At 64.7% G+C, this 55852-nt stretch carries 57 protein-coding genes, 1 tRNA gene and 1 pseudogene (1 of these 59 cut by a window edge); 32 read left to right on the top strand and 27 right to left on the bottom strand.

The window, feature by feature from the left end; genetic code table 11:
- The 3 genes in view from ffh to rpsP are tightly spaced (at most 50 nt apart) and all read left to right on the top strand, a layout consistent with a single transcriptional unit that may run on beyond the window.
- A protein-coding gene (ffh, locus tag LB523_RS26460) for a signal recognition particle protein (RefSeq protein WP_140634947.1) crosses the window boundary here: on the top strand, positions 1–1463 show its 3' portion. 118 nt of this gene lie to the left of the window's left edge; only the last 1463 of its 1581 coding nucleotides appear in the window; its start codon lies off the left edge, out of view; it ends in the stop codon at positions 1461–1463.
- A 7-nt stretch (positions 1464–1470) separates the two neighbouring features.
- Entirely contained in the window at positions 1471–1797 is a 327-nt protein-coding gene (locus tag LB523_RS26455) for a chorismate mutase (RefSeq protein WP_095770012.1), read from the top strand.
- Between the two features lie 50 nt (positions 1798–1847).
- Positions 1848–2249, top strand: coding sequence for a 30S ribosomal protein S16 (rpsP, locus tag LB523_RS26450; protein WP_140845973.1), 402 nt, complete (start codon positions 1848–1850; stop codon positions 2247–2249).
- 76 nt (positions 2250–2325) lie between these two features.
- Here rpsP and LB523_RS26445 read toward each other — a convergent pair whose 3' ends face one another.
- The 3 genes from LB523_RS26445 to LB523_RS26435 all read right to left on the bottom strand — a co-directional run bounded on the left by LB523_RS26445 (position 2326) and on the right by LB523_RS26435 (position 3688).
- Entirely contained in the window at positions 2326–2589 is a 264-nt protein-coding gene (locus LB523_RS26445) for a YMGG-like glycine zipper-containing protein (RefSeq protein ID WP_095770014.1), read from the bottom strand.
- 147 nt (positions 2590–2736) lie between these two features.
- A complete protein-coding gene (locus tag LB523_RS26440) occupies positions 2737–3264 on the bottom strand; it encodes an SRPBCC family protein (protein ID WP_224608556.1) in 528 nt (175 codons plus the stop codon).
- A 13-nt stretch (positions 3265–3277) separates the two neighbouring features.
- Positions 3278–3688 (bottom strand): DoxX family protein, encoded by a 411-nt coding sequence (locus tag LB523_RS26435; protein WP_224608553.1) that lies wholly within the window; start codon positions 3686–3688, stop codon positions 3278–3280.
- Between the two features lie 137 nt (positions 3689–3825).
- Here LB523_RS26435 and LB523_RS26430 point away from each other — a divergent pair, with 137 nt between their 5' ends.
- Positions 3826–4245, top strand: coding sequence for an ACT domain-containing protein (locus tag LB523_RS26430; protein ID WP_140845970.1), 420 nt, complete (start codon positions 3826–3828; stop codon positions 4243–4245).
- Here the strand turns inward: LB523_RS26430 and LB523_RS26425 are convergent.
- Complete coding sequence (locus LB523_RS26425; protein WP_140845969.1) at positions 4235–4690, bottom strand: GNAT family N-acetyltransferase; 456 nt, start codon at positions 4688–4690, stop codon at positions 4235–4237. The genes LB523_RS26430 and LB523_RS26425 overlap by 11 nt on opposite strands.
- Before the next feature lie 295 nt (positions 4691–4985).
- Positions 4986–6020 carry an aspartate-semialdehyde dehydrogenase gene (locus LB523_RS26420; RefSeq protein WP_140845968.1) on the bottom strand — a complete coding sequence of 345 codons (1035 nt, stop codon included), beginning with the start codon at positions 6018–6020 and terminating at the stop codon, positions 4986–4988.
- A gap of 585 nt (positions 6021–6605) precedes the next feature.
- Here LB523_RS26420 and LB523_RS26415 point away from each other — a divergent pair.
- Entirely contained in the window at positions 6606–8498 is a 1893-nt protein-coding gene (locus LB523_RS26415; RefSeq protein WP_224608550.1) for a DEAD/DEAH box helicase, read from the top strand.
- Between the two features lie 330 nt (positions 8499–8828).
- Here the strand turns inward: LB523_RS26415 and leuB are convergent, their stop codons facing one another.
- The 5 genes from leuB to leuD all read right to left on the bottom strand — a co-directional run bounded on the left by leuB (position 8829) and on the right by leuD (position 13037).
- The gene (leuB, locus tag LB523_RS26410; protein WP_224608547.1) at positions 8829–9932 is read right to left on the bottom strand and encodes a 3-isopropylmalate dehydrogenase; all 1104 of its coding nucleotides are present in this window, start codon (positions 9930–9932) and stop codon (positions 8829–8831) included.
- A 235-nt stretch (positions 9933–10167) separates the two neighbouring features.
- Positions 10168–10518 (bottom strand): VOC family protein, encoded by a 351-nt coding sequence (locus LB523_RS26405; RefSeq protein WP_224608604.1) that lies wholly within the window; start codon positions 10516–10518, stop codon positions 10168–10170.
- Between the two features lie 43 nt (positions 10519–10561).
- The gene (locus tag LB523_RS26400) at positions 10562–10945 is read right to left on the bottom strand and encodes a RidA family protein (RefSeq protein ID WP_224532802.1); all 384 of its coding nucleotides are present in this window, start codon (positions 10943–10945) and stop codon (positions 10562–10564) included.
- A 339-nt stretch (positions 10946–11284) separates the two neighbouring features.
- The gene (locus LB523_RS26395; RefSeq protein WP_224608544.1) at positions 11285–12214 is read right to left on the bottom strand and encodes a hypothetical protein; all 930 of its coding nucleotides are present in this window, start codon (positions 12212–12214) and stop codon (positions 11285–11287) included.
- A 217-nt stretch (positions 12215–12431) separates the two neighbouring features.
- Complete coding sequence (leuD, locus tag LB523_RS26390) at positions 12432–13037, bottom strand: 3-isopropylmalate dehydratase small subunit (RefSeq protein ID WP_224532490.1); 606 nt, start codon at positions 13035–13037, stop codon at positions 12432–12434.
- Between the two features lie 187 nt (positions 13038–13224).
- Between leuD and LB523_RS26385 the strand changes: the two genes are divergently transcribed.
- From LB523_RS26385 to LB523_RS26370, 4 genes are all read left to right on the top strand, one after another.
- Entirely contained in the window at positions 13225–13650 is a 426-nt protein-coding gene (locus LB523_RS26385; protein ID WP_224608541.1) for a GNAT family N-acetyltransferase, read from the top strand.
- 75 nt (positions 13651–13725) lie between these two features.
- The gene (locus LB523_RS26380; RefSeq protein ID WP_095770025.1) at positions 13726–14046 is read left to right on the top strand and encodes an ArsR/SmtB family transcription factor; all 321 of its coding nucleotides are present in this window, start codon (positions 13726–13728) and stop codon (positions 14044–14046) included.
- Positions 14043–14492, top strand: coding sequence for an SRPBCC family protein (locus LB523_RS26375; RefSeq protein WP_224532493.1), 450 nt, complete (start codon positions 14043–14045; stop codon positions 14490–14492). The genes LB523_RS26380 and LB523_RS26375 overlap by 4 nt, the downstream gene beginning before the upstream one ends.
- Positions 14493–14537: 45 nt before the next feature.
- Positions 14538–15026 (top strand): SRPBCC domain-containing protein, encoded by a 489-nt coding sequence (locus LB523_RS26370; RefSeq protein WP_224608538.1) that lies wholly within the window; start codon positions 14538–14540, stop codon positions 15024–15026.
- 239 nt (positions 15027–15265) lie between these two features.
- Here LB523_RS26370 and LB523_RS26365 read toward each other — a convergent pair whose 3' ends face one another.
- Genes LB523_RS26365 through LB523_RS26355 form a run of 3 tightly spaced genes read right to left on the bottom strand, consistent with a single transcriptional unit; the run spans position 15266 to position 18745 of the window.
- Positions 15266–16432: an NAD(P)/FAD-dependent oxidoreductase gene (locus LB523_RS26365; RefSeq protein ID WP_224608535.1), complete on the bottom strand. Its 1167-nt coding sequence runs from the start codon at positions 16430–16432 to the stop codon at positions 15266–15268.
- 52 nt (positions 16433–16484) lie between these two features.
- Entirely contained in the window at positions 16485–17987 is a 1503-nt protein-coding gene (locus LB523_RS26360; RefSeq protein WP_411966499.1) for an ATP-binding protein, read from the bottom strand.
- Positions 17988–18046: 59 nt separating this feature from the next.
- On the bottom strand, positions 18047–18745 hold the full coding sequence (locus LB523_RS26355; RefSeq protein ID WP_140845955.1) for a response regulator transcription factor: 699 nt from the start codon (positions 18743–18745) through the stop codon (positions 18047–18049).
- Positions 18746–19314: 569 nt separating this feature from the next.
- Here LB523_RS26355 and LB523_RS26350 point away from each other — a divergent pair.
- Both LB523_RS26350 and LB523_RS26345 read left to right on the top strand, forming a co-directional pair.
- Positions 19315–20196 (top strand): HpcH/HpaI aldolase/citrate lyase family protein, encoded by an 882-nt coding sequence (locus LB523_RS26350; RefSeq protein WP_224608529.1) that lies wholly within the window; start codon positions 19315–19317, stop codon positions 20194–20196.
- Positions 20197–20284: 88 nt separating this feature from the next.
- Positions 20285–20491, top strand: coding sequence for a DUF1737 domain-containing protein (locus tag LB523_RS26345; RefSeq protein ID WP_224608526.1), 207 nt, complete (start codon positions 20285–20287; stop codon positions 20489–20491).
- Positions 20492–20761: 270 nt separating this feature from the next.
- Here the strand turns inward: LB523_RS26345 and LB523_RS26340 are convergent, their stop codons facing one another.
- A complete protein-coding gene (locus LB523_RS26340; protein ID WP_095769832.1) occupies positions 20762–21199 on the bottom strand; it encodes a metallopeptidase family protein in 438 nt (145 codons plus the stop codon).
- A gap of 184 nt (positions 21200–21383) precedes the next feature.
- Here LB523_RS26340 and LB523_RS26335 point away from each other — a divergent pair, with 184 nt between their 5' ends.
- The 3 genes from LB523_RS26335 to LB523_RS26325 are packed head-to-tail and all read left to right on the top strand — an operon-like array spanning position 21384 to position 27215.
- Positions 21384–22454 (top strand): ImuA family protein, encoded by a 1071-nt coding sequence (locus LB523_RS26335; protein ID WP_224608523.1) that lies wholly within the window; start codon positions 21384–21386, stop codon positions 22452–22454.
- Positions 22396–23886: a DUF6504 family protein gene (locus LB523_RS26330; RefSeq protein WP_224608520.1), complete on the top strand. Its 1491-nt coding sequence runs from the start codon at positions 22396–22398 to the stop codon at positions 23884–23886. Before LB523_RS26335 ends, LB523_RS26330 begins: the two co-directional genes overlap by 59 nt.
- Positions 23883–27215 (top strand): error-prone DNA polymerase, encoded by a 3333-nt coding sequence (locus LB523_RS26325; RefSeq protein ID WP_224608517.1) that lies wholly within the window; start codon positions 23883–23885, stop codon positions 27213–27215. Before LB523_RS26330 ends, LB523_RS26325 begins: the two co-directional genes overlap by 4 nt.
- A gap of 262 nt (positions 27216–27477) precedes the next feature.
- On the opposite strand, the gene LB523_RS26320 is transcribed toward LB523_RS26325, so the two are convergent.
- From LB523_RS26320 to LB523_RS26305, 4 genes are all read right to left on the bottom strand, one after another.
- Entirely contained in the window at positions 27478–27723 is a 246-nt protein-coding gene (locus LB523_RS26320) for a Trm112 family protein (RefSeq protein ID WP_140636625.1), read from the bottom strand.
- 170 nt (positions 27724–27893) lie between these two features.
- Positions 27894–28565: an LON peptidase substrate-binding domain-containing protein gene (locus LB523_RS26315; protein ID WP_095769837.1), complete on the bottom strand. Its 672-nt coding sequence runs from the start codon at positions 28563–28565 to the stop codon at positions 27894–27896.
- Positions 28566–28836: 271 nt separating this feature from the next.
- Positions 28837–29829 (bottom strand): thioredoxin, encoded by a 993-nt coding sequence (gene trxA / locus LB523_RS26310; RefSeq protein ID WP_224608514.1) that lies wholly within the window; start codon positions 29827–29829, stop codon positions 28837–28839.
- A gap of 137 nt (positions 29830–29966) precedes the next feature.
- Positions 29967–30461 carry a prolyl-tRNA synthetase associated domain-containing protein gene (locus LB523_RS26305; protein ID WP_140845995.1) on the bottom strand — a complete coding sequence of 165 codons (495 nt, stop codon included), beginning with the start codon at positions 30459–30461 and terminating at the stop codon, positions 29967–29969.
- Positions 30462–30724: 263 nt separating this feature from the next.
- Here LB523_RS26305 and LB523_RS26300 point away from each other — a divergent pair.
- The 4 genes from LB523_RS26300 to LB523_RS26285 all read left to right on the top strand — a co-directional run bounded on the left by LB523_RS26300 (position 30725) and on the right by LB523_RS26285 (position 32342).
- Positions 30725–30799: transfer RNA gene (locus LB523_RS26300), tRNA-Gly, on the top strand.
- Between the two features lie 402 nt (positions 30800–31201).
- Positions 31202–31498, top strand: a complete 297-nt coding sequence (locus tag LB523_RS26295) for a hypothetical protein (protein WP_224608511.1) — start codon at positions 31202–31204, stop codon at positions 31496–31498.
- Positions 31499–31522: 24 nt separating this feature from the next.
- Complete coding sequence (locus tag LB523_RS26290) at positions 31523–31720, top strand: hypothetical protein (protein ID WP_224608508.1); 198 nt, start codon at positions 31523–31525, stop codon at positions 31718–31720.
- Positions 31721–31958: 238 nt separating this feature from the next.
- Complete coding sequence (locus LB523_RS26285; protein WP_224608505.1) at positions 31959–32342, top strand: hypothetical protein; 384 nt, start codon at positions 31959–31961, stop codon at positions 32340–32342.
- Between the two features lie 177 nt (positions 32343–32519).
- On the opposite strand, the gene LB523_RS26280 is transcribed toward LB523_RS26285, so the two are convergent.
- Complete coding sequence (locus LB523_RS26280) at positions 32520–32960, bottom strand: Lrp/AsnC family transcriptional regulator (protein WP_095769871.1); 441 nt, start codon at positions 32958–32960, stop codon at positions 32520–32522.
- A gap of 127 nt (positions 32961–33087) precedes the next feature.
- On the opposite strand from LB523_RS26280, the gene rocF reads away from it, so the two are divergent.
- The gene (gene rocF, locus LB523_RS26275; protein ID WP_224608502.1) at positions 33088–34020 is read left to right on the top strand and encodes an arginase; all 933 of its coding nucleotides are present in this window, start codon (positions 33088–33090) and stop codon (positions 34018–34020) included.
- 2 nt (positions 34021–34022) lie between these two features.
- The gene (locus LB523_RS26270) at positions 34023–35081 is read left to right on the top strand and encodes an ornithine cyclodeaminase (protein ID WP_224608498.1); all 1059 of its coding nucleotides are present in this window, start codon (positions 34023–34025) and stop codon (positions 35079–35081) included.
- Positions 35082–35496: 415 nt separating this feature from the next.
- Here the strand turns inward: LB523_RS26270 and LB523_RS26265 are convergent, their stop codons facing one another.
- From LB523_RS26265 to LB523_RS26245, 5 genes are all read right to left on the bottom strand, one after another.
- A complete protein-coding gene (locus LB523_RS26265; RefSeq protein ID WP_224608494.1) occupies positions 35497–36495 on the bottom strand; it encodes a LacI family DNA-binding transcriptional regulator in 999 nt (332 codons plus the stop codon).
- A gap of 12 nt (positions 36496–36507) precedes the next feature.
- A complete protein-coding gene (locus LB523_RS26260) occupies positions 36508–37524 on the bottom strand; it encodes an ABC transporter permease (protein ID WP_224608491.1) in 1017 nt (338 codons plus the stop codon).
- Entirely contained in the window at positions 37521–39020 is a 1500-nt protein-coding gene (locus tag LB523_RS26255; protein WP_224608488.1) for a sugar ABC transporter ATP-binding protein, read from the bottom strand. The genes LB523_RS26260 and LB523_RS26255 overlap by 4 nt, the downstream gene beginning before the upstream one ends.
- A gap of 137 nt (positions 39021–39157) precedes the next feature.
- Complete coding sequence (locus LB523_RS26250) at positions 39158–40123, bottom strand: sugar ABC transporter substrate-binding protein (protein ID WP_140845939.1); 966 nt, start codon at positions 40121–40123, stop codon at positions 39158–39160.
- 192 nt (positions 40124–40315) lie between these two features.
- Positions 40316–41335, bottom strand: a complete 1020-nt coding sequence (locus LB523_RS26245; RefSeq protein WP_224608485.1) for an LLM class flavin-dependent oxidoreductase — start codon at positions 41333–41335, stop codon at positions 40316–40318.
- A 250-nt stretch (positions 41336–41585) separates the two neighbouring features.
- Between LB523_RS26245 and LB523_RS26240 the strand changes: the two genes are divergently transcribed.
- Both LB523_RS26240 and LB523_RS26235 read left to right on the top strand, forming a co-directional pair.
- A complete protein-coding gene (locus tag LB523_RS26240; protein WP_224608481.1) occupies positions 41586–42335 on the top strand; it encodes a COG4280 domain-containing protein in 750 nt (249 codons plus the stop codon).
- Positions 42332–42541: a hypothetical protein gene (locus LB523_RS26235; RefSeq protein WP_224608477.1), complete on the top strand. Its 210-nt coding sequence runs from the start codon at positions 42332–42334 to the stop codon at positions 42539–42541. Before LB523_RS26240 ends, LB523_RS26235 begins: the two co-directional genes overlap by 4 nt.
- 311 nt (positions 42542–42852) lie before the next feature.
- On the opposite strand, the gene LB523_RS26230 is transcribed toward LB523_RS26235, so the two are convergent.
- Positions 42853–43479, bottom strand: coding sequence for a methyltransferase family protein (locus LB523_RS26230; protein ID WP_224608474.1), 627 nt, complete (start codon positions 43477–43479; stop codon positions 42853–42855).
- A 201-nt stretch (positions 43480–43680) separates the two neighbouring features.
- On the opposite strand from LB523_RS26230, the gene LB523_RS26225 reads away from it, so the two are divergent.
- The 5 genes from LB523_RS26225 to LB523_RS26205 all read left to right on the top strand — a co-directional run bounded on the left by LB523_RS26225 (position 43681) and on the right by LB523_RS26205 (position 47689).
- Positions 43681–44460, top strand: a complete 780-nt coding sequence (locus tag LB523_RS26225) for a hypothetical protein (RefSeq protein WP_224608470.1) — start codon at positions 43681–43683, stop codon at positions 44458–44460.
- Positions 44461–44582: 122 nt separating this feature from the next.
- A complete protein-coding gene (locus tag LB523_RS26220; protein ID WP_140845933.1) occupies positions 44583–44939 on the top strand; it encodes an ArsR/SmtB family transcription factor in 357 nt (118 codons plus the stop codon).
- Positions 44926–45426 (top strand): SRPBCC domain-containing protein, encoded by a 501-nt coding sequence (locus LB523_RS26215; RefSeq protein WP_224608467.1) that lies wholly within the window; start codon positions 44926–44928, stop codon positions 45424–45426. Before LB523_RS26220 ends, LB523_RS26215 begins: the two co-directional genes overlap by 14 nt.
- Before the next feature lie 151 nt (positions 45427–45577).
- The gene (locus tag LB523_RS26210; RefSeq protein ID WP_224515359.1) at positions 45578–46255 is read left to right on the top strand and encodes a winged helix-turn-helix domain-containing protein; all 678 of its coding nucleotides are present in this window, start codon (positions 45578–45580) and stop codon (positions 46253–46255) included.
- Positions 46256–46300: 45 nt separating this feature from the next.
- On the top strand, positions 46301–47689 hold the full coding sequence (locus tag LB523_RS26205; protein ID WP_224608464.1) for a sensor histidine kinase: 1389 nt from the start codon (positions 46301–46303) through the stop codon (positions 47687–47689).
- Between the two features lie 214 nt (positions 47690–47903).
- Here the strand turns inward: LB523_RS26205 and LB523_RS26200 are convergent, their stop codons facing one another.
- Entirely contained in the window at positions 47904–48773 is an 870-nt protein-coding gene (locus LB523_RS26200; protein WP_224608462.1) for a helix-turn-helix domain-containing protein, read from the bottom strand.
- Positions 48774–48879: 106 nt separating this feature from the next.
- On the opposite strand from LB523_RS26200, the gene LB523_RS26195 reads away from it, so the two are divergent.
- The 5 genes from LB523_RS26195 (at position 48880) to LB523_RS26175 (ending at position 55268) form a co-directional block, all read left to right on the top strand.
- Positions 48880–50148, top strand: a complete 1269-nt coding sequence (locus tag LB523_RS26195; RefSeq protein ID WP_224532413.1) for an ABC transporter substrate-binding protein — start codon at positions 48880–48882, stop codon at positions 50146–50148.
- 182 nt (positions 50149–50330) lie between these two features.
- Complete coding sequence (locus LB523_RS26190) at positions 50331–51191, top strand: carbohydrate ABC transporter permease (protein WP_224608459.1); 861 nt, start codon at positions 50331–50333, stop codon at positions 51189–51191.
- Positions 51188–52024, top strand: a complete 837-nt coding sequence (locus LB523_RS26185) for a carbohydrate ABC transporter permease (protein ID WP_140845927.1) — start codon at positions 51188–51190, stop codon at positions 52022–52024. Before LB523_RS26190 ends, LB523_RS26185 begins: the two co-directional genes overlap by 4 nt.
- 65 nt (positions 52025–52089) lie before the next feature.
- A complete protein-coding gene (locus LB523_RS26180) occupies positions 52090–53175 on the top strand; it encodes an ABC transporter ATP-binding protein (protein WP_224608455.1) in 1086 nt (361 codons plus the stop codon).
- A 59-nt stretch (positions 53176–53234) separates the two neighbouring features.
- Complete coding sequence (locus LB523_RS26175; RefSeq protein ID WP_224608452.1) at positions 53235–55268, top strand: aldo/keto reductase; 2034 nt, start codon at positions 53235–53237, stop codon at positions 55266–55268.
- 168 nt (positions 55269–55436) lie between these two features.
- Here LB523_RS26175 and LB523_RS26170 read toward each other — a convergent pair.
- Positions 55437–55723 (bottom strand): annotated as a pseudogene (locus tag LB523_RS26170) (GIY-YIG nuclease family protein).
- Between the last annotated feature and the right edge of the window lie 129 nt (positions 55724–55852).

The following is a 55852-nucleotide window of genomic DNA, read 5'->3' as shown; positions in this document are numbered from 1 at the left end:
AGGCCGATGTCGCGCTGGAAGTGGTTCGCTCCTTCACCGACAAGGTGCGCGAGAAGGCGGTCGGCGCCGCGGTGCTGAAATCGATCAAGCCCGGACAGATGGTCGTCAAGATCGTCCATGACGAGCTGGTCGAGATGCTCGGCGCCGAGGGCGTAGCCGTCGACCTCAACGCGCCGGCGCCCGTGGTCGTCATGATGGTCGGCCTGCAGGGTTCCGGCAAGACGACGACCTCGGCCAAGATCGCCAAGCGACTGACCGAACGGCAGAACAAGAAGGTCCTGATGGCCTCGCTCGACACGCGGCGGCCCGCCGCGCAGGAGCAGCTGCGCCAGCTCGGCGAGCAGACCAAGGTCGCGACGCTGCCGATCATCGCCGGCCAGAGCCCGGTCGATATCGCCAAGCGCGCCGTGCAGGCCGCCCGGCTCGGCGGCCATGACGTCGTCATCCTCGACACCGCCGGCCGCACCCATATCGACGAGCCGCTGATGGTCGAGATGGCCGACATCAAGAAGGTGTCGAGCCCGCACGAGATCCTGCTGGTCGCCGACTCGCTGACCGGCCAGGACGCCGTCAATCTGGCGAAAAGCTTCGACGAACGCGTCGGCATCACCGGCCTTGTGCTGACCCGCATGGACGGCGACGGCCGCGGCGGTGCCGCGCTTTCGATGCGCGCCGTCACCGGCAAGCCGATCAAGCTCATCGGCACCGGCGAAAAGATGGACGGGCTGGAGGAATTCCACCCCAAGCGCATCGCCGACCGCATCCTCGGCATGGGCGACATTGTCTCGCTCGTCGAGAAGGCCGCCGAAACCATCGACGCCGAGCAGGCGGCGGCGATGGCGAAAAAGATGCAGTCGGGCAAGTTCGACCTGAACGACCTTGCCCAGCAGCTTCAGCAGATGTCGAAGATGGGCGGCATGGGCGGCATCATGGGCATGATGCCCGGCATGGGCAAGATGAAGGACCAACTGGCCGCCGCCGGCCTCGACGACAAGATGTTCGGCCGCCAGCTCGCCATCATCTCCTCGATGACCAAGGCCGAGCGCGCCAACCCCGATATCCTCAAGCACTCGCGCAAGAAGCGCATCGCCGCCGGTTCCGGCACCGACGCGGCCGAGATCAACAAGCTCTTGAAGATGCATCGCGGCATGGCCGACATGATGAAGGCGATGGGCGGCAAGGGCAAAGGCGGCGGCCTCATGCGCGGCATGATGGGCGGTCTCGCCTCGAAAATGGGGCTGGGCGGCATGATGCCCGGCGGCGGCATGCCCGATCTTTCCAAGATGGATCCCAAGCAGCTCGAAGCCCTGCAGAAGCAGGCGCAGGCCGCCGGCCTCGGCAAGGGCCTGCCGGGCGGTCTTCCCGGTGGCGGCGGACTGCCGGGTCTGCCCGGCGGCATGAAGCTTCCGGGTCTGCCGGGCCTGGGCGGCGGCGGGCTGCCCGGTTTGGGCAAGAAGAAGTGAAGGGGCGATGAACGAGGAAAAAGACATGGCCGATGCACGCGCCATCCTGGCCGGCTACCGCGCTTCGATCGACAATATCGACGCCGCCCTCATCCATATGCTGGCCGAACGCTTCCGCTGCACCAAGGCGGTCGGCGTTCTGAAGGCCGAGCATGGCCTGCCGCCCGCCGACCCCGCGCGCGAGCAGCAGCAGATCGCCCGTCTTCGCCAGCTGGCGAAGGATGCGCATCTCGACCCGGATTTCGCGGAGAAATTCCTCAACTTCGTCGTCCGCGAAGTGATCCGGCACCACGAACAGATCGCCGCTGCCAACGGCGTGACGAAAACCGGCTGAACCCAGCCGAAAACTCATCAACGAAATCAGAGCTTTTAGGAGACAAAGAAATGGCACTGAAGATCAGACTGGCCCGTGCGGGCTCGAAGAAGCGTCCTTACTACCACGTCGTCGTCGCCGACGCCCGTTCGCCGCGCGACGGCCGTTTCATCGAGTCGCTCGGCTCGTGGAACCCGCTGCTGCCGAAGGACGGCGAGCGCGTCAAGGTCGACGCCGACCGCGTCAAGCACTGGCTGTCGCATGGCGCCCAGCCGACCGACCGCGTGCTGCGCTTCCTCGACGAGGCCGGTATTGCCAAGCGCGAGGCCCGCTCGAACCCGAACAAGGCTCTGCCCGGCAAGAAGGCGCAGGAACGCGCTGCCTTGCTCAAGAAGGCCCAGGAAGACGCCGCTGCGGCCGCTGCCGCGGCGAGCGCCGCACCGGCCGAGGCTGAGGCGGCCAGCGCCGAGTAATCACGGTTCTTCGTCGCCTATGAAAACGGCGGGCATCGGCCCGCCGTTTTTCTTTGTTCGATTTCGGTCCGATACCTCAATAGCCGGACGGGCAGCGCGCCACATAGACACGCCCGTAACGGTCGCGATAGCGGCACTGGCCGGCTTCGCTGGCATGGCCGATCAGCGCGCCGGCCACTGCGCCGACCGCGCCGCCCACGACCGCGCCCTGCACAGGGTCGCCCGCCACTGCGGCACCGACCGCCGCACCGCCCAGGCCACCGATCGCAGCACCCTTTTCCGTTTGCGAGCAGGCGCCAAGGGCCACCGTCAGCACCAGGATGGTAATTGCTTTCTTCATTGCTGTTCCTCTCTCAAGCGCCGTCCTCGCCGCCATGCCCTAAACTCACAAACAGCTAAATTGATCCCGGCAATGATGAAGATTGGCCGGCTAGGCGCCGGCCGGATTTACAGTACTGAACACCAACTCATTGAAATTTCGTGCTTTTCAGCGCTCCGTGAGGCGCTTCAGATTGCCGAGCCCGGTCTCGAAATCCTTGCCGATGAGCGTGTCGAAATTCATGAACAGGCCCATCAGCTTGGCGATGAACGGCCTTGCCCCGCGCATCGCCCAGGTGACGGTCGTGCCCTCGCCGGACGGCGAAAGCGTGAAGTCGACACTGTTGTTGGCCCTGAACGGCTTTTCAAAGTCGAGCTTGAGCGACATCAGCGATGACGGCACCGAATTCGTGATCTCCATGCGGCCCTTGCCGGCCTTGGAGTTGCCTTCCCAGGCATAGGCCGCGCCCTTGCCGCTTTCGGCGCCCGACAGCGTGCGCTTCATGCCGGGGTCGAGTTTTTCGAAGGGCGACCATTCGGGCCAGCGCCGGAAATCGTTGATCAGCGGGAAGATCGTCTCGGCCGGCGCCTCGATGCTGACCGAACGCGTGACGACGAAATCGTTCGGCCGGGTCCCGGCATAGATCAGCACCGCGGCGACGATGACGACCAGGATGATGAGGATGGTGGCAAACATCTCTTTTGCTCCTCTATCGCGAGAACGGGATCAGCGCGCGCACCCTTTGGTCGCGCAGGTAGAGCCCGCCCCACAGGATTATGCCGAGATAGACGCCGAACAAGGTATGCGAGAACAGCGGGTTGCCGATCCGCACATGCGTCGAAATCGCGCCGCCCATATAGGCGGTGAGCAGGATGGCGCCGAGCACCGAGGTGCGCGGGATGGCGTAGAGCGCGGTCGAGACCAGACCGATAACCCCGATCAGGCGCGCGACATTGGCGTCGGCCGGCCAGCCGAGTTCGGTCATCGTCCGGGTGACAACATCCAGCGGCGGCAGCTTGATGACGCCGTCGAAAGTCATGAACAGGACGACGGCGGCGCTAAGCACGCGCCCGGTCCACAAGGCGCCGTTCGAGACAGGCGCGGTTTCGGAAATGCTCACGGATGTTCCCTCCTGTTGATTCAAGGGCTGGCTTTCTGCCAGCTTCGAACCAAGGACGGAGAAACGTGCGGCGATCCTACGGGTCAGGTGCGCTTTTTTCAAAAGCGTGGTTCAGTGCATGGAACGGAGGAGGCAAGATGACCGGCGAGACCGACCTGGGCAGGCTGTTGGCTTCGATGACGCCGCAACTGCTCGCCGACGTCTATGTCTTCACGACGCTGACGCCGGACACGTCGGTCCCGGCAGGACTCGACCCCGTCCTGCAATTCCGCGAGCGCGAAGGCCTGACCTTGATCGTGACCGAAGACGAAGCCAAGGCATCCGGCCTTGCCGGCACGTTCCGCAGCCGGATGATCACGCTCGACATCCACTCCTCGCTGGAAGCCGTCGGCTTCCTCGCCGCCATCACGACGCGGTTGGCGGCGGCCGGCATGGGGGTCAATCCGGTCTCGGCCTTTTATCACGACCATCTGTTCGTGCCGGCGGAGCGGGCGGAGGAAGCGTTGGCGATATTGCGCGGCCTGGCGGCCGAAAATGGGCCTGAGCTCAGCGCCTGAGGACATAAAGAATATCCGGCAAGCCTTCCTCATTGGCCGAGCCGTCGCCGAGGGCCTCGGCGCGAAAACCGTGGCGTTCGTAGAAGCGGCGCGCGCCGGTATTGGCCTGGAAGCAATGAAGCTTGACCACAGGTATGCCGGCGGTGGCTTGAGCAAGCAGCCGGCTGCCGATGCCTTGTCCAGTCCAGGCCGGATCGAGATAGAGCTGCTCGACCCATTCGCCCTGGGCGGCGATGAAGCCGACGATGCATTCGGCGGCCTCGGCGACCGTCACTTGCTGCTCGGGCAGCAGGATATCGCGGATGAAGAACAGGTCCTCCTCCGGCGTGTGCAACACCGGCATCCAGTCGAAGGCATTGACCGACGCGCGCATCAGCTTGGCGATGGCGGCCGCGTCGGAAGCGATGGCCGGACGCAGGAGGATATTGGAAGCCGGACCGATCATGAGCTCAGCTGACCCGAAAAGTGCGAGCGTTCCCTTCTCCCCCTGTGGGAGAAGGTGGATCGGCGCGACAGCGCCGAGACGGATGAGGGGTGTTCCAGCGGAGTGAGACGTCAGCGTTCCCTGGAACACCCCTCATCCGTCGCCTTCGGCGACACCTTCTCCCACAAGGGGAGAAGGAAGAACCGCCACGGCCGAAGGCCGAGCCTGCGACTGCGGGCCGCCGGTCGTCCGGCGCGCCCGCGCAGGGCCAGCCGCGGCAGCGGCGGTGCGGCCCGTGAGCGAAAACAAACTGCCGTCAGGCCGCCTTCTTCTTCGGCTGGATCAGGCCGCGCTCGACCAGGAGTTCGGCGATCTGCACGGCGTTAAGCGCCGCGCCCTTGCGCAGGTTGTCGGAGACCACCCACATCGACAGGCCGTTGTCGACGGTCGAATCCTCGCGGATGCGCGAGACGAAGGTGGCGTCCTCGCCGGCCGATTCCAGCGGCGTGATGTAGCCGCCGTTCTCGCGCTTGTCGAGCACCTGGCATCCGGGCGCCTCGCGCAGGATCTCGCGCGCCTCATCCGCCGTGATCGGCTTCTCGAACTCGATGTTGACCGCTTCCGAATGACCGATGAACACCGGCACGCGCACGCAGGTCGCCGTCAGCTTGATCTTGGGGTCGAGCATCTTCTTGGTCTCGGCCACCATCTTCCACTCTTCCTTGGTGAAGCCGTCGTCGAGGAAGACATCGATATGCGGGATGACGTTGAAGGCGATGCGCTTGGTGAACTTCTTGACGTCGACCTGGTCGGCGACGAACACCGCGCGGGTCTGCGTGAACAGCTCGTCCATGCCCTCCTTGCCGGCGCCCGACACCGACTGGTAGGTGGCGACGACGACGCGCTTGATGGTGGCGACGTCATGCAGCGGCTTCAGCGCCACGACCAGCTGCGCCGTCGAGCAATTCGGATTGGCGATGATGTTCTTGCGCGTGAACAGCGAGATCGCGTCCGGGTTCACTTCCGGCACGATCAGCGGCACGTCCTGATCGTAGCGGAAGGCGGACGAATTATCGATGACGACGCAGCCCTGCTTGCCGATCTTCGGCGACCATTCCTTCGACACATTGCCGCCGGCCGACATCACGCAGATGTCGGTGTCGGAAAAATCATACTGATCGAGCGCCTTGACCTTCAGCGTGCGGTCGCCAAAGGACACTTCGGTGCCCTGACTGCGCCGCGACGCCAGCGCCACCACCTCGCTCACCGGGAAGCCGCGCTCGTCCAGAATGTTGAGCATTTCGCGGCCCACATTGCCCGTGGCGCCGACTACCGCAACCTTGAAACTCATCTGGTATCTCCTGTCCCTCTCCGCTTGGTTGTTGGAGAAAACCCGCCGGCCTCATGCGGGTTTCGCCCCCCGGGCCGTACCCGGGAGAGGGTGGTTAGGCCAAGGGAATCACACCGTTTTGGTGGTGGTTTTGGCCGTAGTTTTGCTGGAACGGACGCACGCGTCTAAGCGCCCAGCCCAATGCGTTACATTGTGGCTGGGGGAGTCGAATGCAAGAAGAGCCATCGAAAGGCCGCGCATCGGAAACCATCCCGTTCGACGCGGGCTTTTACGCAGTTTGGCAAAAGAGTCAATTGGCGTAGCGCCTCTCCTTCTCCCCTTGTGGGAGAAGGTGGATCGGCGCGCAGCGCCGAGACGGATGAGGGGTGTTCCAGCAGAGTGAGGCGTTGGCTTTCCCTGGAACACCCTTCATCCGGCCGCTTCGCGGCCACCTTCTCCCACAAGGGGAGAAGGGAAAGGCGGTGCCGCCTGCTCTGTACAATGGCGGCTGCAGGAAGTACGAACGGCTCAAATTTCGTTTGGCTGGCGCAGTGCCGGCCTTGTGCTCCATGACGAGCGCAGAACCCCGAATTCCGAAAGAAGAAAATGTCCAGTTTCGAAACGATTGTTCCTGCGCTGGCTCAGGCGCTGGAAAAGCGTGGTTATTCGGCGCTGACGCCGGTGCAGAAGGCGGTGCTTGGGCCGGAGCTCGGCGAAGCCGACGCGCTGGTGTCGGCGCAGACCGGGTCCGGCAAGACCGTCGCCTTCGGCCTTGCCGTGGCGCCGACCCTGCTTGGCGGCGCCGAGCGCTTCGGCGACGCCGGAGCGCCGTTGGGCCTGGTCGTGGCGCCGACGCGCGAGCTGGCGCTGCAGGTGCGGCGCGAGCTGGAATGGCTTTACGAGCTGACCGGCGCTGAGATCGCCTCCTGCGTCGGCGGCATGGACATGCGCACCGAGCGGCGCGCGCTGGAGCGCGGCGCTCACATCGTCGTCGGCACGCCGGGCCGGCTGCGCGACCACATCACGCGCGGCGCGCTCGGCATGTCGGCGCTGAAAGCGGTGGTGCTCGACGAGGCCGACGAGATGCTCGACCTCGGCTTCCGCGAGGATCTCGAATTCATCCTCGATGCGGCGCCCGCCGGGCGCCGCACGCTGATGTTTTCCGCCACCGTGCCGCGCTCCATCGCCACGCTGGCGAAGAGTTACCAGCGCGACGCCGTGCGCATCTCGGCCGGCGGCGGGGAAAAGCAGCATCTCGATATCGAGTACCGGGCGCTTTCGGTCGCGCCCGCCGATCGCGAGAACGCCATCATCAACGTGCTGCGCTATTACGAGGCGGGCAATGCGATGGTGTTCTGCAACACCCGCGCCGCCGTCAACCATCTCACAGCGCGTTTCAACAACCGCAATTTTGCGGTGGTGGCGCTCTCCGGCGAGCTCAGCCAGAACGAGCGCAGCCACGCCCTGCAGGCAATGCGCGACGGCCGCGCCAAAGTCTGCATCGCCACGGACGTCGCCGCGCGCGGCATCGACCTGCCCAATCTCGATCTCGTCATCCACGCCGACCTGCCGAGCAATCCGGAGACGCTGCTGCATCGCAGCGGCCGCACCGGACGCGCCGGCCGTAAGGGCGTCAGCGCGCTGATCGTGCCGGGCAATGCGCGCCGGCGCACCGAGCGGCTGCTCGCCAATGCCGGCCTGACCGCGGCCTGGGCGAGCCCTCCCTCAGCCGACGAGGTGCTGCGGCGCGACGACGAGCGCATCCTGGCCGATCCTTCCTTCGGCGAGCCGGTGAAGGACGAGGAGCGCGACTTCGCCGCGGCGCTCCTGGAACAGCACGGCGCCGAGCTGGTGGCCGCCGCCTTCGTGCGGCTTTGCCGTGCAAGCCGCTCGGCGCCTGAGGACCTGATCGATGTCGCGCCCTTCGCGCCATCAAAGGAGAAGTTCGCACGCCGGGAAGAGACATCCGGCCGCGGGGAAGAAACATCGGGCCGCCGCGACGATTTCGGCGATAGCGTCTGGTTCTCGCTCTCGGTTGGCCGCCGGCAGAATGCCGAGCCGCGTTGGCTGATCCCGATGCTGTGCCGCACCGCCGGCATGTCCAAGCGCGAGATCGGCGCCATCAAGATGCAGCCGGAGGAAACCTTCGTGCAGATCGCCGCAGACTGGGCCGACCGGTTCGTCGCCGCGATCGGGCCCGACCGCAAGCTGCAAGGCAGTATCGCGGTCAGGCGGATCGACGGCACGCCGGACCTGTCGCGCGCCGGCTACCAGCCACAGAGGCCGGAGAAAAAGCCGCATCGCGGCAAGCGGTCTTTCGACCAGGGCGCGCCCGGATTCGAGAAGCGGGCGCTAGGCGAGCGTCAGCCTGCCGCGGCGCCGGGGTCAAAATCCTGGGCGAAGAAGCCGGCAAAGGCGAAGTTCGACAAGCCAAAGTTCGAGGGGCCGAAACCCGACCAGCCGGCAAAGCGCAAGAAGCAGAAGAAGCGGCCAGCGTAGGATCGCGACGGAAGGCAGGCCCGCGGCGAGCGCCGGCGTTCTTTTCAGCGGCAAATCGCAACCTCCGAGATTGGCCGAAGCATCCGAACTTCGGTCATCCACGGGCGGAGCGGAGCGAAGCGGACGCGTAGACCCGAGGATCTATTCCGTGACCTCGCGCCAAGAATAGGGACGACGCAGAACAGGGAGCCGTTCTGCAACGCTCATAGGTCACGGAATGGATTCCATGGTCTGCGCCGCGTCGCTTCGCTCCTTGCTCCGCCATAGAATGACGAAGGCGTGGTGTGCGCAATGTCGACCCTCGCCCAGCGAATGTCGACGGTCATACGATCATCCCAGGAACTTGGCGATGATGGCGTCGCCCATCTCGGTGGTGCCGACTTCCTTCATGCCCGGGGAAAGAATGTCCTTGGTGCGCAAGCCGTCGTCGAGCACGGCGGCGATCGACGCTTCCAGCCTGTCGGCCTCTGCGACCATGCCGAAGGAATAGCGCAGGCACATGGCGAAGGACGCGATCATCGCGATCGGGTTGGCGATGCCTTTGCCGGCGATGTCGGGCGCCGAGCCGTGCACCGGCTCGTAGAGCGCCTTGCGCTTCTTGGTCTTGGCATCCGGCGCGCCGAGCGAGGCCGAAGGCAGCATGCCGATCGAGCCGGTAAGCATGGCGGCGATGTCGGAGAGCATGTCGCCGAACAGATTGTCGGTGACGATGACGTCGAACTGTTTTGGCCAGCGCACCAGCTGCATGCCGCCGGCGTCCGCCAGCATGTGGTCGAGCTTCACATCGGAGTACCGCGCCTTGTGCGTCCGGCTGACCACCTCGTTCCACAAAACGCCCGACTTCATGACGTTGCGCTTTTCCATCGAGGTGACGTGGTTCCGACGCGTCCGCGCGAGCTCGAAGGCGACGCCCGAGATGCGCTCGATCTCGAACGTGTCGTAGACCTGGGTGTCGATGCCGCGCTTCTGGCCGTTGCCGAGATCGATGATCTGCTTTGGCTCGCCGAAATAGACGCCGCCGGTGAGCTCGCGCACGATCAATATGTCGAGGCCCTCGACCACCTCCTGCTTGAGCGAGGAGGAAGCGGCCAGCGCCGGGTAGCAGATCGCGGGCCTGAGATTGGCGAACAGCTCCATATCCTTGCGCAGGCGCAAGAGCCCTGCCTCGGGGCGCACCTCGTAAGGCACGGCATCCCATTTCGGCCCGCCGACGGCGCCGAACAGCACGGCGTCCGCCGCCATCGCCTTGGCCATGTCGGCGTCGGAGATCGCCGCGCCATGCGCATCGTAGGCGCAGCCGCCGACCAGTCCTTCGTCGGTAACAAAGCCGCTGCCCAGCCTGTCGTTCATGGCCTTGATCAGCTTCTTCACCTCGGCCATGGCCTCGGGGCCGATGCCGTCGCCGGCGAGCAGGAGGAGATTTTTCGAAGCCATGGAGAACCGTCCCAATAGTAGCTGGAGAAATGCGGCCTTGCTAACCGCCAAGCGATTGCGGCGCAAGGGGATGTCTCGAAGCTTGGTTTCCTCGCCCCCGCTAGAGGCGGGGGAGAGGTGTCCGCGAAGCGGACGGAGAGGGGGCCTTCGTAGGGCACTCCCCCTCTCCGTCTCGGCTTCGCCGAGCCACCTCTCCCCCACTTCGTGGGGGCGAGGAACCCAAGCTGGAAGAGCCCTACCGATGCGACAGAATATTCACCAGCCTGCCGAACGGATCGCGCACATAGAAGCGCCGCACGCCCCAGGGCTCGTCGGCCGGGCCGTATTCGACGGCGAAGCCGGCGGCCTTCATGGCGTCGAGCGCCGCGTCCACATCGTCGACCTCGATCGACAGGTCCGGCACCGGCGTGCCGGATCCGCCTTGCGCCATGAAGCTCACCTGCACCTGCATCCGTTCCTCGGACCCGTAGGTGGCGATCCAACCCATATCCATGAGCAGATCAAGCCCGAGCACGTCCTGGTAAAAGCGCTTGGCCGCGGCAATGTCGGATGTGGCAATGTTGGCGACGATGCGCTCGACTTTCACCATAGGCTGACCCCTGCTTTGCGCGCTTCCCAGTGCCGGCAGCCTATGCCGTGCGCCTCAGCGCCGTCACCTCGATCTCGATCTTCATCTCCGGCTTGTTGAGCTGGCACACGATCATCGTCGCCGCCGGGCGGATGTCGCCGAATGCCTCGCCGAGGATCGGGAAGACCACGTCAACATAGGCCTGGTCGGTGATGTAGTAATGCGCGCGCACCACGTCAGCCATGTCGAACCCGCCTTCGGCGAGCGCCTTGGCGATGGTGGCAAGGCAATTGCGCGTCTGCGCCTCGACCGTGTCGGGCATGGTCATGGTGGCATAGTCATAGCCGGTCGTTCCCGACACGAAGCACCAGTCGCCCTGCACCACCGCGCGCGAATAGCCGGCGGTTTTCTCGAAGGGCGAACCGGTGGAGATCAGCTTGCGCATGGGAGCCTCGCGTTGGTTTAGGTCGGCGTGCATCTAGCAAAACAGGCTCGGCTGGTCGTGGGCCAAGCAATGCGGAGTATTGTCACGACGTGAGCGCAATCCTTGGAGATTAGCCGGAGCCTTCCTCAGGCCGTCATTCCAGGGCGGAGCAAGGAGCGAAGCGACGCGCGCAGACCCTGGAATCCATGCCGTTACGCCGAAGCGCCGCCAACCGTGCAGAATTCTGGGCACTCGCACCCTACGGCAACGGTCACGGCATGGATTCTAGGGTCTGCGCTCCGCTTCGCTTCGCTCCGCCCTAGAATGACGAAGCCGCGGATGGTCGTTGCGATGCGAACCCTAATTCCCCTGCGCGTCGTCATACGCCTTCTTGATGTCGTCCGGCCAGTCCTTCATCGACGGCCAGGCCTGCGGCTCGCCATTGTCGCCGCGGCGGGCGAAATAGACTTTCTGCTTGGCCGGGTCGACGGCCATGAAGCCGTCATTGCCGCCGCAGTCATGCGGCACGCAGCCGGTGGCGTAGAAGGCGCCGGACGCCGTCTTTTCGGTGCCGCCGCCGACCAGAAGGCTGGTCGCCATGTCGGGCATGTCGTTGCCCAGCAACGCCTGTCCGGCCTTGTAGACGGCCTCATTGTGGAAGGCATCAATGATGTTGTCCAATTTCGACGGGTCGACATCCTTCCAGCCGGTTCCGGGTTCGGGCGTGTAGGTCAGGTTGCCGGAGGTCGTCAGCCCTTCCCTGGGCGACCATTGCAGCGCCGGCTTGGACTCGCCCGGCAGCAGATAAGGCACGAAATAGATGGCGCTGTCGGAGACTGCTGCCGGCGGCGCGCCGCATTCGTCCTCCTCGACAGTGGTGGTCTGGATCTCGCCGTCCTTCGGCTTCCAGACGATGACCTTAGCCGGCCCGCACTGATTGCCGCCGTCGCCGACATCGACCAGCGCCACGTTGACGTCGCCGATCTTGACGATCTTGTCGAAGAAGACGTCGTAATTGCTGGCGAGCTGCTTGCCGTCATAGGACAGCACCTTCTCGCCATCCTGCTCCGGCTGCGTGATGGTGAGCTGCCCGCCTTCGAAGGGGATCGGCGCCTGCTTGTCGTCATCCGACGCGGCCTGGTCGTTGCCCTGGTCGGCCGCGCCTTGATCGGCAGCCGGCTGGTCGGACGCGGCGGGCGCCGGCTGCGTGGCCGGCGCGGTGGTTTGCGCATTGGCGCCGATCGTGGCGAGAAGGATTGCCACCGAAGCAGCCAGAAGCGAGCGTGTCATGACTGTCCCTCCATTCAGCCGTCACGAACCCGGCCTGCGAAGGCCGGAGCCTATTGATTTAAAGCCATGCCGCCCAGAGACTGTTTCGAAATTCGCTCTGGCGAGTCATATGGTGATGGTTTCGAGAACCGTAGCGCAGCGGACATTTGGTCCGTGAGCAACGGAAGCGCAGAAACCGCCATCAGATGCCCCCGGAGTAGAATTTCCAAACGGTCTCTCAGGCCCAGGGGCGCTGCTCGGCGTTCTTCTTCTCGAAGGACGCGATAGCGCCGGCCTTTTCCATGGTGAGCCCGATGTCGTCGAGGCCGTTCAAGAGGCAGTGGCGCTTGAAATCGTCGAGGTCGAATTTGACCACGCCGCCATCCGGCCCGCGGATTTCCTTGGCCTCGAGGTCGATCGACAGCGTTGCGTTGGAGCCGCGCGAGGCGTCGTCCATCAGCTTGTCGAGGTCTTCCGGGCTGACCGTGATCGGCAGGATGCCGTTCTTGAAGCAGTTGTTGTAGAAGATGTCGGCGAACGAGGTCGAGATCACGCAGCGAATGCCGAAATCGAGCAGCGCCCAGGGCGCATGCTCGCGGCTCGAGCCGCAGCCGAAATTGTCGCCGGCGACCAGGATCTGCGCCTTGCGGTAGGCCGGCTTGTTGAGCACGAAATCCGGGTTCTCCGAGCCGTCCTCATTGTAGCGCATCTCGGCGAACAGCCCGGTGCCGAGCCCGGTGCGCTTGATCGTCTTCAGATAATCCTTCGGGATGATCATGTCGGTGTCGACATTGACGATCGGCATGGGCGCGGCGACGCCGGTGAGCTTGGTGAATTTATCCATGGTCCTTGCCCGTCTTCTTCGTGGCTTGCGGGGAATTTTGCCGGACGGTTTACACAAAGCCGGCGGCAAATGAAAGGCAACTGTTCGTGCGCGGGCCTTGGGCCATGTCGAGCATGGCATGCGCGCCGGAGCTGGAATAACTAAAAAACGGCTTCGAAATCCTGGCCGGCTGGTGCAATCTGCGGCCATGGTTGAGCCTTCCAAAGTCCTTTATGCCAGCGAGCCCGCGCTCGACGTCGCCGAATTCCGCCGCGTGCTGGTGGAATCCGGCCTCGGTGCAACACGGCCCGTCGACGATGAAGCGCGCCTGAAGACAATGCTCGGCAATGCCAATCTGGTGCTGACAGCGCGGCTCGACATCGTGGGCAAGCCGCTGATCGGCGTCGCGCGCGGCATCACCGATTTTTCCTGGGTCTGCTACATCTCCGAGCTCGCCGTATCCGCCTCGGCGCAAGGGCTCGGCGTCGGCAAGGGCCTGATGGACGAGGCGCAGCGGCAGCTCGGGCCTTCGGTCGCCATCAGCCTGATCTCGATGCCCGACGCCGTCGGCTTCTACGAGCGCATCGGCATGACGCGCATGACCGACGCCTTCTGGTTCTCCCGCAAGCGCTGACCTCCGGACGACCTCATGGCTGCGGCCGCCAATCCTTTTGCTTGACATGCAACCAAATGGTTGCATATTAAACCCATGAGCATGGATGCCGTCTTTCGCGCTTTGGCCGACCCGACCCGCCGGCAATTGCTGGACAGCCTCCATGCCCGGAACGGGCAGACGCTGAACGCGCTCTGCGAGCACATGGAGATGACGCGCCAGGCGGTGACCAAGCACCTGGCGATCCTCGAGGAGGCGAACCTCGTCACCACCATGCGCCGAGGCCGCGAGAAGGAGCACTACCTCAACCCCGTTCCGATCAACGAGATCGCCGAGCGCTGGATCGGCAAGTTCGAGCGGGGGCGGCTTGCCGCTCTCAGCGACCTGAAGCAACGCCTTGAAAGGGAAGAGCCGTGAGCGAGAACAGTTTTGTCTATGTCACCTACATCCGCACCACGCCTGAAAAACTCTGGCAGGCGCTGACTGACCCGGAATTCAACCGGCGGTTCTTCCTCAGCTCCCACCAGGAGAGCGACTGGAAGGTCGGCTCGAGCTGGAAATTGGTCTTCCCCGACGGCCGCATCGCCGATTCCGGCGAGATCCTCGAGATCGACCCGCCGCGGCGTCTGGTGATCAAATGGCGCAACGAATGGATGCCCGAGGTGAAGGAGGACGGCTACACCCGCTGCACTTTCACCATCGAGCCCGACGGCGAATTGATGAAGCTCGCCGTCACCCACGAGGCCGACGGCCCGCACAGGCTGATCCAGAACGTCGCCAAGGGCTGGCCGCTGGTGCTGGCGAGCCTCAAGAGCCTGCTCGAGACCGGCAAGGGTTTCGAGCGCCCGCCGTCGAAGGAGTAAAGGTTCGTTTCGGACACGAGACAATTGTCGGCAGAGGTGGATTCGATGCTGCAACTATCCTTGCCGCAGGCCATGGCGAATGCGGACACGGTCATGGCCTCGGCCGACCTTCCCGCCTCGCCGGGCGAGGTTGGCGCGGCGCTGATAACCAGCGAGGTCGAGCGCTGGTGGGGTTCGCCCGAAACTTACCGCATGACCAGCTGGAACGCGGATCTGCGCGTCGGCGGAAGCTGGCGTGTCACGGTGCGAACCGCCGACGGCAGGCGCCTGCCCGCCGGCGGAGAGTTTCTCGAAATCGAGATGCCGCGCCGGATCGTGCAGACGCGGCGCTACGACTGGGACCATCCGGCGCTCGGCCGGCGCGAAACGACCCTCGCCTATCTGCTGGAGCCGATCGCCGGCGGCACGCGGCTCACTATCTGCCATGGCGGCTTCGCAGGTTTCCCGGACGCCGCGGCGGAACATGCCGAAGGCTGGGCGCGGGTGCTTGGATGGCTGCAAACATATTTTAGTGACGGACGGCAGGCGGCTTAGCGCCACCTTCTCCCCTTGTGGGGTGAGAAGCGGTCCGCGCAGCGGACGAAAAGCCAATTGCTTGGCTTGTCGAGCTTCGAACGCCCTGAGCCTGCGAAGGGCCGGGTGGTGGATCGGCGCGCAGCGCCGAGACGGATGAGGGGTGTTCCAGCGGAGTGAGACGTTGGCTTTCCCTGGAACACCCCTCATCCGTCGCCTTCGGCGACACCTTCCCCCACAAGGGGGGAAGGGGGCAGCCCTCAGATCACATTCAGTTCCCTGAACGCCCTTCCTTCCGCCACACGGCTATATCCGAACGCCCTGCAATCCACCGTGCGATACCCGCCATGCACGATGAGCTCGGCGATCGACTTCCCCACCGCCGGCGCCTGCTGCAGGCCATGGCCGGAGAAGCCGTTGGCGAACAGGAAATTTTCCACCTCCGGATGCGGGCCGATCACCGCATTCTGGTCAAGCGTGTTGTAGTCGTAATGCCCGACCCAGGCGCGCGTCGGCTTGATCGCCTCGAAGGCCGGGATGCGGGTGGCTAGGACCGGCCAGATCACCTCTTCGAACAGCGGCCAGTTAACCTCGAAATCCGTCGGATCGGGCGCATGATCGCCTTCCTCCGGCTCGGCGCCGCCGGTGATGTAGACCGAGCCTTCGGGCCGCACATAGATGCCGGATGGATCGACCAGCAGCGGCATGTCGGCGAATTTGTCGCGCGCTTCGAAGACGAAGACGTTGCGCTTGCGCGGCTCGACCGGCAGCGCCAGCCCAGCCAAGGCGGCGACCTTGCCGGCATTCGGCCCGGCCGCGTTGACGACAATGCCGGCTTCGAGCATCTCGCCATTGTCGAGGCTTACACTGGCGACGCGGTTGCCGTCCCGCGCGATGCCGGTGACGGAGGCGGTGATGAGATCGATCTTCTTGTCGCGCAGCGCCTTGCGGAACAGCATCAGCATCGCATGCGCGTCGAACCAGCCTTCGCCGCTGCGCCCATAGGCGCCGGCGGAAATGCCTTCGGCCGACAGCCAAGAGAAACGCTGCGTCAGCTGGCCGGCATCCTCCAGCACGATGTCGGCGCCCTCGGCGACCTGCGTCTCGTGATTGGCCTTGAGGATCGGCAGCCCGGCCTCGCCGGCGAGGATGAGATAGCCGCCCTCGCGAAAGCCGATATCGGCATCGGCGCCGAAGGTTTCCTTCAGCCGCCGGAACAGTTTCAGCGTGAACTGCGACAGGCGGATGTTTTCAGGAATCGAGAATTGCTGGCGGATCGAGGCGCAGGACAAGGTCGTCGCCGCATGCGAGAATTGCGGATCGCGCTCGATCAGCGCGATCGAGCCGGTAAAGCCCTCCTCGCGCAAATAATAGGCGACCGAGGACCCGACGATGGCCCCGCCGATGATGACGATGTCGTAGCGCACGCTTTTGGTTCTCCGACTCCAGAGCATGATCCCGACGCTCGGGTTCGCACGCTCAAATCAATGCAGGAAGATCGATCTCGAAGCGCGTGCCGCGCTCGGAGTCAACCAGCCTGATCGTGCCATCATGCGCTTTCAGGAGGGCCAGCACGATGCCGAGCCCCATGCCGGTGCCGCCGGTCTCGCGCCGCGTGGTGAAGAACGGCTCGAAGATCCTGGCGCGGTTGGCGGCCGAGATCCCGTCGCCGTCGTCGCCGATCTGGACCGACGCGCGCTCGCCATCGGCTGAAGCATGGATCGCCACCTGTCGGGCGCCATGTCGTGCCGAATTGTCGATGAGATTGGCAAGCACGATGCCGAGATTCTCGGCCGAGATGCCGAGCCTGATATCGCCGCCGCCTTCAAGCCGCGCTTCCAGCCTTGTGTCGACCGGCAAGGATGCCAACGCAGCATGAAGTGTCGTGTTTTCGCCGCTCGGCTCCAGATTTTCCGCGCGCGCCAGGTCAAGCAGTCGGCGCACCAGGAGATTGAGCCGCCCGGCGTCGGTGACGATGTTGTTGGAGAAACGCTTGCGCTCGGCCTCGTCCATCGCGCCGCCGGAATCGCGAAGCAGCTCCGCCGCGCCCTGGATCGCCGTCAGCGGCGATTTCAGCTCATGCGAGACATGGGTGGCGAAGGTCTGGATGCTGTCGGAGCGCGCCTGCAGTTTTTGCGCCATGTCGAGGAACGCCGCCGACAGCGCCGCCATCTCGCGCGTGCCGTGATGGGCGAGCGGCTTGATCGCCTCGCGGTCGCCGGCGGCGATGCGTTTCGTCCGCTCGATCAGCGCGTAGATCGGCCGGCTGACGGTACGGATGAACACCAGCGCGATCAGCAGCGTGCCGCCGAGGATGGCGATCGCCGCCAACGTCACCTTGCCGCGCTCGCCATAGAGGTGCTTGACGATGTTGTTCGGCGTTCGCGACAGATAGACGACGCCCGCGACCCGGCCGTCGAGTTCGACCGGCAGGGCGACGAAGACGCGCACCCTGGTGCCGCGGCTCACCGAGTAGAGCGGCGGCGGCGGCTGGTCGGGAATGCGCAGCCTGAGCGCGCTGGCATAATGACCTGAAAGCGCGGTCCGCACCTCCTCGACATCGCCGAGCGACTGGCCGACCTCGTCGCCGCCGGCGATCACCACGCCGCGCGGGTCGAGCAGGCGGAAGCCGGCAAGCGTCGTTTTCTGCGTCTCGTCGAGAATGCCGTCGAGCCGCGCGCCTATTGCCGCGAAGGCCGGATCGGCGGTGGCGGGAAGCGCCGCCGGGCGCGTCGGCATGACATCGTCCGAGGCAAGGTCGAGGCGCGGCTCGATCGGATCATAGGGATAGTTGTTGTCCCTTGCCGGATCGGCCGAGATCGGCGACCCCAGTTTTTCCTGGGGAATGCCTGCGGCGCGCACCTCCTGGGCATAGACGGCGGCGACGACCGCGCCTTGCGCGATGAGCTCGCCTTCGGTCTGGCGGATGAGCTGGTTCTCGTAGAGCCGGAAGAAGAACAGTCCGACCAGCGGCAGCGCCATCACCAGGATGAGGATGACGACGACGACGGTGGCAAGCCTGGGCCGCCACTTCTCCTTGCTCAACCACCGCATCGGCCGAGCCGGAAGCCAACGCCATGCACCGTGGCGATCGCATCGAGACAGCCGACCGCCGCCAGCTTGGCCCGCACATTGCGGATATGGCTGTCGACCGTGCGCTCCGAGACATGGATGTTGGAGGCATAGGCATTGGCCATCACCGCGTCGCGGCCAAGCACATGCTGCGGGCGGGCGAGGAAGCCCTTCAGGATCGCGAACTCGATCGCCGTCAAGATGAGCGGCTTGCCGTCGAAGCTCGCCTCATGGCTTGCCGGGACGAGCATGAGCTTGCCATGCGCGAATTGACGGTCGTCGGCTTCTTCTTCGACCGGCGCCGGACGCGCGCGCCGCAGGATGACGTTGACGCGGGCGACCAGCTCGCGCGGGCTGAACGGTTTCGTCACATAATCATCGCCGCCCATCTCCAGCCCGAGCACCCGGTCGATCTCCTCGTCGCGCGCGGACAAAAACAGCACCGGCACGTCGGACTTTTGCCGAAGCCTGCGGCAGACCTCCAGCCCGTCCATCTCCGGCATGCCGATATCGAGCACGATGAGATCGGGCGCGCGGCGCTCGACCGCCTGGAGCGCGGCGGCGCCGTCGGCGACGGCGGCCGTCTTCATGCCGGCCTTTTCCAGCGCGAAGCAGATGATCTCGCGGATATGCGGGTCGTCGTCGGCGACGAGAATGTTGTGCGGCATGAAATCAGCGGCCCGGCGCGTAAGGTTGGATGCGGCAGGATTAGAGCAATTCCAGGGAAAAATGCGAAATTGTTTTCGATCCGGAGTGGAGCGGCCTCGGGGCGAAAAGCAGGATACCCGCCCCATGGCATGGTCTTTGCGGCTCGACGAGCCACCAGCCGTCATTGCGGAGCCGGCGCGGCAGCGACCAGCGGGATGTGTGACGTGTTCGCATGACGCCGGTTTCGCCGGCCGGTGCGGTAAGTGCGCGGCGGAATCCCGGAGCTTTTCAGTAAGGATTTGCAGATTTAGTGCAGGCAGGTCGCCTTTTCGGCGGGATAATCGCGTAGGGCGCTCCCCCTCTCCGTCTCGGCTTCGCCGAGCCACCTCTCCCCCGCCTCTGGCGGGGGCGAGGAACCCAGGCCTGCGAAGGTCGCGCGCCCTCGGCGATTAGCGTTTCCTCGCCCCCAAAGTGGGGGAGAGGTGGCTCGGCGCGCAGCGCCGAGACGGAGCGGGGGCTGGCGCTGCCATATGCGATTGTCCTGTCCCTCCGCCTTGCCTCATCAGCCATCACCCGGCATAGATCGGCGATGGCTCAAGAACCATACCGACCGCGCCGCTCTGTGCTTTACATTCCCGCCTCCAACGACAAGGCGCTCGCCAAGATCGGCTCACTTGCCTGCGACGCCGTCATCATCGATCTCGAGGACGCCGTCCTGCCCGCCGACAAGAAAGCCGCACGCGACAAGGTCGCCGGCATCCTGGCTGGGCGCCCCAAAGGGCGCTGCGAGATGGTGGTGCGCATCAATCCTTTGGCCAGCGAATGGGGCACCCATGACCTATGGGCAGTGGCCAAGGCCGAGCCCGACGGAATTCTTCTGCCCAAGATCGCCACGCCGCGCGACATCCTCGAGGCCGGCGACCTGCTCGACGACAATTTCGCGCCGGACAGCGTGAAACTATGGGCGATGGTCGAGACGCCCAGGGCGCTGCTCAACATCGGCGCCATCGCCGAACTCGGCCGCGATCCGGCTTCGAGGCTGGCTTGTTTCGTGACCGGAACGAATGACCTGGTGAAGGCGACCGGCATCCTGGCGACGCCCGACCGGCGCTACCTGATGCCGTGGCTGATGCAGCTGGTGCTTGCGGCGCGGGCCGGTGGCCTCGACGTCATCGATGGCGTTGCCAATGATTTTCGCGATCTCGACGCTTTTGCCCGCGAATGCGCCGACGGGGCGGCCATGGGTTTCGACGGCAAGTCGCTGATCCATCCCGCCCAGATCGAGCCGGCGAACCGCGCCTTTTCGCCGTCGCCCGAGAGGCTGGCTGCGGCCCGTGCGATCAAGGATGCGTTCGCGCGGCCCGAGAATGCCGGCAAGGGCGTGATTGCGATGGACGGGCGCATGGTCGAACGGCTGCATCTGGCGGAAGCCGAGAAACTTCTGGCGAAGGCCGCGATCATCGGCGCATGATGTCGGACGAAACACGATTTTTCAGCCCGGCTTTTCGCCCAATCACGACAAATTAGTTACGACAGATTAGGCACGACAGGATCAATCCATGAAACTCTACCGCTTCCTCACCGGCCCGGACGACGCCACCTTCTGCCACAAGGTGACGGCAGCCCTGAACAAGGGCTGGCACCTGTTCGGCTCGCCGACCTATGCCTTTGACCAGCAGACGAAGTCGATGCGTTGCGGCCAGGCTGTGGTGAAGGACGTCGAAGGCCAGGACTACGGCCCGGACACCAAGCTCAGCGACTGGTAGGAAAAGGAGCGGCGACCGTCTGACTTCGTCATCCTAGGGCGGAGCGACGCGAAGCGGAGCGCAGACCCTAGGATCCATTCCGTTACGCCAGCCCAATAGCGCCGCGATCGAGAACAAAGCATCGTTCCGGGACGCCTCCCGTCAAGGCAAAGTAACTTCTGAACCGTTGCGGCGCCCGCACGTCACGGCATGGATCCTAGGGTCTGCGCGCGTCGCTTCGCTCCTTGCTTCGCCCTAGGATGACGATTTTCATGGGGTGGCGAGATGCCCTCAGCCTGCCGCCGCCTGCTCCGCCGCCTCCTCGATCCGCTCCATGTCGTCGTCCGACAGGCCGAAATGGTGGCCGATCTCATGGATCAGCACATGGGTGACGATGTCGCCCATCGTCTCTTCATTCTCGGCCCAGTAGTCGAGGATGGCGCGGCGGTAGAGCGTGATGCGGTTTGGACCTTCGCCGGTCTGCGGGTTCCAGCGCTCGGCGATGCCGCGCCCCTCGAACAGGCCGAGCAGGTCGAAGGGCGTCTCCAGCGACAGATCGTCCATGATCTCGTCGGTCGGGAACTCGGCGATCTGGATGATGATCTCGCCGGTGAGCTTGCGGAACTCGTCCGGCAGATGGGCATAGGCCTCCAGCGCCAGAAGCTCCATCTCGTCCATCGACGGCGAGAGCTGGTCGTGCCAGGTGCGGGTCTTGTAGATGCGGGCCATGAAATGTCCTTTAATCCCGGCATATAGGCTTTCACGCCGATTGAGGCAAATGGACCGGCTGGGGTGTTCGCTTTCAAGGTAAAAGACGAAGGAATAAATTCCTTGCGACTCTGCTTGACTCTTCCGGGCGCCTCTGGAATCTATAGGAACATAACAGGAACAACTGCTGCTGGAAGTGAACGTCATGGCGATGAGCGCCGTGGCGCGGGACACTGTTTTTGCCCTGCGCCGCCAGATCGCGAAGATCGAGGGAACGCTGCCCGAGCGCCTGCAGGCGCCCTCGGGGTGCGCGCCCGAAGCAATCCCAGGAAAAGTGCGAAGCAGTTTTCCCTCCGGAATGGCGCAAAACCAAACATCCAGCGATGCCGCCGGGCCGGACATGACGATTGTCCGGCGCGGCCTTGCCGTGGCTTCGGCGGATGCCTTCCTGCACACCGGCATCGATAGGCTCGATGCAGCGCTTGGCGGCGGCCTGCCCAAGGCAGCGCTCAGCGAAATCCATGGCCTGGAGACCCGCGATGCCGGCGCCGTTGCCGGCTTCGCGCTCTCGCTCGTAAGCCTGGTCCTCAGGGAGAAGCAGGGTCTGCCGATCCTCTGGGTCGGCACGGCGGAAATCTTCCACGAGGCCGGCATGCCCTATGCCAGGGGCCTTCATGCCCTGTTCGGCATCGAGCCTGGGCAATTGCTGTTTTCCGAGGCGCCGAAGCTGCTCGACGCGCTGTGGATCGCCGAGGAGGCGGCCCGCATGACGGCCTTTGCCGCGGTCATCCTCGAGATCCGCGGCAGTCCGCGGCTTCTCGACCTCACCGCCACGCGCCGGCTGCATGCGCGGGCCCGGAGCGCCGGCCGCCCGCTGCTGTTGCTGCGCCAGGCCGGCGAGGCCGATCCCACCGCCGCTCCGGTGCGTCTCATCGTTTCGGCGGCGCCTGCGGCAAGCCGCGAGACCCTCGCCGGGCCGCTCGCCGGCTCGATCGGCCGCCCCGCCTTCAAAGTCGATATCGGCAAGAGCCGCACGGCCCTGCCTGGACAGTTCACACTGGAGTGGAACCCCAATGAGCACGCTTTTGCAGAAAGAACAGAGAATTCTGTCGCTGTGGTTCCCGCATCTGGCCGCGGAGCGGATCCTGCGCCAGCGTCTGGGGCGGTCCTGGCGTTCCCGGCCCTCGCATCGCCTGCCGTCGCTTCAGCCGCCGCTGGTGATCAGCCATCGCGACAACAACACCCAGCGCATCGCAGCCCTCGACGAGCGGGCTGAGGCGCTCAGATTGAAGCGCGGCATGGGCATCGCCGATGCGCGCGCCATGCATCCCTCGATCGATGTGGTCGAGGCAGACCCGGAAGCCGACCGCCGTCTGCTCGAAGGCCTTGCCGACTGGTGCGACCGCTACACGCCGCTGGTGGCGATCGACGGCGAGGACGGGCTGTTCCTCGACGTCACCGGCTGCACGCATCTGTTCGGCGGCGAGCGCGCCATGCAGGACGAGATCCTCGCCCGCTTCTTCCAGCAGGGCTTCGATGTCCGCGCCGGGTTGGCCTCGACGCCGGGCGCCGCTTGGGCGGCGGCGCGCTTCCATGGCGATCGCATCGTGGCCGGCGGCGAGGAGGAGGCGCTGCTTTCGCCGCTGCCCTTGTCGGCGCTGCGCATCGCGCCGGAGACCCGCGCCAGCCTGGAAAGTGTGGGCCTGCGCACCGCCGGCGCGGTGATGGCAGCACCGCGCGCGCCGCTTGCCCGCCGTTTCGGCGCCACCTTGCTTCTGCGCCTCGACCAGGCGCTCGGCCGCCTCGACGAGGCCGTGTCGCCGCGCCTTCCCGTCGCGCCGCTCTCGGTCGAGCGCCATCTTGCCGAGCCGGTCGTGCTCACCGACGACATCGAGCGGCTGGTGAGCCGGCTGGCGATCGCCTTGAAGACCGACCTCGAACGCCGCGGCGAGGGTGCAAGGACGCTGGCGCTGCTTCTCTTCCGCGTCGATGGCGCCGTCAACCGCATCGCCGTCGGCACCTCCCGCCCGATGCGCGAGCCGCGGCTGATCCAAAGACTGTTCCATGAGCGGCTCACCGCGCTGGAGCAGAGCATCGACGCCGGCTTCGGCTTCGATCTCGTGCGGCTGTCCGTGCTGTCGGTCGCGGCCTTCGACTTGGCTCAGGGCGACCTCACCGGCGAGACCGACGACGATGACGCCGACATCGCGCTCTTTGCCGACCGCGTCCGCGCCCGTCTCGGCGAAGCCGCCGTGCTGAAGCCGGTGGTCGTCGAAAGCCATCTGCCGGAACGCGCCGTCAAAACCGTACCTTTCGCCGAAGCGCCGCAAGGACGCGCCCCGGCGGCCGGACGGACGCCGCCGCCCCGAACAGCGCCACCGATGACCGTTTACCCGCCGGAGCGGCCGGTGCGCCTGTTCCGCTCGCCTGAGCCGATCGAGGTGCCGGCGACCGAGATCCCGGAGGGACCGCCGATGAATTTCCGCTGGCGGCGCGCGCTCTATCGTGTCGCCCGCGCCGAGGGGCCGGAGCGCATCGCCGCCGAATGGTGGCGCCAGCTGCCCGGCGAGGAAGAGGCGCCGACCCGCGACTATTACCGCATCGAGGACAGCGAGGGGCGCCGCTACTGGCTCTACCGCCAGGGCCTCTACAGCAGCGCGCCGCAGGCCGCGCCGCCGCGCTGGTTCATGCATGGGGTGTTCGCATGAACGCGCTGACCGTCATCCCCTATGCCGAATTTGGCATCCAGTCGAATTTCTCCTTCCTGCGCGGCGCTTCCAAGCCCGAGGAGCTGGTGGTCACGGCGAAATTCTACGGCTTTGCCTCGATCGGGCTTGCCGACAGGAACACGGTCGCTGGCGTCGTGCGTGCCTGGCAACAGGCCAAGGTGGAGAAGATGGCCTATCATCCCGGCTGCCGCCTGGTGTTCGGCGACGGCACGCCGGATATCCTCGCCTATCCCCGCGACCGCCAGGGCTGGGGCCATCTCTGCCGCATGCTCACGCAAGCCAATTTGCGCGACGAGAACGAGAAGGGCGCGACGCTGCTCCAGCTGAGCGACCTGCTCGAATGGGGCGATCGGATGTCGCTGGCGATCCTGCCCGATCTGTCAGCAGGCGCACAAGACAACCTGGCATTCATTAGCCGGTTTAAGGATTGCTTCGGCGCGGCGCTCCGTCTTGCCGTGGCGCCGGACTATGGCGGCAACGACCGTTTCCGCATCGAGCAGGCCGCAGCGATGGCTGACCATGCGCGCGTCCCGCTGATGGCGACCAATGACGTGCTCTACCATGCCGCCGATCGCCGGCCGCTGCAGGATGTGCTCACCGCGATCCGCCTCAACACGCCGGTTTCCGAGGTCGGGCTGGAGCTGATGGCCAATGCCGAGCGCCACCTGAAACCGCCGCTGGAGATGGCGCGGCTTTTCCGCCGTCACCCGCAGGCGTTGGCCGAGACGCTGCGCTTCGCCGACGAGCTCGCCTTCTCGCTCAGCGACCTCGAATACAATTATCCGGACGAGCCGACCGAATCCGGGCTTGGACCGCAGGCCGAGCTCGAACGGTTGGCGCGGGAAGGCGCGGCCGTTCGCTATCCGGCCGGCGTTCCCGAGGATGTGCTGAAACGCATCGACAGCGAGCTCGTTTTGATCGAGCGCCTGAACTATGCCCGCTATTTCCTCACCGTCCATGACATCGTCAAATTCGCCCGCAGCCAGGGCATCCTCTGCCAGGGCCGCGGTTCGGCCGCCAATTCGATCATCTGCTTCTGCATCGGCATCACCGAGGTCGGCCCCGATCGCATCGACACCTTGTTCGAACGTTTCATCTCGGAGGAACGCAACGAGCCGCCCGACATCGACGTCGACTTCGAGCATGAGCGGCGCGAAGAGGTCATTCAGTACATCTATACGAAATACAGCGCCAAGCGCACCGCCTTGGCCGCCGCCGTCATCAGCTATCGCGGCCGCTCGGCCCTGCGCGAGGTGGCCAAGGCCATGGGCTTGTCGGAGGATGTCCGCAGCGCGCTCTCCAGCACCATCTGGGGCTGGTCGACCTCCGAGCTCGGCGAAAGGGAAGCCAATGCCGGCGGCCTCGACCGCACCGATCCGCTGTCACGTCAGGTGCTGGAACGCGCCAACGAGATCATGGGCTTTCCCCGCCATCTTTCCCAGCATGTCGGCGGCTTCGTCATCACCCGCGACCGGCTCGACGAGGTCGTGCCCATCGTCAAGACGGCGATGGAGGAGCGCAAGATGGTCGAGTGGGACAAGGACGATCTCGATGCGGTGAAGATCCTCAAGGTGGACGTGCTGGCGCTCGGCATGCTGACCTGCCTGAAGCGCGCCTTCACCTTGCTCACCGATCATTATCCGCGGGCGCGGGATCCATTTGGACAGCCTTATGTGCTCGCGACCCTTCCCGAAGAGGACAGGCGCGTTTACGCCATGATCCAAAGAGCCGACACGCTCGGCGTCTTCCAGATCGAGTCGCGTGCGCAGATGTCGATGCTGCCGCGCCTCAAGCCGGCAAATTTCTACGACCTCGTCATCGAGGTGGCGATCGTGCGCCCCGGCCCCATCCAGGGCGACATGGTGCATCCCTATCTGCGTCGGCGGCAAGGCAAGGAGAAGGCCGAATACCCCAAGCCTGAGTTGGAAGAGATTCTCGGCAAGACCCTTGGAGTGCCTTTGTTCCAGGAGCAGGCGATGAAGATCGCCATTGTCGCCGGCGGCTTCAAGCCGGGTGAGGCAGACGAGTTGCGCCGCGCCATGGCGACCTTCAAACGCACCGGCACGATCGGAAATTATGAAACGCGAATGGTCGAGGGGATGGTCAAGAAGGGCTATCCCAGAGAGTTCGCCGAGCGCTGCTTCAAGCAGATCGAAGGCTTTGGCGAATATGGCTTTCCCGAAAGCCATGCCGCGTCCTTCGCGCTGCTTGTCTATGCCTCCTGCTGGTTCAAGACCTTTTATCCCGACGTGTTCTGCGCCGCGATCCTGAATTCCCAGCCGATGGGTTTTTACCAGCCGGCCCAGCTCGTGCGCGATGCGTGCGACCATGGCGTCGAGGTGCGCGAGGTCGACATCAACCATTCCGTCTGGGACTGCACGCTGGAGGAAGCCGCCTTCGATCCGTCCCGCATCCTCGAGCGCCACGCCTCGATGCGCGGCGTCATCGAGACGGCTCACGCCGTCCGCCTCGGCTTCCGCCAGATCAAGGGCCTGTCCGAAGAGCGCATGGATATAGTCGTCGCCCGCCGCGGCGACGGCTATCGTTCCGTCAGGGACGTCTGGCTGCGCTCGGGCCTCGATGTCGGCGAGATCGAACGATTGGCGCAGGCGGACGCCTTCCGCTCGATCGGCCTCGACCGCCGTGCCGCGCTCTGGGAAGTCCGCGCCCTTGACGGCAAGAGCGCCGCCGAGAAACTGCCGCTGTTCGATCAGCCGTCGCTCGGCCTGCGCGAGCTGGAGCCGGAAACGAAGCTGCCGAAAATGCCGCTCGGCGAGCATGTCGTGCACGACTACCGCTCGCTCGGCCTGTCGCTGAAGGAGCATCCCGTCGCCTTCCTGCGCGAACGGCTGGATCGCGCCGGCGTCACCCCCAATGCCCGCCTGCCGTCTGTGCGCGACGGCCGCCGCGTTTCCGTCGCCGGGCTGGTGCTGGTGCGCCAGCGTCCGGGCAAGGGCAATGCCATTTTCCTCACGCTGGAAGACGAAAAATCGATCGCCAACGTCATCATCTGGCCACGCGTCTTCGACCGCTTCCGCCCGGTGGTCATGGGCGCGCGCTTCATCCGCGTCACCGGCAAGCTGCAGCATGAATCGGACGTCATCCACATCGTCGCCGACCGGATCGAGGATTTGACGTCCTGGCTGAGCGTGCTGCTGGAGACCGCCAATCGGCCGGTCATCGAGCATAATCCCGCCGAACGGCCGGTTGGAGCCGCCGCAAGCCGAGGCCTGCCGGTCCGCCGGGAGACCGAGGCCCTGTCGGGTGTCGCGCAACAAGTCATGCCGAAAGGGCGGAATTTTCAGTGAGGCAGAGGCCTTCGACCTCAATCGGAGCGAAGACGCCAAGATGAGGAAGAATTGTGAAGCCGCGTTCCTTCACACCCCTCTGGCCTGCCGGCCATCTCCCCCGCAAGGGGGGAGATCAGATGTTGCGCGGCTTTCGCCAATTGGCGACGTCGAAAGAAGGGCGCGACGTCCAAGCTGCCAATCTCCCCCTTGCGGGGGAGATGCCCGGCAGGGCAGAAGGGGGTGCTGTCCCGCCAGCGTTCCGGTTGTCAGCAAAAGGTCTTCACGAAGGCCCGCCGAGCCGCGGCGGTGGGGTTAGCATGTCCTCGGCCGAGATCGTGCGCGCCTCCGAGGGCAGCATGATCGGGATGCCGTCGCGCACCGGATAGGCGAGCTTCGCCACGCGCGAGACCAGCTCGTTGCGCTCGGGGTCCCAGGTTAGCGGTCCCTTCGTCAGCGGGCAGGCGAGCAGCTCCAGCAGCTTCGGGTCGACCGTGGCTTTTCGTCCGTCCCGTCCGTCCGCCGCCATCGCACTCTTCCCTTGTCCACTATACGGTCTAAGTGTCTTGAGATTCAGGTCAGGCCGAGTCGAGAACGGTGGCTTCCGAGAACCGGAGCGGAGCGTACTTAACGTACGTGAGCACCGGAAGCGCAGGAAGCTGCCGTTCGCAGGCCGGGCTCACCTGAATATCAATACACTTATTGTAGACTCGAGCCAAACTCATCATCCTCGCGCGCCAGCGTCATTTCGGTGATGGCGATCAGCGTTTCGGCGCGCGTCTTCAGGTCCGGCGCTTCCAGCAGCGCCTGCTTCTCGGCCGGCCCGTAGGGCGCCATCATCGACAGCGCGTTGACCAGCATGCCGTTTTCGGCGCGGCTGACGCTTTCCCAGTCGGCCTCGAGGTCGTTGGCCTGCAGATAGGAACGAAACGCCTTGAGCAGCGCCGGCCGGTCGACGTCGGCGCCGGCCGGGTCTTCCTCGAGGTCGGCGAGAAACGGCGCGATCTTGCACTGCCGGAACGGCGCCTTTGCCGTAAGCTCCTGCACAATGCGAAACCGGCACACGCCCTGCAGCGAGATCAAATAGCGCCCGTCGCCCGTCTCGGCGAGCGAGATGATGCGCCCGGCGCAGCCGACGCTGCACAGTTCAGGCTCGCCGTCGTCGCGCAATGCGCCGTCGAGGCTGGGCTGGATCATGCCGATCAGCCGCGAGCCGGCCATCGCCAGATCGATCATCTGCAGATAGCGCGGCTCGAAAACGTTGAGCGGCATGCGGCCGCCCGGCAGAAGCAGCGCGCCGGCGAGCGGGAAAACCGGGATTGCCGCCGGCAGATCCTTGGCAAGCCTGTAAAGTGCGTTACCGACGCGCACCGCAACCCTCCCAAAGCAACGCCGGCAAGCGTATCAAGCTGCAATCTCCTCTCGCACCGGCGAATTCGTCACGATCGGCATCCGGCCCCGCCCTTATCTGGCGCTGATGTCCCGCTGCGCAAGCCTGCCGGCCGCGACAGCCGGCAAAAAATTCACGGCAATTCCGGGAAAGTATCAGTTGGGGTCGGCGACTTCGCCGCAGCCTTCCGTCCGGAATTGCGCAAACCGAACTTAAAGCGGTTCGGCGGCTCTGTGAATCGCCGAAACCGTCCTACGAGAACAGCAGCGACGAGAGCTTGCGGCGTGCCGCGAGCGTCGCCTCGTCGGTCATTCCCCAGGCTTCGAACAGCTTCAACAGCTGCGCCCTGGCGCCGTCGTCGTTCCAGGTCCGGTCGGCCTTGACGATCGCCAGCAAATTGTCGGCGGCCGCGTCGCGCTCGCCGCGCGCGTTCTGGATCATCGCCAGATCGAAGCGCGCCTGATGGTCGGCCGGGTTGGCGGCGAGCCGGCGCTCGAGCTCGGCCGGATTGCCGAGCGCGGCCGCTTCCGCGGCAAGCGTCATCTTGGCGCGCAGCGCGGCCAGCGCGGGCGCGTCCTTCTTGTCCTCGGGCGCTCGCGCCAGCACGGCCTCGGCACCTTCCACGTCCCCGGCATCGTACAGGATCTCGCCCAGGCCTGCGACCGCCTCGATCGTCTCCGGCGCCTGCTCGAGGACCGCGTCGTAAATGCCGGCCGCGGTCTGGACGTCGCCGGCCGTGCGCGCCTCGGCCGCCGCCGCAAGCGCGTCGGCGATTTGCGGCGCGCCGCCGCTCTTGCCGCCGACCTTCTCGATGAATTGGGCGACCTGGCTTTCCGGAACCGCGCCCATGAAACCGTCGACGGGCTGGCCGTCCTTGAAGGCGATGACCGCGGGAATCGACTGGATGCCGAGCTGGCCGGCGATCGAGGGATGATCGTCGATGTTCATCTTGACCAGCTTGACCTTGCCGCCGGCGTTCTTCACCGCCTTTTCGAGCTGCGGCGTCAGCTGCTTGCAAGGCCCGCACCATGGCGCCCAGAAGTCGACCAGCACCGGCTGGCGGCGCGATTCCTGGATGACGTCGGCGGCGAAAGTCGCTGTTGTGGTGTCCTTGATAAGGTCGGCCGCCGCCGGTCCGTCGCCGAGCGAAACCTTGGCGCGGTCGCCGCCACCATATTGCACCGTCTGGGCATACTGGCCGCCATTGCCGCCAAACGCGCCGCTATACGGATTGTTGTCACTCATCTTGTCGCCCTTTCGGTCACGCTCTCAGGCGTCGGCGCCCGGCGCGTCATTGTCGGATTTCGCAACCGCCTTCCATGTGGCGATCAGCCCCCGAGTTTCAAGGCAATAAGGCCTTCAAGGCAAGGGCACTTTCAAGGTCATGAGACTTTCAGGATAACAGGATCATGGCCGGTTGCCTCGACGAATCTGATCAGGTCGGCGGCGGCGATCGAGGTCGTCGCCTCATTGGTCAGCGGATGGCCGTTGATGACGTCGTGGCTCATCAACGCCTCGTCGAGCACGACCTTGACCTTGCCTTCCGTGTCGTTGATCAGGCCGAAAACGGTGACCGCTCCGGGGATGACGCCGAGCAGCTCCATCAGCATTTCCGGCTTGCCGAACGACACCCGGCTGGCGGCGCCGATCAGGTGGTGGATCTGCTTCAGGTCGACCACGGCGTCCTCGCCGACGGTGACGAGGAAATAATTGTCCTTCTTGTCCTTGAGGAACAGGTTCTTGGTGTGGCCGCCGGGAATCTCGCCGCGCAGGCCTTGCGAATCGGCGACCGTGAACAGCGGCGGGTGCCTGACCGTCGAGACGGAAATGCCGAGATCGGCAAGAAATTCGTTGAGCTCGGCTTCGGTCTTCGGCATCGGTCCTCGCGCGGTCAAAAAAGGGCTCATGCCGTTTACGGCCAACGGTGCCATCGGGGCAAGGCCGCCGGAGCCATTGCGGGCAAAGCGGGCGGCGGCTTGCCTGCGGATTTGCGAGCAGTCCGGTTTCGCCGCCGCTTCGATGCTTTCGACGCGAACGTCACCGCGGGAAGAATTCGCGCCAAAAAAGACCGTCATTTCCCTGTTGCAATCGCCGCGCTCTTCGGCCATATAGGCGCGGCTTGCGGCCCAAGGCCGCGCGAGCGGGTGTAGCTCAGGGGTAGAGCACAACCTTGCCAAGGTTGGGGTCGGGCGTTCGAATCGCCTCACCCGCTCCAGTTTCCTTCAAGGAATCAAGCAAACGAAAAGCCGCGGTCTCCGCGGCTTTTTCGAGTTTGTGGCCTGCGGGAAACCCGCCTCGGCACCGCGCCGGAGTTACGTCTGGACCGTCGGCACCGCGCATTGCCGCATCCCCACGGATCTTCCGTGAAATATCTGGCAGATGGTTCACGCGATATTTTCCTTCAAACAGCCACGTCCGCATCCGGAAAGTATCCGCTCCCCATCAGACTTGAGTCGCATGCCGAAGGGACTGTAGAGCCTCTTTTGCCGGGCGCCCGACAACTATATGTTGTGTGAAGTGCTGGAATTAATCCGGCCGGGCAGTCTCGCGGGAGGTATTCCCGCAAGTCGTTACGTTGGGGCATAGCTGGAGCAATTCCAGGAAAGTATGAGCGGTTATGCTCGGCGACTTCGCCGCAGTCTTCCGTTCGGAGTTGCGTCAAAGCAAAGATAGAACGTCGGCCATGAGGTTCACAGCCTTACAGGATCCGTGCGGCCAACGGATGGTGTTCGATTTGCGGTCCGGTTTCCCGGCGCGAATGCCGGACATGTTGCTGCTTGGCCCGACTCGCGAGGAGGCGGAGCTGCTCGCGGGCCAGGCAAATGAATTCCTCTCGGTGCCGCGCTCGGCCGTGCCTCTTTCTCGATATTTGATCGCCCCGCAATGGAACGATTGGGCATCATCGGAACTTTAGCTTGCGCTAAAACAAGGAGCGCCTATGAGGTTCGCGGCAATACAGGATCCCTGCGACGACTGGCTTGTCTGCGATCTGGTTTCCGATCTCCCGGCGGAGATAGCAGGCAGGCTGCTGATCGGGTTGACGCAACGCGAAGCCGAGCAACTTGCCGACCAGGCCAATGCCGGGCCAATCGGGCAGGCCATCGATTGGCCGATCCCGCTCGCCAGCGTCGCTTGAAGGCGGCCGGGCTTGGGAACCCGCCTCGCCGACGGCGCATCGGCGATTCAATCCCAGATCACATCGGATAACATTTGCGTTCCACCTCCGTTTCAACGCCGGGGCGGCTTTCTATATGTCGTTTCTGGGCCGAGATCCGCCGGCGGCGAATGGCCAGCACCGCGACACGACGCGACCGGACGGCCCGTTTTCGGAAAAAGCGGTCTTGCCGCTTCCTCCATCACGAGGAGATGTCATCATGCGTTCTTTCACCCCAAAACTCATCGCGGCCGCCTCGATCTTCGCGGCCATACCGCTTTCGAGCGCCTATGCCGTGCACCGCCACCATAGGGCGCAGGTCGACACAATGACCACGGCGTCAGTGCCGGCGGAGCCCGAAGCGAGAGCCGCGACGCAGCAGCTGCTTGGCGTGAAGCAAGGCATCCGTGCGGCCAGGCAGGCCGGCAAGATCAGCCAGGAAAAGGCCCGCGACCTGATGCGGCAGGCCGATAGCATCCAGCCCCCCGGCGGCCGCTCTGCGATCGGGCGGATCAATGAGCTGGACCAGCGGCTCCGAAACGCTACCGGCCAGGGAATCTATATGGGCGACGGCTCGGACGGCGGCTATTATCCGAACGGCTGACCGCCTGCATGAGCGGTGCGATGCGGCAGTCCTGGAGCAATTCCGGGAAAGCCGGATCGCGGCCCGGCCCGTCGCCTTCGGCCCGCGGCGCACGAAATAAGGACCTGAAGCGGCCCGGCGTTTCGCAAGATCGCCGAACCGCTCCACGCCTTGGCGCTGCCGTCACCGATCCTGCCGCTACGCCAGCCGCGCCCGCGTCGTCCTCGGCGTCGCCAGCAGCAGGCTTGTCTCGCTCCCCGTAATGCCGGGGATCAGCCGGATGCGCCGCAGCACCGCGTCAAAGTCCGTCAGCGTGGCGGTGCCGAGCTCGACCACCAGGTCCCAGCGGCCGTTGGTGGTGTGGATGGTCGAGACCTCGGCGAGGCCGCCGAGTGCCTTGACGACGCGGTCGGCGGCATGGCCTTCGATCTCGATCGTCATCACGCCGCGTATCTTCTGATCGACCGCGTCGGCGCGCAGCACCACAGTGTAGCCGATGATCTCGCCGGACTTTTCCAGCCGTTCCATGCGCGACCTGACCGTGGCGCGTGACACGCCGAGATCGATGGCGAGGTCGGATACACTGCGCCGCGCATCGTGCCTCAGCAGCGTCACCAGTTTCTCGTCCAGCGCGTCCATGGCTTCCATTTCGATCAAATCATCTGACCATTATGATAGATTAGTCTTCTCGAAATGCCAATTTTCACTGTTCAAGCCGCCAGCAGCTGATGGTTCACTCCTTCGATCAATCGCAAGGTGAGAAAAGATGCGCTGCAGGATCGTCGGCGCGCCGGTGCAGGACGGCGCGGGCAGGATGGGATGCGAGATGGGGCCGAGCGCGCTGCGCACAGCAGGGCTGGTCTCGGTGCTGGCCGAGCTCGGCCACCAGGTCGAGGACTGGGGCGCGGTCGAGAAAGCCGCGGCGCGGCCCGTGGCGCACGGCAATCTCGCGCTGAAGGCGCTGCCGGAGATCTCCGCCTGGACGGCGGCAATCGCCGAGACCGCTTACGCGGCTTCGCGGGACGCCATGCCGATCTTCCTCGGCGGCGACCATTCGATCTCCGCCGGCACTATGTCGGGCGTGGCGCGCCGCGCGGCCGAGCGCGGACGGCCGCTCTTCGTGCTGTGGCTCGACGCGCATCCCGATTTCCACACGCTCGACACCACCACCAGCGGCAATCTGCACGGCGTGCCGCTCGCCTATGCCAGCGGCCAGGCCGGCTTCAAGGGCTATTTCCCGGATCTGCCGCAAGCCGTCGACCCGGTCCGCATCTGCGCCATCGGCCTGCGCAGCGTCGATCCGGCCGAGCGCCGCGCGCTTACTGAAGCCGGCGTCACCGTGCACGACATGCGCGCCATCGACGAGCACGGCATCGCCCCGCTGCTGCGCGCCTTCCTGGCCCGCGTCGAGGAGGAGAACGGGCTCTTGCATGTCAGCCTCGACGTCGATTTTCTCGACCCTTCGATCGCGCCGGCCGTCGGCACCACCGTGCCCGGCGGCGCCACCTTCCGCGAGGCGCATCTGGTGATGGAGATGCTGTCCGACTCGGGCCTCGTCTCAAGCCTCGACCTGGTCGAACTGAACCCCTTCCTCGACGAGCGCGGCCGTACCGCCACCCTGATGGTCGACCTCACCGCCAGCCTGATGGGCCGCCGCATCATGGATCGCCCGACCCGCAGCCATTCCGGAAACCTCTGATCATGACCCAGCCTTCGCGCCTTGCCATCGTTCCCTTTGTCAGCGTCGATCGCATGATGAAGCTGGTGCTCGCCATCGGGGTCGAGCGCTTCCTCACCGAGCTCGCCGCCTATATCGAGGAGGATTTCCGCCGCTGGGAGCTGTTCGACAAGACGCCGCGCATCGCGTCGCACAGCCATGACGGCGTCATCGAGCTGATGCCGACCAGCGACGGCAAGATGTACGGCTTCAAATATGTCAACGGCCATCCGAAGAACATGCGCGAAGGCCGCCAGACCGTCACCGCTTTCGGCGTGCTCGCCGATGTCGGCTCCGGCTATCCGATGCTGTTGACCGAGATGACCATCCTGACGGCGCTGCGCACGGCGGCCACCTCGGCGGTAGCGGCAAAATACCTGGCGCCGAAGAACTGCCGCGCCATGGCCATCATCGGCAATGGCGCCCAGTCCGAGTTCCAGGCCATCGCCTTCAAGGCGCTCGTCGGCATCGACCGGCTGCGGCTCTACGACATCGACCGCTCGGCCTCGGAGAAATGTGCCCGCAACCTCGGCGGCAAGGGGTTTGATATCACCATCTGCTCGACCGGGCAGGATGCCGTGGAAGGCGTCGACATCATCACCACGGTGACCGCCGACAAGCAGTATGCCACGATCCTCACCGACAACATGGTCGGCGCCGGCGTCCACATCAACGCGGTCGGCGGCGACTGCCCCGGCAAGACCGAGCTCCACCGCGACATCTTGTTGCGCTCCGACATCTTCGTCGAGTTTCCGCCGCAGACGCGCATCGAGGGCGAGATCCAGCAGCTCGACGCCGATCATCCGGTGACGGAGCTGTGGCAGGTGATGACCGGGAAGGCCGAGGGCCGCAAGACGTCCGAGCAGATCACGCTGTTCGATTCCGTCGGCTTCGCCACGGAAGATTTTTCCGCGCTGCGCTACGTCCGCGACCAGCTCCAGGCCACCGGCCTCTATGAGGAGCTCGACCTGCTCGCCGACCCCGACGAGCCGCGCGACCTGTTCGGCATGCTGCTAAGAGCCGCCATGCAGCCGGCGGCCTGAGGCGGTTCGCTGAGGCGATTTCATACGGCGGGATAATCGCATAGAGCGCTCCCCTCTCCGTCTCCAAGCTTATGAAGGCCGCGCCCTCGGCGATTAGCGTTTCCTCGCCCCTTGCACATCTTCTGTGACTGGCGCGACTGATCAGGCCAAGGCTTGATTGCCAGGTGGTTCCCCCAATCCGTTGCTGGACGGGCGTTGACGGCAAAAGGCTTGGCGCCTTTCCTCTACCCCGTCGATCGGGGGAGAGGTGGCTCGGCGAAGCCGAGACGGAGTGGGGGTCGACCAGCGCGCTGCCATGCACGCTATCGCCAAAGGCCGGCAGCTTTGAAAGGTGTGCATGCCGTAGATGAAATGGGGGAGAGGTGTCCGCGAAGCGGACGGAGAGGGGGCAGCGCCCGCGTCGACGATTGCCAGACTACCCCCGCGCCGCGCAGCTTTCCCTCTCCACCAGAACCGGCGCCAGCACCTCGCGCCTTGACGGCGCTTCCGGCTCGCCCAGCCTCTCGAGCAGCAGGCTCACCGCCAGCGTGCCGATCTTTTCCACCGGCTGCGCGATCGTCGTCAGCGGCGGCCAGGTGGTGACGGCGTAGGGGATGTCGTCGAAGCCGATCATCGACATGTCGTCGGGAACGTGCATGCCCCGCGAGCGCAGCGCGGTGACCGCGCCCATCGCCATCAGGTCGTTGCAGGCGAACACCGCGGTGATGCCGGGCGCCTGTACCATAAGTTGATCCATCGCCAGGCGGCCGCCGGCGAAATGATAGTCGGAATCGACGATTGACGACGCCGGCAGCTCAACGCCTGCTTCGCCAAGCGCGCGGACAAAACCGCGCAGGCGGGCCGGGCTGGAGCTCGAATCGCGCGGACCGCCGATGACGCCGATCTTCCTGTGGCCGAGCCCGGCCAGGTATTTGCCGGCGAGATAGCCGCCATGGTCGTGGTCGACCAGCACCGAATCGACATTGACCGACTGGATCTCGCGGTCGAGCAGCACCGCCGGCACGCTGGGCAGGAGGCGGGCGAACACCCGCGCGTGGTCGGACGAGCCGGCGAAGATCAGCCCGTCGATCTGCTTGGCCATCAGCACCGAGAGATAGCGCTCCTCCTTCTCGGCATTGCCGTCGGAATTGCACAGGATCACCGTGTAGCCGGAAACGAAGCCGGCATCCTCGATCTGCCGCGCCACGCTGGCGAAGAAGGGATTTGAATTGTCGGGGAGCAAAAGGCCGATGGTCTTGGTTTCGCCGCGCCTGAGACTCCTCGCCACCGAGTTCGGGCTGTAGCGCAGCGCCGCGATCGCGGCGCGCACGCGCTCGGCCGTTTCCGGCTCGACATGACGCGTGTGGTTCATCACATGCGAGACGGTGGCGACGGACACCCCCGCACGGCGCGCGACATCGGCAATCGTCGTCATGGCCCGTTCCCCTCAGCGGATTTTCCGCAACAGCCTCTCCCGGTACGCGTCTAGGATGACCGCGAGCACAATGACAAGGCCAATCACGATCGGTTTGAAATTGTCGCCGACGCCGAGCAGCTGCAATCCGGTGGAAAGCACCTGCAGGATACAGGCGCCGACCAGCGTGCCGATGATCGAGCCCTTGCCGCCGCTGAGGCTGGTGCCGCCGATGATGACGGCGGCAATCGCGTTGAGCTCGTAGCCGACGCCGGCGATCGGGCTGCCGATGTTGAGGCGCAACAGATAGACCATGGCCGCGATGCCGGCGGTGAGCCCGCTGATGGTGAAGGCGGCCACCTTGTAGAAATCCGGATTGTGGCCCGACAGCCGCACCGCCTCGTCATTGGTGCCGACGGCGAAGATCATGCGGCCGAAGACGGTGAAGCGCAGCACGAACCAGCCGGCGGCGATCACCAGCACCGCGACCAGGAAGATCGAGGGCAGGAAGCCGCCGATGATGAGGTTGCCGAAATCGACGAAACTCTGCGGCAGGCCGGTGATGGTGGAATTGTCGCTGACGACGCGCGCAGCGCCCGCCGCCATGTTGAGCATACCCAGCGTTACGATGAAGGACGGGATCTTCCAGCGCGTCGAGATCCAGCCATTGAGGAAGCCGCACACCGCACCCGTCGCCGTGCAGGCAAGCAGCGCCAGCGTGATCGCGACGGCCGGCGACAGGCTCTCGTTTATCATGACGGTGGCGCCGACCACGGTGCACAGCGCCAGCACCGAGCCGACCGAAAGGTCGATGCCGCCGGTGAGGATGACGAAGGTCATGCCGGCCGCCAGCACCGTGTTGATGGCGATCTGCACGAAGATCTTCAGCGCGTTGCCGGAGGTGGCGAAATAGGGCGCGGTGACCGAGAAGAACAGCGTGATCAGCACCAGCGCCAGGAGCACGCCGGCATCGCGCACCAGGAAGCGCAGGAACTTCGCCCGGCCCGGAGAAACAGGCGCCGCCACGGCTATCTCGGACGTCTCGCTCATGGTCGCACATACTCCTGATAGGCGAGCGACAGGATGCGCTCCTGGTCGAATTCGGATCGCGGCACTTCGCCGACGATCCTGTTTTTCGAAAAGACGATGATGCGGTGGCACATGCCCATCAATTCAGGCAGGTCGGACGACACCATGATGATGCCCTTCTGCCGCGCCGCCAGCATCCACAGCAGCTGGTAGATCTCGCGCCGGGCGCCGATGTCGACGCCGCGCGTCGGCTCGTCGAGGATCAGCGTGGAGGTGCCGCGGAACAGCCATTTGGCCAGCACCACCTTCTGCTGGTTGCCGCCGGAGAGATTGCGCACCGCCTGCTCGATCGAGCTTGCCTTGACGCGCAGCTGGCCGACGAGATCGTTGGCGGCCGCAGCCTCCGTCCTTCGGTTGAGCAGCCCGTTGCGCGAAACCTTGCTGAGGTCGGTGATGGTGATGTTCTTGTCGACGGCCATGTCGAGCAGCAGGCCCTGGCCCTTGCGGTCTTCGGTAAGCAGGCTCAAGCCATGCCGCACCGCGTCCTTCGGCGCGGCGATCGCCACCGGCTTGCCGTCGATCTCGACGACGCCGTCGAGCTTTGCGTCGGCGCCGAACAGAGCGCGCATAGCTTCGGTGCGGCCGCTGCCGACCAGCCCGGCAACGCCGAGGATCTCGCCATGGCGCACGGCGAACGATATCTCCGGGGTGGAGGCGTCGCGCTTCAGATTGGCGACGCTGAGCGCCACCTTGCCCGGCACGACCCTGGCATCGAAACCGAATTCGTCGGCGATGTCGCGGCCGATCATCATGCGCACGATATCCGGCACGGAAAGGCCGTGAAGGTCGCGCGTCGCGACCAGCCTGCCGTTCCGCAAGACGGTCACGCGGTCGCCGATCTCGAACACCTCGTGCAGCCGGTGCGAGATGTAGATGATGGTGACGCCCTTCGCCTTCAGCCGCTTGATGATGGAAAACAGCCGCCCGATCTCCGGCGGCGTCAGCGTCGCGGTCGGCTCGTCCAGCACCAGAAGCTTCGAGTCGTAGCTCAGCGCCTTGGCGATCTCGACCAGCTGCATCTGCGCGACGCCGAGCGCCTCGACCCGTATGCGCGGATCGATGTCGAGGCCGACTTGCTTGAGCAGCACCACCGCGCGGCTGTTGAGCGCCTTGCGGTTGACGATGCCGAAGGCGCGACGCGGCAGGCTTTCCAGCATCAGATTCTCGGCGATGCTGAGATAGGGCAGGAGATTCAGCTCCTGATGCACGACGCGGATGCCGCTCTGCTGCGCATCATGCGGCGTCTTCGGCCGGTAGGGCTGGCCGTTGAAGGCGATCGAGCCGGAGTCCGGCTGGTAGATGCCGGCGAGCAGCTTGATCAGCGTCGACTTGCCGGCGCCGTTCTCGCCCAGGATGATATGGGTCTCGCCGCGCGCGATCGACAGCGACACGTCGCTCAGGGCGACGGCGCCGGGAAAGATCTTTCCGACCCTTTCAAGGGAGAGAATCGCATCCATAGGCTGCAGAATCCTAAACCGTGCCCGTCGGCGACGACAGCGGCGGGCGCTCCGTCACCGCCGCCGGAACTGGCGGCGGCGGTGACGAGAGAGACAAAGCCTGGCGCCGGAAGGGAGCGCCGGCGCCCCGGCTCGCCTCATGCGGTGACCAGCTTGACGTCGGTCTTGACCCAGCCGGAGAATTTCTCGCCGGCCAGCTCGCGCAGGCCGTAGTCGATGCCCATCGCCGCCATTTTCGCGCCATACTGCTCGACGGTGGCGAGCATCTTGCCTTCCTTCAGCAGCGGACCGACAGCGGGGATGTTGTCGAAGCCGACGACCTTGATCTGGCCGGACTTGCCTGCCGCGTCGATCGCCTTGACGACGCCGAGCGCCATGGAGTCGTTGGCCGCCATCACGCCCTGAATGTCGGGATGCTGGGTGAGGAAGTTGGTCATCAGCGTGTTGGCTTCCTCGGTCTCCCAATGCGCGGTCTTGGAGTCGAGCAGGTCGAGGCCGTATTCCTTCACCGAATCATCGAAGCCGAGCTTGCGCTGCTTGGCGTTGTCGGCCTCAGGATTGCCCTCGAGGATGACGACCTTGCCGCCCTTGCCCAGCGCCTTGCCGAGCGCGTCGCCGGCGAGCTTGGCGCCGGCGCGGTTGTCCGGGCCGAAGAAGGCGAGGTCGATGCCGGCCTTCTTCTTGGCCTCGGTGTCGAGCGCAACGTCGATGTTGATGACCTTGATGCCGGCCTTCAGCGCCTTGGCGATTGGCGTAACCATGGCCTTCGAATCCGCCGGGGCGACGACGATGATGTTGTAGTTCTGGGTGATGAAGTTCTCGATGGCGTCGACCTGCGCGGCGAAGTCGCGCTCGTCCTTCATGCCGACAGCGGCGAAATCGAACTTGTCCTTGTTCTTGGCCGCATACTCCTCCGCACCCGCCTGCATCTGCTTGAAGAACTCGTTGGCCAGGGACTTCATGACCAGGCCGACCTTCGGCTTGTCGGCGGCGAGAACCGGGCCGAGCGGCAGCGCCAGCGCGCCGGCGGCCAAGGCGCTGGTCTTCAGGAACTGGCGGCGCGAGAACGGGCCAAGCCCATGCGTGTTCGAGAACTTGCTCATTAGTCTCCTCCACTTGATTGAGCCGTAATCGGTTACGTAACCGATTACGCGCCAAAGTAGATTGCTATTTTATCAGATGTCAACGTCGAGGGAAGGCGGTGCCAAGGCTGACGTTGGTGATTGGCGAAAGCCGGCGTGAAGTCTGATCTCCCCCTTGCGGGGGAGATTACGCGTTTTGCGGTTTTCGCCACCTCACCGCCAGCCCAGCGCCGGCGCGACGTGCTTCAGGATCGACTCGACGACATGGGCGTTGTAGTCGACGCCCAGTTGGTTGGGCACGGTGAGCAGCAGCGTGTCGGCCTCGGCGATCGCCTGATCCTCCTTCAACTGCTCGATAAGCACGTCCGGCTCGGCGGCATAGGTGCGGCCGAACACGGCGCGCTTCTCCGGCTCGATATAGCCAAAATGGTCCTCGCCCTCGCTGCCGCCGAAATAGGCGCGGTCCATGTCGTTGACGAGAGCGAAGATGCTGCGGCTGACCGAGACGCGCGGCTCCCTGGCATGGCCTGCTTCCTTCCAGGCGGCGCGGTAGGCTTTTATCTGCTTGGCCTGCTGGACATGCAGCGGCTCGCCGGTCTCATCGAATTTCAGCGTCGAGCTTTGCAGGTTCATGCCGAGCTTGGCCGCCCACACGGCCGTGGCGTCGGTGGCCGCGCCCCACCAGATGCGCTCGCGCAGGCCAGCCGAGAAGGGTTCGAGCCTGAGCAGGCCGGGCGGGTTGGGGAACATCGGCCGCGGATTGGGCTGGGCGAAGCCTTCGCCGCGCAGCAGGTCGAGGAAGATCTCGGAGTGCCGGCGCGCCATGTCGGCATCGCTCTTGCCCTCTTCCGGCACGTAGCCGAAATAGCGCCAACCGTCGATCACCTGCTCGGGCGAGCCGCGGCTGATGCCCAACTGCAGACGCCCGCCGGCGATCAGGTCGGCAGCACCCGCATCCTCGGCCATGTAGAGCGGGTTCTCGTAGCGCATATCGATGACGGCGGTGCCGAGCTCAATACGCTTGGTCCTGGCGCCGGCTGCGGCAAGCAACGGAAACGGCGAGGCGAGCTGGCGGGCGAAATGGTGGACGCGGTAATAGGCGCCGTCCGCGCCGAGCTCCTCGGCCGCGACCGCGAGGTCGATCGACTGCAGCAGCGCGTCGGCGCCCGAGCGCGTGCCCGATTGCGGCGAGGGCGACCAATGCCCGAACGACAGAAATCCGATCTTCTTCATGGCTCCGTTCCTGCTGGAGCGGCCCATCGACCGCTTGAACTTCTTGTTGCTCCAGCAGATAGCCAGGGCAGTGCCGCGATACAACGGACACCGAACGGATACAGACCGTCAATGAGTTCTCCAGAAGTCCGCTGCCGCCGCCCTTGCCCCACGCGATACCAGAGAGGATCATCCCTGGCATTTTCGCCGCCGCCGAAGCGCTGTATCGTTCACGCTACCCGATGATTCCCGAGCATTGGACGAAGCCTTGATGCATGGCCTGACATTTTCCACCATGACGGCCTCTTTCCTGGCCTCCTTCGTCGAAGTGGTCGAAGCCTTCACCATCGTACTCGCCGTCGGCGTGACGCGCAGCTGGCGACCGGCGCTGACGGGTGCGGCGCTGGCGCTCGCCCTGCTGGCGGCGCTGGTGCTCGTTTTCGGGCCGCTTCTGGCGCTTGTCCCCATCGCCGTCCTGCAATTCGTGGTCGGCGTGCTTTTGATCCTGTTCGGCATGCGCTGGCTGAGAAAGGCGATACTGCGCAGCGTCGGCGTCATCGCGCTGCATGACGAGGAGCAGGCCTTTTCCAGGGAGACGGCCGCCTTGCAGCGGCAGGCCGCCGACCGCCGCGCCGACTATCTGGCGGCCGTCGCGTCGTTCAAGGCGGTGCTGCTCGAAGGCGTCGAAGTGGTGTTCATCGTCATTGCCATCGGAGCTGCGCACGGGCAGACGCTCTATGCCGGCCTCGGCGCGCTGGCGGCCTTCGTGCTGGTGATGCTGATCGGCCTTGCCGTGCACCGGCCTTTAGCCCGCGTGCCCGAGAATGCACTGAAATTCGTCGTCGGCCTGATGCTGACCAGCTTCGGCGTGTTCTGGACCGGCGAGGGCCTCGGCGCCGAGTGGCCGGGCGCCGACCTCGCTCTGCTCGCCATCTTCGCCGTCACCGCAGTCGCCTCCTTCGCCATCGTGCGTTGGCTGCGCGGCGCCTACCCGGCACCCGCCGAAGGAGTTGCCCGATGATCCGTCTCGTCTTCAAGGAGCTCGTCGGCATGTTCGTCGACGACGGCAATCTCGCCCTGCTCGCGCTGATCCTGATCGCGCTGATCACCGCCGCGGTGAAGGTCTTGGGGCTGCCGCCGCTCATCGGCGGCTTCCTGCTTCTCGCCGGCTGCCTGGCAATTCTCCTGCAGAGCACACGCCGCGCCGCGCGCGGCAGGGCGCGCTGACCAAGCGTCCATTCCGGTGAAATCAGCGCAAACGCTGAGGGTTGGCTGGAGCCTCCCAGCCTCGTCATCCACGGGCGGAGCGACGCGAAGCGGAGCGCAGACCCGAGGATCCATTCCGTGACCTTGGCCGAGGAATGCGGCGAAGCAGAATTCTGCACCGTGGCAACGCCTCGACGTCACGGAATGGATTCTATGGTCTGCGCGCGTCGCTTCGCTCCTTGCTCCGCCATAGAATGACGACCTGACAAGCGCGTCAGCCATTCTTCAGGCATGCCGCCTGCCAACGCAGACAAAGCGGTTTTACCGGAAAACTAATAAACCGTGAAAAGCGTCGGCAGGTCGCCGCTGAGGCGCAAATATTCGACCGCCTCGATCACCGGAAACAAAGCCAGGAAATAGAGCCCGTCGCGGAACGTGTTCCGCAGCGCGCCGGTCGAAAACAGCCACTGCGCCTCGTCGCGGTAAAGTAGCGGATTTGGCCAGAAGGACGGCGTGCGTTCGGCATAGGCCGCATAAGCCGCACCAAACTTGCCGGCGAGATACTCGGCCTCCTTGCGCGCGGTGAAGCGGAAGACGAGGAAGCTCGCCAAGCCGAGCAGCGCGGCCGCGAGCAGCGAGCCGAACATCAGCCCGATGCCGGTCGCGCCGAGGGTCGAGAAGAAATAGAGCGGGTTGCGGGTCATCGAGAACGGACCGGACACGATCAGCTCGTCATTCTTCCTGCCGCCGACGAAGAGGATGCTCCACAGCCGTCCAAGAAAGCAGATCAGCACCATCGCGAAGCCGATCGTCTCCACGACTTCGTGACCGTCCGACCCTTCTGCCAGCGCCGGCTTGCTGAACACGAGCAGGATCACGGCAAGCACGGCGGCCAGCTGCACGACGGTCAGGCGCTTGTGCTGGTCGAACGCATTCGGCGCCGATTTGGGGTAGGCCATTCTTCTCACCGCTCCGCCGACAAGGGGACGCCAAGGCTTGTCTATCCCTTCGCTGGCGGCATGACGAGGCTCGGCGGATGTTTTTGGCCAACCTTACGAATTTGTAAGAACGCGGACAGGCCGCGGTGAATTCGCCCGCCTAATTTAGGCGTCGCCGCCATACGGAATTCGAGGCGGCTCGAACGAACAACGGATCGCGCCATGATCTCTCAAGCCGACAACCTCGCCCCCAACCGCGTCCCGGACGTCACCATCGATTTCTGGCTGGTCAAGATCATGGCGGTGACCATGGGCGAGACGGCGGCCGACTACCTCGCCGTGAAGCTCGGCCTCGGCCTTACCGTCACGTCCTTGATCATGGGCGGCATCCTCATCGTCGCGCTCGTCCTGCAATTCGCGCAGAAACGCTATGTACCTTGGGCCTATTGGCTCGCCGTCGTGCTGATCAGCGTCGTCGGCACCCTGGTCGCCGACAACCTCATCGACGATTTCGGCGTGCGGCTGGAGACGACGACCATCGTCTTCTCGGTCGCCCTCGCACTGACTTTCGCGGTCTGGTATGCCAGCGAAAGGACCCTCTCGATCCACACCATCTACACCGCCAGGCGCGAGATCTTCTACTGGCTGGCGATCCTCTTCACCTTCTCGCTCGGCACGGCTGCCGGCGATCTGGTGGCCGAGCGCTTCGATATCGGCTATCTCGCTACCGGCCTCATCTTCGGCGGCGTGATCGCGGCGATCGCTTTTGCCTGGTTCTTCCTCGGCCTGAACAGCGTCCTCGCCTTCTGGCTTGCCTATATCCTGACCCGGCCGTTCGGCGCCTCCTTCGGCGACCTGCTCTCGCATCCGGTCGACTATGGCGGGCTGGGCTTCGGCGCCACCTTCACCAGCCTGATTTTCCTCGGCTGCATCGTGGCCATCGTTCTCCATATGACGCTGAGAAAACTGATCGACGAAGACGAGCTGGCGCTCCTCGACTAGAGGATGTCGCGATTGACCGTAAGCTGCAGCAGCGAGACTGGCTCGGTCCGGGAGGGCCGGCAGCGCAGCCCGCCCGCTGTCCCCTTGCGCGCCGCTCAACGATGCGCTAGATACTGAACCAAATGGTTCAGTATCCGAAAGCCCGCCTCGATGTCTCGTTCGCCGCGCTCTCGGACGCCACACGGCGCGGCGTTCTGGAGCAGCTTGGACGCGCGGAGGCCTCGATCACGGACCTTGCCGAGAAATTCCACATGACCCTCACAGGCATGAAGAAGCATATCGGCGTCTTGGAACAGGCGGGGCTCGTCACCACCCGGAAAGCCGGGCGGGTGCGGACCTGCACGCTCGGCCTGCGCGGACTGGAGGAGGAGGCGGCTTGGATCGAGAGCTACCGCCGGCTTTGGGACGCACGCTTCGAAGAGCTGGACAAGGTTGTCGAGGAACTGAAACGGAAGGAGGAAGTCGATGGAACGGAGTGAGCCTGCTCGCACGACAGTAGAACGGAGGTCCGACCGTGAGCTGGTCGTTACGCGAACCTTCGACGCCCCCGCACGCATCGTGTTCGAGGCGTGGACCAAGCCCGAACTGTTCAAGCGGTGGTGGGCGCCGAAGTCGATGGGCATGATCCTGCGTTCCTGCGAGATGGATGTTCGCGTCGGGGGTGGGTACCGTTTGGCGTTCGGCCATGACGCCTCGAACCCCGCCGAGTTCTTCGGCCGGTATATCGAAGTGGTGCCGTACTCGCGCCTCACCTGGACCAATGACGAAGGCGGCGACGGCGGACCCGTCACCACGGTGACCTTCGAGGAAAAGGGTGGCAAGACGCTGCTGGTCATGCACGAGCTCTATCCCTCGAAAGAAGCTCTCGACGCTGCCGGCACCGGAGCGGCCGATGCGATGGACGAGACCTTCGGGCAACTGGACGAGCTTCTCCTCACCCTGGGCGCGAGCACGGGACGGCCATGAAATTGTCGCTCTCGGGCCGCCTGGTTCTTCGCCGCTGCCGTCGTCGGCTCGCGACGTATATCAGGCCGGCCTCTCGCAAAAATGTGTAGCAGTACTCGGTCTGAAAGCTCGTAAAAACAAATGGTTGAGGTGACAGGGACGGCACCGGGTGATGCGACTTCTGCTTGTTGAAGACGATCCGAGAACCGCCGACTATATCGTCAGGGGGCTGACCGAGGCCGGCCATGTCTGCGATTTGCTGCGCGACGGCCATGACGGCCTCTTCGCCGCGACCCGCAACGCCTATGACGTGATTGTCGCCGACCGCATGGTTCCCGGCCTCGACGGCCTGTCGATGATCAAGGCGGTGCGTGCCGCCGGCATCCGCACGCCGGCTATTTTCCTGACTTCGATCGGCGGCGTCGACGACCGTGTCGAGGGCCTCGAGGCGGGTGGCGACGACTATCTGGTCAAACCCTTCGCCTTTTCCGAGCTGCTTGCCCGCATCCATGCGCTCGGCCGCCGGCCGGCGGCGCAGGAACAGAAGACCAACTTACGCGTCGCCGATCTCGAAATGGATCTGATCCAGCGCCGCGTGACCCGGCAAGGCCAGCCGATCGATCTGCAGCCGCGCGAGTTCAGCCTGCTCGAAGTGCTGATGCGCGGCGAGGGCCGCGTCATCACCCGCACCATGCTGCTCGAGCGCGTCTGGGATTTCCATTTCGATCCCAAGACCAGCGTCGTCGAGACGCATATCAGCCGGCTCAGGGCCAAGGTCGACAGACCGTTCGACGTGCCGCTGATCCACACCGTGCGCAACACCGGTTACAGCCTGCATGTTCCGGCCTGATCTCGCATCCGCAATTGCGGGGCCGCCAACCGGCTTCGCGGTCACATGAACGGGACGCGCTCCGGCCTGCTGCGCAGCACGCCGTTCCGGCTGGCGCTGACCTTCGCCTTCCTGTTCCTGCTGGCCTTCATCCTGTCGGGCGCGATCGTCTATCAGCTGATGAGCGCCTCGCTGGCCAGGCAGCTCGATCAATCGATCAAGGAGACCTATTCGCTCATCGCCGCGACCCATGCCGAGGGCGACGAGGAGGATCTCGTCTCGACCGTCAGGGACCATGCCCAGTTCAGCCAGGACAAGGACGAAATCTTTTCCCTCACCGACAAGGACGGCAACCGCCTCGCCGGCGATTTCACCGCCACCAGCCCGCCGGACGGCTTTTCCATGTTCGCCGCCGACTTGCCGGGCGTGCCGCCCGATACCCAATATCGCGCCTATTCGGGCATGGTCGGCGGTAACAAGCTGACGGTCGCCTTCTCGCTTTCGGAAACCGAGGATATGGAAAGGATCGTGCTCATGAGCTTCGGCTGGGCCACGCTCTTCATCACCGTCCTGGCGATCGGCGGCGGCGCCGTGCTTGCCTCGCGCGTCCAGCGCCGCCTCGACGGCATCGCCAACACCATGGTCGACGTCTCGCATGGACGTCTCGACGCCCGCATTCCGCTGACCGGCAATGGCGACGACATCGACGCCGTCTCGGCCCAGGTGAATTCCGCGCTCGATCGTCTGTCGGCCCTGGTCGACGGCATGCGCGAAGTGAGCGCCAACATCGCCCATGATCTCAAGACGCCGCTCAACCGGTTGCAGATGATCCTGGAATCCGCCGCCGACAAGACGGTGTCGGGCGAGGACGTCTCGACCGAGCTGAGCGACGCCCGCACCGAGAGCCAGCAGATCAACAGCACGTTCGACGCTTTGCTGCGCATCGCCCAGATCGAAGCCGGCGCCCGCAAGGCGCGCTTCGTCGATCTCGATGTCGGCCCGGTCGTCGAGACCATTGGCGAAGTCTATGCCGATGTCGCCGAGGACGACGGCAAGTCGCTGTCCACCGTGATCGTTCCGGATACAAAATGGTACGTTCACGGCGACCGCGATCTGCTCATGCAGATGCTGGCCAATCTGGTCGAGAACGCGCTCAGGCATTGCCCGCCGGGCACCGCGATCGAGCTCTCGGTGACCCGGGCAGGCAACCACGTCCTCATTCATGTCCGCGATAATGGCCCGGGCATTCCCGCCGAGGAGCGCGAAAAAGTGTTCCGCCGGCTCTATCGGCTCGATGCCAGCCGCACGACGCCCGGCAGCGGCCTGGGCCTCAGCTTGGTCAAGGCGGTGGCCGACCTGCATGGCGCCGCGATAACGCTCGAGGACCGCAATCCGGGTCTCGGCGTTACCGTCAGCTTTCCGGCTGTGGGAACTCCGGTGACGTCGTCATTCTAGGGCGGAGCAAGGAGCGGAGCGACGCGCGCAGACCCTAGAATCCATGCCATAACTTCTGCCGGGAAATGCAACGGTGCAGAAGATTCTGTAACCGCCGCAACGCCTTAACGTCACGGCATGGATTCTAGGGTCTACGCGGTACGCTTCGCTTCCCGCTCCGCCCTAGAATGACGATCGCGATGGGCGACGACGGGTGGGCGACCGTCGGCCATTTTTACCGCGCCCCGCCCGCCCGGCGGAAATCGGAGGGCGACATGCCGGCAAGCTTGCGGAACGATTTGTTGAAGGCGCTGAGCGAGCCGAAGCCCGAGTCCATGGCGACCCTCAGCACATTGGCGTCCTCATGCATCAGCAGCGCCTGGGCGTAGCTCAACCGCAGCAGGTTGACATATTCGTTGAGCGTCATGCCGGTCGATTTCTTGAACAGGCTCATCGCGTATTTGGGATGGATGTCGGCTGCCGCGGCGATGGTCACGCAGTCGATGTCGTAGAGGAAATTCTCGGCGATGAAATCGCACATGCGCCCGACATTGCGCGATGACTGCTGGTCCAAGGCATTGCCGGCGCCTTGCCCAGCCACCCTTTCCGGCACCAGCCGGTAAGGCTCGAAGCGCACCCGCTCGAGCCGCAGCAGCAGCTCGTTGACGGCATGCTCGGCCCTGGCCGGATCGCCCGAGCGCGCATATTCGTTCCAGCGCTTGAAACTGTCGTTGTCCGACTGGTCGGTTGCATTGGTCACCAGCGTCGCGCCGGTCATCAGCCGATGGCGTATGTCGGCCGGCAGATGCAGGCGGAAGAAATGCACCAGCGGCAGATGCGCGCCGGCATAGACGGCGTCGTCGGAAAGATCGTCCATCTGGTGCGGCAGGCCGCCCCAGAACAGGCACATCTCGCCCGCCGAAAGCGGAATCTCATGCTCGGCCATGCGGTAATGCACGCGGCCCTGCACGATGAAATTCACCTCCACCTGGGCGTGCCAGTGCGGTTTCAGCATCACCAACGGGTGGTTGTAAAACATCTGCAGCATGAGCGGCAGTCCTTCGACGCTGCTCGCGCCAGGCTGGTAGAACGGACGCTCCGGCATCTTACTTTCCGCCAACTTCTTATTCCCTCTGACGGCGACAAGCCTTCCGCGCCGCATAGTCTAGCCACGCTCACAGTGAGAGAGCAAATGAAATGGGAGGATTTCAATGCGCACTACACTGACCTGCGCCGCGCTTATGCTTGCCCTGGGCTCCGGCCCGGCGCTGGCGCAGTCCGGCGAGATCACCATCTGGAGCTGGAACATCGCCGCCTCGTCATTGAAGGCGACGGTCGAGGGCTTCAACAAGAAATACCCCGACATCAAGGTCACGGTTCAGGATCTCGGCAACCAGCCCACCTATGACAAATCGATCGCCGGCTGCGCCGCCGGCGGCGTCGGCCTGCCCGATATCGTCTCGATCGAGAACGGCGAGGCGGAGAATTACTGGAGCCAGTTCCCGGACTGCTTCGTCGACTTGCACACGCTGGGCTACACGGCGGAAGACCAGAAGAAATTCCCCGACTTCAAGCGCACCGAGCTCGAAGTCGGCGACAAGGCCTATGCGATGCCCTGGGATTCCGGCCCGGTGGCAGTCTTCTACCGCCGCGACTTCTACGAGAAGGCAGGCGTCGACCCGGCCTCGATCAAGACCTGGGACGATTTCATCGCCGCCGGCAAGAAGATCCAGGACGCCAATCCGGGCGTGTCGATGACCAATGCCGATTTCAACGGCGACACCGAATTCTTCCGCATGATTTCCAACGAGCAGGGCTGCGCCTATTTCGCCGAGGATGGCCAGTCGATCACCGTGGCCGAGCCGAAATGCGTCGACGCCATGACCAAGGTCAAGGAGATGAAGGACGCCGGCATCGTGTCGTCGGCCGACTGGTCGACGAAGATCACCAACAACACCGCCGGCACCGTTGCCAGCCAGGTCTATGGCGGCTGGTACGAGGGCACGATCCGCACCGAATCGCCGAAGGAGAGCGGCAAGTGGGGCGTCTACCTGATGCCGAGCCTGACCGCCGACGGCCCGCGCGCCGCCAATCTCGGCGGCTCGTCCCTGGCCATCACCTCGGCCTCCAAGAACAAGGAGGCGGCTTACGCCTATCTGAAATACACGCTCGAGACCAATGACGGCCAGATCACCATGCTGAAGGATTTCGGCCTGGTGCCGTCGCTGATCTCGGCGCTCGACGATCCTTACGTCTCGCAGCCGCAGCCCTATTGGGGCGGTCAGGCGGTGTGGAAGGACATCCTGGCCACGCTGCCCAAGGTGGTGCCGAGCCGCGGCACGCAGTTCCAGAGCGACGCCGAGATCATTGTCCGCGCCGTGCAGACCAAATATCTGGCCAACGGCTATCCCGATGCCAAGGCCGCGCTCGACGACGCCGCCAAGCAGATCGCCGCCGCGACAGGTTTGCCGGTTAAATAGTGCGCTGCCTCCCCTTCTCCCCTTGTGGGAGAAGGTGGATTGGCGCGCAGCGCCAAGACGGATGAGGGGTGTTCCAGCGGAGTGAGACGTTGGCGTTCCCTGGAACACCCCTCATCCGGCCGCTTCGCGGCCACCTTCTCCCACAGGGGGAGAAGGCAAAGACAGACGAAAGGAGGAAGCTGATGCGCACCCAGAACGCCACCGCGTACCGCTTCCTCACGCCTTACCTTCTGATCTTCGCCATCTTCTGGATTTGGCCGATCATCTCTTCCTTCATCATCTCCTTCCAGGCGACGCGCACCGTGCCGTGGCGCTTCGCGCCGACCTTCAACTGGGGCCGCCTGATCGGCGACCCCGCCTTCTACAATGCGCTGAAGAACACGCTGCTGATCCTGGTCATCCAGGTGCCGGTGATGATTGCGCTGGCGATCGTCATGGCGGTGCTTCTGAACTCGCCGCTGCTTAAAGCCCGCGGCCTCTATCGCTTCGCTTTCTTCGCCCCGGTTGTAGTCGGCGAGGTCGCCTATTCCGCCGTCTTCCGGCTGATGTTCAGCCTCGATTTCGGCATCGTCAACAAGCTCCTGGAGAGCGTCGGCATCTCAAAGATCGACTGGTTCTCCAACGTCACGCCGGCCATGGCGCTGATCATGATCGCGGTCACCTGGCGCTGGGCCGGCTACAACGCCATCATCATCCTCGCCGGCCTGCAGTCGATCCCGGAGGATGTCTACGAGGCGGCGACGCTCGACCGCGTCAGCAGGCTGAAGCAGTTCTTCTACATCACCTTGCCGCTACTGAAGCCGGTCATCGTCTTTTGCGCCGTGCTGTCGATTATCGGCACCATGCAGCTGTTCACCGAGCCGTTCCTGATCACTGAGCGCGGCGGCCCGGGCGGCGGCACCGAGACACTCGGCCTGCTGCTCTACCGCCAAGGCTTCCGCTCGCTAAATTTCGGCTACGCCTCGGCCGTTGCCTATACCATGGCCGGGCTCGCCATCGCCATCACCCTGGTGCAGCTCTGGCTGATGAGGGAGCCGAAATGACCTCGCGCTCGCAAAGACGGCTCGGCCGCGTCATTGCGCTGCATCTTTTCCTGACGCCGCTGGCGCTGGTCTGGCTGTTTCCGCTGTGGATGATGGTGGTGTTCTCCACCATGCCCGATAACGGCATCTTCAGCCCCGGCATCGAGCTCCTGCCGCATGACAATTTCCTCGACAATGTCGCCAACCTGCAGCGCGACACCAACTTCATCGGCGCCATCGGCATCTCGGTCTCGGTAGCGGTGACCTACACGGTCCTTTCGGTGCTGCTCACCTCGATGGCCGGCTGGGCGCTGGCGCGCTACGAATTCCATGGCAAGGGCGCGGTCGTCGCCATCATCTTCGGCACCATCACGCTTCCCTATGCGGTGGTGCTCATCCCGCAATTCATCATGGTGGCGCGCGACTTCGCTTTGGCCAACACCTGGATCGCGCTGATCGTGCCGCCCCTGTTCAATTCGCTGGGGGTGCTCTTCATGCGCCAGGCTTTCTCGATGATGCCGGCCGAATTGTTCGACGCCGCCCGCGTCGAAGGCGTCAAGGAATGGCGCATCTTCCTGTTCGTGGCGCTGCCGCTGGCCCGCCCGATGCTGGCGGCGCTTGCGATCATCCTCTTCCTCGCCTCGTGGAACAATTATCTCTGGCCGCTGCTGATCAACAGCCAGCCGGGCGCGATGACCGCGCCGGTGGCGCTCGGCACGCTGATCGGTCTGACCAAGGTTTCGTGGGGCGGCATCATGGCCGGCGCCGTCATGCTGACGGTGCCGATGCTCGTCGTCTTCGTGCTGTTGCAGCGCCATTTCATCGCCGGCATCGCCGCCGGCGCGGTCAAATAGGAAGCGCGAGATGCCTCGCCGACTGGGACACAGAATGATGCAACCTAACTACATCTCGCTCTAACATGGCGGCCGTCACCCTCACCAACGTCGTCAAACGCTTCGGCATCTTCGAAGTCGTCCACGGCGCCAACATCGACATCGCCGACGGCGAGTTCGTCGTCTTCGTCGGCCCCTCCGGCTGCGGCAAGTCCACGCTGCTCAGGATGATCGCCGGGCTGGAGGACATCAGCGGCGGCGACATCGCCATCGGCGGCAAGGTTATGAACGATGTCGAGCCGGCCGACCGCGGCATCGCCATGGTGTTCCAGTCCTACGCGCTCTACCCGCATATGACGGTGGAGCAGAACCTCAGCTTCGGGCTGAGGATGAACGGCAACCCGAAGGCCGACACCGAGCGCCGGGTGAAGCGAGCGGCGGAAATCCTGCGCATCGACGAATTGATGCAGCGGCGGCCGAAGCAATTGTCGGGCGGCCAGCGCCAGCGTGTCGCCATCGGCCGCGCCATCGTGCGCGAGCCGCAGGTCTTCCTGTTCGACGAGCCGCTGTCCAATCTCGACGCCGAACTCAGGGTGCAGATGCGGGTCGAGATCTCGCGCCTGCATAAGGAGCTCGGCGTCACCATGATCTATGTGACGCACGACCAGACCGAGGCGATGACGCTGGCCGACCGCATCGTTGTGCTCAAAGCCGGCAATGTCGAGCAGATCGGCGCGCCGCTCGATCTCTATGACGACCCGGCCAACCGTTTTGTCGCCGGCTTCATCGGCTCGCCGAAGATGAATTTCCTCAGCGCCAAGGTTATCGAGACGTCGAACAGCGCCGCCATCATCGAGCTCGTCCATCACGGCGGCGCCAGATTGCGCAAGCCGCTCCGCGACGCTTTTCCCGCCATCGGCGCCGAGGTCGTGCTCGGCGTCAGGCCGGAGCATTTCTTCGAGGCCGGCCAGGGCGATTGCGACATCCCGGTCAAGGCCGACGTCGCCGAGCATCTGGGCTCGGTGAGCTATGTCTACGCCAATGCCGGACCAGAGGAGCTGATCGTCGAGCGCGAGGCCTCGCGCCAGCGCGCCAGCGGCGACCACTTCACGGTCTCGATCAAGGCGGAACGGGCGCTGCTCTTCGACAAGGCGGGTGCCAGGATCCGCTGACCCGCAAAATTTTCTTTGCCGGCACGCCAGGCGTGGCGGCGATCCATGGAGAATTCGACATGACACCCTCATCCAGGAAAATCCGCTGGGGCATTCTCGGACCCGGCAGCATCGCGAAATCCTTTGCCGGCGGCCTGGCGGGCTCGCGCAACGGCGAGCTGGTCGCGCTCGGCGCCCGCAATCCCGCCAAGTCGGGCTTGGCCCAGACCTTTCCGGGCGCGCGCATCCTCGACGGCTATGACGCGCTGCTCGCCGACAAGCAAGTCGATGCCGTCTATATTTCGATCCCGCATCCGGGCCATGCCGAATGGGCGATCAAGGCCGCCGAGGCCGGCAAGCATGTCTTGTGCGAGAAGCCGCTGGCGCTGACCGCCTTCGAGGCCGACGCCATGATGCATGCGGCGCGCAAGGCCGGCACCTTTCTCGGCGAGGCCTTCATGTACCGGCTGCACCCGCAGACGCTGCAATTGGTCGAGCTGATCAAGTCGGGCGCCATCGGCGAGATCCGCATGATCAAGTCGAGCTTCGGCTTCGCCATGCCGGGCTTCATGCCGGAACACCGGCTCTATGCCAACGACATGGCCGGCGGCGGCATCCTCGATGTTGGCGGCTATCCGGTGTCGATGGCGCGGCTGATCGCGGGCGCCGCCGCCGGGCAGCCTTTCCTCGAGCCGGACAAGGTTGTCGGCGCCGCCCATCTCGGCCAATCGGGCGTCGATGAGTGGGGCTCGGCGCTGCTGCACTTCCCGGGTGGCATCGTCGCCGAGATCTCCTGCAGCATCTCGCTCAACCAAGACAATGTGCTGCGCATCTTCGGCACCAAGGGTCAGATCGAGGTGCCCGATTTCTGGTTCGCCGGTGGCAACCGCGACGTCGGACCGGGCCGGATCGAGGTGATCCGGTCCGGGGCGGCTCGCGAGGTGATCAGCCTCGGCGAGACCCGCCACCTCTATTCCTTCGAGGTCGATGCCGCCGGCGAGGCGATCCTTGCCGGACGGCAGGAGTTCGCCTGGCCGGGCATGGGCTGGAACGACAGCCTCGGCACGCTGCGCGTCCTCGACAAATGGCGCCATGCGGTCGGGCTGGAATATGACATCGAAAAGCCGGCTAAGCGCGTCAACACCCTCTCCGGCCGGCCGCTGCGGACCGATGGCAAGGCCATCGGCAAGCGCGCCATCCCCGGCCTGCCGCGCGCAGTGTCGCTTCTGGCGCTCGGCTTCGAGGATTTCCGCACCTTCTCCTCCGGCTCGATCCTGCTCGACGCCTATTTCGAGGCCGGCGGCAATCTGTTCGACACCGGCTATGTCTATGGCGCCGGCTACACCGAGACGCTGCTTGGCCAATGGCTCAGGAATCGCGGCGTGCGCGAGCAGTCGGTGATCATCGCCAAGGGCGCGCATTCGCCGCTCTGTTATCCCGATGTGATTGCGAAGCAGCTGGCGCAGTCGCTCGACCGGCTGCAGACCGATCATGTCGACATCTATTTCATGCATCGCGACAATCCGGACGTGCCGGTTGGCGAATTCGTCGACGCGATGGACGCAGAGGCCAAGGCCGGCCGCATCCGCGGCCTGTTCGGCGGCTCCAACTGGACGATGGAACGCATGGACGAAGCTATTCGCTATGCCGAAAAGAACGGCAAGCAGAAGCCCGGCGCGCTCTCCAACAATTTCTCGCTGGCGGAGATGCTGGAGCCGATCTGGCCCGGCTGCGTCACCTCTTCCACGGATGACTGGAAGGCCTGGCTGACGGCGAGGCAGATGCCGAACTTCGCCTGGTCGAGCCAGGGCCGCGGCTTCTTCACCGACCGCGCCGGCCGCGACCGCACCGACAATGAGGAGCTGGTGCGGGTCTGGTACTCGGAAAAGAATTTCGGCCGCCGCGACCGCGCCATCGAACTGGCGCGCAAACTCGGCAAGAGCCCGATCCATGTCGCGCTCGCCTATGTCCTGGCGCAGCCCTTCCCCTCGGTGCCGCTGATCGGCCCGCGCACACTGGACGAGCTGGAGGACAGTCTTAGGGCGCTGGATATCAAGCTGACGCCGGAAGATCTGGCGTGGCTGGATGAGGGGCCGGAGAGACGCAGGGCTTAGGGGCCTAACCTTCCGCCTTGCGGCTTTGTGAGGGATGCCGAGACGGCAGAAGGGCCTGTCCCGCTAACCTGTTCTTCGTCATTCTAGGGCGGAGCAAGGAGCGAAGCGACGCGCGCAGACCCTAGAATCCATGCCGTGACGGTAGAGAGCCGCCACGGTTCAGGACATTCACCAGCCAATTCCGCGAAAGAGCTCGACCATTCCGGGCTGCTCTTCTCGATCAGTTCAATCTTCCATTGCCGTGGCCAGCGCTTCAATGACGTCTCACGCTGAATGGCGTCGGCGATATCGAAGTACTCCTCGTACCAGACCAGACGCTGCACACCATAGCGGCTGGTGAAGCTGGAGCCTTGGCCAGTCTTGTGCTCCGACATCCGACGCGCCAGGTCGTTGGTGACACCGATATAGATCGTGCCGCCTTTCTGGCTTGCGGTCATGTAGACGTAGCCCGTCATGTCGCGATCTTATCTGGCGCTATTGCCAGCCGCTATTCTGGACTGTTGCATTCTATGGCCAATGTCACGGCATGGATTCTAGGGTCTGCGCGCGTCGCTTCGCTCCTTGCTCCGCCCTAGAATGACGAA

The sequence above is a fragment of the Mesorhizobium sp. ESP-6-4 genome, from assembly GCF_020164735.1.
In the GTDB taxonomy this organism is placed as follows: domain Bacteria; phylum Pseudomonadota; class Alphaproteobacteria; order Rhizobiales; family Rhizobiaceae; genus Mesorhizobium.
This window is presented reverse-complemented; position numbering and strand designations above follow the sequence as displayed.

Coding starts and splice junctions, on each gene's coding strand:
- LB523_RS26355 (WP_140845955.1), bottom strand. CDS start 18,745: ATGCCGCACAACATTCTCGTCGCCGACGACGACCCGCATATCCGCGAG.
- LB523_RS26415 (WP_224608550.1), top strand. CDS start 6,606: ATGTCCAGTTTCGAAACGATTGTTCCTGCGCTGGCTCAGGCGCTGGAA.
- LB523_RS26270 (WP_224608498.1), top strand. CDS start 34,023: ATGACCCAGCCTTCGCGCCTTGCCATCGTTCCCTTTGTCAGCGTCGAT.
- LB523_RS26190 (WP_224608459.1), top strand. CDS start 50,331: ATGCGCACCCAGAACGCCACCGCGTACCGCTTCCTCACGCCTTACCTT.
- LB523_RS26285 (WP_224608505.1), top strand. CDS start 31,959: ATGCGTTCTTTCACCCCAAAACTCATCGCGGCCGCCTCGATCTTCGCG.
- LB523_RS26200 (WP_224608462.1), bottom strand. CDS start 48,773: ATGCCGGAGCGTCCGTTCTACCAGCCTGGCGCGAGCAGCGTCGAAGGA.
- rocF (WP_224608502.1), top strand. CDS start 33,088: ATGCGCTGCAGGATCGTCGGCGCGCCGGTGCAGGACGGCGCGGGCAGG.
- rpsP (WP_140845973.1), top strand. CDS start 1,848: ATGGCACTGAAGATCAGACTGGCCCGTGCGGGCTCGAAGAAGCGTCCT.
- LB523_RS26235 (WP_224608477.1), top strand. CDS start 42,332: ATGATCCGTCTCGTCTTCAAGGAGCTCGTCGGCATGTTCGTCGACGAC.
- LB523_RS26230 (WP_224608474.1), bottom strand. CDS start 43,479: ATGGCCTACCCCAAATCGGCGCCGAATGCGTTCGACCAGCACAAGCGC.
- LB523_RS26305 (WP_140845995.1), bottom strand. CDS start 30,461: ATGCCGAAGACCGAAGCCGAGCTCAACGAATTTCTTGCCGATCTCGGC.
- LB523_RS26385 (WP_224608541.1), top strand. CDS start 13,225: ATGGTTGAGCCTTCCAAAGTCCTTTATGCCAGCGAGCCCGCGCTCGAC.
- LB523_RS26280 (WP_095769871.1), bottom strand. CDS start 32,960: ATGGACGCGCTGGACGAGAAACTGGTGACGCTGCTGAGGCACGATGCG.
- LB523_RS26180 (WP_224608455.1), top strand. CDS start 52,090: ATGGCGGCCGTCACCCTCACCAACGTCGTCAAACGCTTCGGCATCTTC.
- LB523_RS26360 (WP_411966499.1), bottom strand. CDS start 17,987: ATGGCGCTGCCGCTGGTCGGACTGTTCTTCTTCCGGCTCTACGAGAAC.
- LB523_RS26240 (WP_224608481.1), top strand. CDS start 41,586: ATGCATGGCCTGACATTTTCCACCATGACGGCCTCTTTCCTGGCCTCC.
- LB523_RS26245 (WP_224608485.1), bottom strand. CDS start 41,335: ATGAAGAAGATCGGATTTCTGTCGTTCGGGCATTGGTCGCCCTCGCCG.
- LB523_RS26395 (WP_224608544.1), bottom strand. CDS start 12,214: ATGACACGCTCGCTTCTGGCTGCTTCGGTGGCAATCCTTCTCGCCACG.
- trxA (WP_224608514.1), bottom strand. CDS start 29,829: ATGAGTGACAACAATCCGTATAGCGGCGCGTTTGGCGGCAATGGCGGC.
- LB523_RS26255 (WP_224608488.1), bottom strand. CDS start 39,020: ATGGATGCGATTCTCTCCCTTGAAAGGGTCGGAAAGATCTTTCCCGGC.
- LB523_RS26175 (WP_224608452.1), top strand. CDS start 53,235: ATGACACCCTCATCCAGGAAAATCCGCTGGGGCATTCTCGGACCCGGC.
- LB523_RS26380 (WP_095770025.1), top strand. CDS start 13,726: ATGAGCATGGATGCCGTCTTTCGCGCTTTGGCCGACCCGACCCGCCGG.
- LB523_RS26295 (WP_224608511.1), top strand. CDS start 31,202: ATGCTCGGCGACTTCGCCGCAGTCTTCCGTTCGGAGTTGCGTCAAAGC.
- LB523_RS26455 (WP_095770012.1), top strand. CDS start 1,471: ATGAACGAGGAAAAAGACATGGCCGATGCACGCGCCATCCTGGCCGGC.
- LB523_RS26325 (WP_224608517.1), top strand. CDS start 23,883: ATGAACGCGCTGACCGTCATCCCCTATGCCGAATTTGGCATCCAGTCG.
- LB523_RS26290 (WP_224608508.1), top strand. CDS start 31,523: ATGAGGTTCGCGGCAATACAGGATCCCTGCGACGACTGGCTTGTCTGC.
- LB523_RS26185 (WP_140845927.1), top strand. CDS start 51,188: ATGACCTCGCGCTCGCAAAGACGGCTCGGCCGCGTCATTGCGCTGCAT.
- LB523_RS26225 (WP_224608470.1), top strand. CDS start 43,681: ATGATCTCTCAAGCCGACAACCTCGCCCCCAACCGCGTCCCGGACGTC.
- LB523_RS26425 (WP_140845969.1), bottom strand. CDS start 4,690: ATGATCGGTCCGGCTTCCAATATCCTCCTGCGTCCGGCCATCGCTTCC.
- LB523_RS26420 (WP_140845968.1), bottom strand. CDS start 6,020: ATGAGTTTCAAGGTTGCGGTAGTCGGCGCCACGGGCAATGTGGGCCGC.
- leuB (WP_224608547.1), bottom strand. CDS start 9,932: ATGGCTTCGAAAAATCTCCTCCTGCTCGCCGGCGACGGCATCGGCCCC.
- LB523_RS26205 (WP_224608464.1), top strand. CDS start 46,301: ATGAACGGGACGCGCTCCGGCCTGCTGCGCAGCACGCCGTTCCGGCTG.
- LB523_RS26370 (WP_224608538.1), top strand. CDS start 14,538: ATGCTGCAACTATCCTTGCCGCAGGCCATGGCGAATGCGGACACGGTC.
- LB523_RS26320 (WP_140636625.1), bottom strand. CDS start 27,723: ATGGCGGCGGACGGACGGGACGGACGAAAAGCCACGGTCGACCCGAAG.
- LB523_RS26445 (WP_095770014.1), bottom strand. CDS start 2,589: ATGAAGAAAGCAATTACCATCCTGGTGCTGACGGTGGCCCTTGGCGCC.
- LB523_RS26440 (WP_224608556.1), bottom strand. CDS start 3,264: ATGTTTGCCACCATCCTCATCATCCTGGTCGTCATCGTCGCCGCGGTG.
- LB523_RS26335 (WP_224608523.1), top strand. CDS start 21,384: ATGGCGATGAGCGCCGTGGCGCGGGACACTGTTTTTGCCCTGCGCCGC.
- LB523_RS26340 (WP_095769832.1), bottom strand. CDS start 21,199: ATGGCCCGCATCTACAAGACCCGCACCTGGCACGACCAGCTCTCGCCG.
- LB523_RS26265 (WP_224608494.1), bottom strand. CDS start 36,495: ATGACGACGATTGCCGATGTCGCGCGCCGTGCGGGGGTGTCCGTCGCC.
- leuD (WP_224532490.1), bottom strand. CDS start 13,037: ATGGATAAATTCACCAAGCTCACCGGCGTCGCCGCGCCCATGCCGATC.
- LB523_RS26345 (WP_224608526.1), top strand. CDS start 20,285: ATGAAACTCTACCGCTTCCTCACCGGCCCGGACGACGCCACCTTCTGC.
- LB523_RS26260 (WP_224608491.1), bottom strand. CDS start 37,524: ATGAGCGAGACGTCCGAGATAGCCGTGGCGGCGCCTGTTTCTCCGGGC.
- LB523_RS26220 (WP_140845933.1), top strand. CDS start 44,583: ATGGTTCAGTATCCGAAAGCCCGCCTCGATGTCTCGTTCGCCGCGCTC.
- LB523_RS26430 (WP_140845970.1), top strand. CDS start 3,826: ATGACCGGCGAGACCGACCTGGGCAGGCTGTTGGCTTCGATGACGCCG.
- LB523_RS26250 (WP_140845939.1), bottom strand. CDS start 40,123: ATGAGCAAGTTCTCGAACACGCATGGGCTTGGCCCGTTCTCGCGCCGC.
- LB523_RS26350 (WP_224608529.1), top strand. CDS start 19,315: ATGGCTCAAGAACCATACCGACCGCGCCGCTCTGTGCTTTACATTCCC.
- LB523_RS26400 (WP_224532802.1), bottom strand. CDS start 10,945: ATGCGCAAGCTGATCTCCACCGGTTCGCCCTTCGAGAAAACCGCCGGC.
- LB523_RS26210 (WP_224515359.1), top strand. CDS start 45,578: ATGCGACTTCTGCTTGTTGAAGACGATCCGAGAACCGCCGACTATATC.
- LB523_RS26215 (WP_224608467.1), top strand. CDS start 44,926: ATGGAACGGAGTGAGCCTGCTCGCACGACAGTAGAACGGAGGTCCGAC.
- LB523_RS26195 (WP_224532413.1), top strand. CDS start 48,880: ATGCGCACTACACTGACCTGCGCCGCGCTTATGCTTGCCCTGGGCTCC.